The organism is Streptomyces sp. NPDC107498, assembly GCF_055582805.1.
The window spans coordinates 1-55,676 of the sequence record NZ_JBVJPE010000009.1; the positions used below are offsets into that span (position 1 = coordinate 1).

Sequence of the window (55,676 nt, forward strand, 5' to 3'; positions counted from 1 at the left end):
GCAGGGGGGACCCTGTGGGAGAGTAGGACACCGCCGAACAATTTTTAGCCTCAACCCCCGGACTCCGTCCGGGGGTTGAGGCATTTTTGCGTTCTGGGGCCGGAGGGGACCCTGTGCGTCCCCGTCCGGTGGCTGAGGGTAGGGTCGGGGGGCAATGTCGGCACCGTCCCAGCAGGAGGCCCCCGGGTGGAGGTCCAGGAGACTCGCGTTCAGACCGACCGGGTCCTCACCATCCCCAACATTCTCAGCATGGCGCGCCTCGTCGGCGTGCCGCTGTTTCTGTGGCTGATTCTCCGTCCGGAGTTCGGCGGGCCCAAGAGTGACGGGTGGGCGCTTCTCGTCCTGGCGCTCAGCGGCGTCAGTGACTATCTCGACGGCAAGCTCGCCCGGCGCTGGAACCAGATCAGCAGCCTCGGCCGGCTGCTCGATCCCGCCGCCGACCGTCTGTACATCCTGTCCACTCTCGTGGGGCTCACCTGGCGGGAGATCCTGCCGCTGTGGCTGACCGCCGCGCTCCTGGCCCGCGAGGCCATGCTGCTCGTGATGGTGGGAATCCTCCGTCGGCACGGCTACCCGCCGCCGCAGGTGAACTTCCTCGGGAAAGCTGCGACCTTCAACTTGATGTACGCCTTCCCCCTGCTGCTTCTCAGTGACGGAACGGGCTGGCTCTCGTCACTCGCTGAAGTTTTCGGGTGGGCTTTCGCAGGATGGGGTACAACTCTGTATTGGTGGGCAGGGATCCTCTACGTGGTCCAGGTCCGTCGACTCGTGAAGGCGGATACCGCGGCCGATTGAGCCCGTCTGTCCTGTGTCGAGCAGCGTCGCCGGCAACAACGAGGACGTCCGAGGGGCCCCTGAGCAGACAGGTGAAGTCGGCAGGACCGTCGTTTCTTCAAGGAGGACGCTTCCGACATGAAGGCCGTCGTGATGGCCGGTGGCGAAGGAACCCGCCTTCGCCCTATGACCTCGAGCATGCCCAAGCCTCTTCTGCCGGTGGTGAACCGGCCGATCATGGAGCACGTCCTACGACTGCTCAAGAGGCACGGTCTCAACGAGACCGTCGTCACCGTGCAGTTTCTTGCTTCACTCGTCAGGAACTACTTCGGCGACGGAGAAGAGCTCGGGATGGAGCTCACGTATGCCAACGAGGAAAAGCCACTCGGTACAGCGGGAAGTGTGAAGAACGCCGAGGAAGCGTTGAAGGACGACGCCTTCCTCGTCATCTCAGGTGACGCACTCACCGATTTCGATCTCACCGATCTCATCGCCTTCCACAAGGAGAAGGGCGCCCTCGTCACGGTCTGCCTGACGCGGGTGCCGAATCCGCTGGAATTCGGCATCACGATCGTCGACGAAGAGGGCAAGGTCGAGCGCTTCCTGGAGAAACCCACCTGGGGCCAGGTCTTCTCGGACACCGTGAACACGGGCATCTACGTGATGGAGCCCGAGGTCTTCGACTACGTCGAGGCGGACGTGCCGGTCGACTGGTCGGGCGACGTCTTCCCCCAGCTCATGAAGGAGGGCAAGCCGATCTACGGCTATGTCGCCGAGGGCTACTGGGAGGACGTCGGCACCCACGAAAGCTATGTGAAGGCCCAGGCGGACGTCCTCGAAGGCAAGGTCCAGGTCGACATCGACGGCTTCGAGATCTCGCCCGGGGTGTGGGTCGCGGAGGGCGCCGAGGTCCATCCCGACGCCGTGCTCCGCGGGCCGCTCTACATCGGTGACTACGCCAAGGTCGAGGCCGACGCCGAGGTCCGTGAGCACACCGTCATCGGCTCGAACGTGGTCGTGAAGAGCGGTGCGTTCCTGCACAAGGCGGTCGTCCACGACAACGTCTACATCGGGCAGCAGAGCAATCTGCGGGGCTGTGTGATCGGTAAGAACACCGACATCATGCGGGCCGCCCGGATCGAGGACGGGGCCGTCATCGGGGACGAGTGCCTCGTGGGCGAAGAATCGATCGTGCAGGGGAACGTACGCGTCTACCCCTTCAAGACGATCGAGGCCGGCGCCTTCGTCAACACCTCCGTCATCTGGGAGTCCCGGGGGCAGGCCCACCTCTTCGGGGCGCGCGGGGTCTCCGGCATCCTGAACGTCGAGATCACACCCGAGCTGGCCGTCCGGCTCGCGGGGGCGTACGCGACGACCCTCAAGAAGGGGTCGACCGTCACCACCGCGCGCGACCACTCCCGGGGCGCCCGGGCGCTGAAGCGGGCGGTGATCTCCGCGCTGCAGGCCAGCGCCATCGACGTACGGGACCTGGAGAACGTGCCGCTGCCGGTGGCGCGGCAGCAGACCGCGCGCGGCAGCGCCGGCGGGATCATGATCAGAACCTCGCCCGGGGTGCCGGATTCCGTGGACATCATGTTCTTCGACGAACGCGGGGCGGACCTCTCCCAGGCGCAGCAGCGGAAGCTCGACCGGGTGTTCGCGCGCCAGGAGTACCGGCGGGCCTTCCCCGGTGAGATCGGCGACCTCTCCTTCCCGGCGAGCGTCTTCGACTCGTACACCGGTTCGCTGCTGCGGAACGTCGACACCACCGGGATCGCGGAAGCCGGTCTGAAGGTCGTCGTGGACGCCTCCAACGGCAGCGCCGGGCTCGTACTGCCCAGTCTGCTCGGGCGGCTCCAGGTCGACTCGCTGACGATCAACCCCGGTCTCGACGAGGCCCGGCCCACCGAGTCGGCCGAGAGCCGGCGGGCCGGGCTCGTGCGGCTCGGGGAGATCGTGGCCTCGGCGCGCGCCGCGTTCGGGGTGCGGTTCGACCCCGTCGGCGAACGCCTCTCGCTGGTGGACGAGCGCGGGCGGATCATCGAGGACGACCGGGCGCTCCTGGTGCTGCTGGACCTGGTGGCGGCCGAGCGGAGATCCGGGCGGGTCGCGCTGCCGGTGACCACCACACGCATCGCCGAGCAGGTCGCCGCGTACCACGGCACCCAGGTCGAGTGGACGACCACCTCGCCCGACGACCTCACCCGGGTCGGACGCGAGGAGTCGACGATCTTCGGCGGAGACGGGCGCGGCGGGTTCATCGTGCCCGAGTTCAGCAGCGTCTTCGACGGGGCCGCCGCCTTCGTGCGGCTGCTCGGTCTCGTGGCGCGGACGCAGCTCACGCTGAGCCAGATCGACGCCCGGATTCCGCGGGCGCACGTCCTGAAAAGGGACATCGCGACCCCGTGGGCCGTGAAGGGACTGGTGATGCGCCGGGTGGTGGAGGCGGCGGGCAGCCGCTCCGTGGACACCACCGACGGAGTCCGGGTGGTCGAGGCCGACGGACGGTGGGTGATGGTGCTGCCCGACCCGGCCGAGGCCGTCACCCATCTGTGGGCGGAGGGGCCCGACGACGCCTCCGCGCAGGCGCTGCTCGACGAGTGGGCCGAGGTGGTCGACAGCGCAGGTCGCTGACGGTTCGGACGGTTGGGCCGGGAGGTGTCCGTGGGACGCCTCCCGGCCGCACGGAGGGGCCATTCGGCGGTAGGCCGTGCGACGTGCGACGATGTGCGGCATGTCGCAGCAGCCCCCCGTTCGGAGCACCGGATCGTCGCCGCCGCGTCCGGACGCGTCCATGTCGCTGCTGAACAACGTGATCGACCACGCGCTCGACGACGGTTACGCCGAGGCGACGGCCCGACGAGCGGCCGAGGGCGGTGGGCTGCCCCGTAGCCTGCGGGCCAAGCTGGGTGTCGCCGCGGGCCTCCTGCTCGCCGCCGTCGTGGTGACCGTGGGCGCGGCCGAGGCGCGGATCTCCGCGCCGGTCGTCGCCAAGGAGCGGCAGGACCTGATCGACCGGATCGAGAAGGAGACGTCGACCGCCGACCGGCTGGAGGAGGACGTCGAGCGGATCCGGACCGAGGTCGGTGAGCGCCAGCGGCAGGCCCTGCAGCAGCACGGCGGGGACCAGGCCGAGCTGGTGGCCCTGCTTTCGGGTGCGACGCCGGTGCACGGCCCCGGTGTGAAGCTCGTCGTCGACGACGCCAAGGGCACCGACGCCGGTGGCGGCGGTCCGCGGGAGAGCGCGGGCTTCTCCGACACGGGCCGGGTGCGCGACCGGGACATGCAGCGGGTGGTCAACGGGCTGTGGGAGTCGGGTGCCGAGGCGGTCGCGATCAACGGGCAGCGGCTGACATCGCTGTCCGCGATCCGGGCGGCCGGTGACGCCGTACTGGTCGACAACAAGCCGCTGGTGCCGCCGTACACCGTCCTCGCGGTCGGGGACGGACAGCGGCTGAGCACCGCGTTCCAGGACAGCGCCGACGGGCAGTACCTGCACGCGCTGGTGGAGAACTTCGGGATCAGGAACAGGATCTCGGTCGAGGGCGACGTGCGCCTGCCGGCCGCGCCGAGCCTGACCGTACGTACCGCAGAGCCGAGGGGGGCCGGGGTGGCGTCGCCCTCCGGTCGGGCCACGGCCGACACAGGGAAGGGCACATCGTGATCGCCGTACTGGGCCTGATCGTCGGAGTCGTGGTCGGACTGTTGGTCCGCCCCGAGGTTCCGGCGGTGGTCGAGCCCTATCTTCCGATCGCCGTGGTCGCCGCCCTCGACGCGGTCTTCGGCGGCCTGCGGGCCATGCTGGACGGGATCTTCGTCGACAAGGTCTTCGTGGTCTCGTTCCTCTCCAACGTGGTCGTGGCCGCGCTGATCGTCTTCCTCGGCGACAAGCTGGGCGTGGGCGCGCAGCTGTCGACCGGTGTGGTCGTCGTGCTGGGCATCCGCATCTTCTCCAACGCGGCCGCCATCCGGCGTCACGTCTTCCGGGCGTGAGGCCGATGAGCGAGAACCCCCAGAACTCCCAGGACCCCCAGAACTCCGCGGGCCCCCAGAACTCCGAGAACCCGGAGCTGCCCGAGGCCGGGAACGGGAAGCCCGAGGTCCCCGAGGCCGGGAAGCCCGAGCAGCGGGGCGAGGACGTCCGGGCGTCCGAAGCGCCCCGGGCGCCCGAGGCCGCGGTGGCGCCCGGCGTGTCCGCCGTGGCGGGGCCGCCGGCCGTGGCCGCACCGCCCGCCGCCGAGCCGAGCGGGCGGCGGAGGCTCGTCTCCGCCCTGTGGCCGCCGAGGGTGACCCGGGCCCAACTCGTCGTCGCCCTCCTGCTGTTCGTCCTCGGTCTGGGCCTGGCCATCCAGGTCTCCTCGACGAGCGAGAACAGCGCGCTCCGGGGGGCCCGTCAGGAGGACCTCGTACGGATCCTCGACGAGCTCGACGACCGCACGCAGCGCCTGGAGGACGAGAAGGCACGCCTGGAGAAGCAGCGCTCCGAGCTGGAGTCCAGCTCGGACCAGGCCGAGGAGGCGCGCAAGCAGACCCAGGAGAAGGAGCGCCAGCTCGGCATCCTGGCCGGCACCGTCGCCGCCGAGGGGCCGGGCATCACCCTCACCGTGGGGGACCCCACCGGGGCGGTCGAGTCGGACATGCTGCTCGACACCATCCAGGAGCTGCGCGCGGCGGGTGCCGAGGCGATCCAGGTGAACGGCGTCCGGGTCGTCGCGGACAGTTATTTCACCGGTAGCGGTGACGACATGCGGATCGATGGAACGAAGGTGGCCGCTCCGTACGTCTTCAAGGTCATCGGCAAGCCGGAGGATCTCGAGCCCGCGCTCAACATCCCCGGCGGTGTCGTGCAGACCCTGGAGAAGGAGCAGGCCACAGCCACGGTGGAGCGGTCGGCGAAGATCGTCGTCGACGCCTTGCGACCCGCGAAGCGGCCTGACTACGCTCAGTCGTCCTCCCGGTGAGCGGGGGACGAGGGGGTTCCCGCGACAAGCGCGAGACGTTGCGGGGGGTCGGCGCACCACAAGGGTGGTGCGTGGTGGAAACTGTCCGGAGGATACGGACGTTGTGAAGGTGTCCGGGTCGGCAGGTGTGAAGGATCTCGGTTCGTCCTGCCCCACGGGCGGGTCTGTTTCGGTCAAGGGGAATCGCCCGTGAAGTTGTTTGCGAAGTTGTTCGGCAAGAGCGCACGCGAGGACGGCGGCAACGCCAGGCACGCCGCGCCGCGCCACGCCCAGAGCGAGGAGCAGGGCGGCGAGCGCCCGCTCTTCCGGGATGAGGTCGACGGCCGGGGGGGTGACATTCCGGGCACACAGGGCGCGTCTTCTGTTGACCCCGCCGGGGCCGCCCGCATAGGTTTCGGAGAACCATCAACCTCAAGTACGGGTGGAGGGTTTACGCCCGACCCGTACGCGACACAGACCTCCGCGGGGCAGCCGCGGCAGGAGGATGCGTCCATGCCGGTGTGTACGAGGTGCGGTCACCGCAACGCGGCGGACAGCCGCTTCTGCTCCCACTGCGGTACGCCGCTGCGGGGCGGGGTCGCGGCCGAGCGCGCGTCGGAGACGACGTCGACGATCTCCATCTCGGGGATCGAGGCGTACGAGGCGGAGGTCACCGGTCAGACCGCTCTTCCGTCGCTGTCTCCCGAGGCGCTGGCGGCCGTGGAGGCGCTGCCTTCAGGTTCCGCGCTCCTCGTGGTGCGACGGGGGCCGAACTCGGGCAGTCGGTTCCTGCTCGACGGCGAGCTGACGACGGCCGGCCGTCACCCGCAGAGCGACATCTTCCTGGACGACTTCACCGTCTCCCGGCGGCATGTCGAGTTCCGGCGGGCGCAGGACGGCAGCTTCACCGTCGCCGACGTCGGCAGCCTCAACGGCACGTACGTCAACCGTGAGCCGATCGAATCCGTCGTGCTGTCCAACGGCGACGAGGTGCAGATCGGCAAGTACCGGCTGGTCTTCTACTCGAGCCAGCGAGGCGTGTGACGCCTCGGGGAATCCCTTCAGGGAAGGTCCATGCTGCGAACACCGACGGGCGGTGCCGGATCCGGCACCGCCACCGCGGGCGAACGGCTGGTCAGCATCGGCACGGTGCTGAACCAGCTGCGCGACGAATTTCCCGAAGTGACGATCTCCAAGATCCGGTTCCTGGAGGCCGAGGGGCTGGTCGAGCCCCGGCGGACGGCCTCCGGATACCGGAAGTTCAGCCCGGAGGACGTGGAGCGGCTCGCCCGCATCCTGCGGATGCAGCGGGACCACTACCTCCCGCTGAAGGTGATCCGTGAGCACCTCGACGCCCTCGCGCGGGGCGAGGAGATCAAGCTCCCGGCTCCCGGGCGCCGGCGGGACCTGCTGGAAGGGCCCTGGGAGCAGGACGAGGCGGAGGCGCCGGCCGTCGCGCGGCTCGGGCGGGCCGAGCTGATCGCCGCCGCCGAGGTGACCGAGGCCGAGCTCGCCGAGTGGGAGTCGTACGGCCTGATCGCCGAGACGGAGGGCGGCGGCTACGACGCCGACGCCGTCACCGTCGCCAGGCTCGTCGCGGATCTGGGGAGATTCGGTCTGGAACCCCGGCACCTGCGGGCGGTCAAGGCGGCCGCCGACCGGGAGGCGGGGCTGATCGAGCAGGTGGTCGCGCCGTTGCGCCGACACCGCAACCCGCAGACCAGGGCCCATGCGGAGGCCACCGCGAAGGAGCTCGCCGCGCAGTCGGTGCGGCTGCACGCCGCCCTCGTCCAGACAGCTCTGGGGATCCGGCTCCAGTGACCCGGTGAGGCGCCCGGAGGGGGGCCCGACTATCCAAACCGGTCGGGCACGTCCTAGGGTTGCTGTGTGAACGAGCTCGACGTTGTGGGTGTCCGGGTGGAAATGCCCTCCAACCAGCCGATCGTGCTCCTGCGTGAAGTGGGAGGCGATCGGTACCTCCCCATCTGGATCGGACCGGGGGAGGCGACCGCGATCGCCTTCGCCCAGCAGGGGATGGCTCCGCCGCGGCCGCTGACGCACGACCTGTTCAAGGACGTGCTGGAGGCCGTGGGACAGGAGCTCACCCAGGTCCGCATCACGGATCTGCGTGACGGTGTCTTCTACGCCGAGCTGGTCTTCGCCAGCGGCGTCGAGGTGAGCGCGCGGCCGTCGGACGCGATAGCGCTGGCCCTTCGGACCGGGACGCCGATCTTCGGCAGCGACGGTGTGCTGGACGACGCCGGTATCGCGATCCCGGACGAGCAGGAGGACGAGGTGGAGAAGTTCCGCGAGTTCCTCGACCAGATCTCGCCGGAGGATTTCGGGAGCAGCAGCCAGTGAGACGCGGCGGTGCGGCCGGAGGCCGTTCGCGGGGTGTCGTCAGCGCATTCGAGTAGCCTTTCCCGGGAGAGGGTCACGCGAAACCACTCTCAGGGTGATTATCACTCGGCGTGCCGAGTGTGGCGATCGTTGACGCACCCCGAGTGACTGCCTACCTTCGTGTGGGCAGGTCAAGGACGGAGGGTCGGCGTGATGAGCAGCGCGGACGGTACGGCAGGGAGCTCCCCCGGACGCGCGTCCGGGGAGACCGGTCCGTATCCGCTTCACGGCAATGTGGGCGACTTCGGGACGGACACCGGTGTCGGCATCGCCGACGCGGCGATCGGCTACCGGGGACCGACGGCCTGTGCGGCCGCCGGGATCACCTATCGCCAGCTGGACTACTGGGCGCGCACCGGGCTCGTGGAGCCGAGCGTGCGGCCCGCGTACGGGTCGGGGACGCAGCGGCTGTACAGCTTCCGCGACGTCGTCGTGCTGAAGATCGTCAAGCGCTTCCTCGACACCGGGGTGGCGCTCCAGAACATCAGGGCCGCGGTGCAGCACCTGCGGGCCCGGGGCTTCCGGGACCTGGAGCGGATGACCCTCATGAGCGACGGGGCCACGGTCTACGAGTGCTCCTCGCCCGACGAGGTCGTCGACCTCCTCCAGGGCGGGCAGGGCGTCTTCGGCATCGCCGTCGGGGTGGTCTGGCGCGACGTCGAGGCCGCGCTCTCGCAGCTCCACGGGGAGCGCGTCGACACCGGCGAGACGCTGGTCGGGCACAACCCCGGCGACGAGCTGGCGCGGCGGCGGCGCGACAGGGCGGTCTGAGGACGTAGCGCGGTCCGGACGGTCCCAGAGGTCCGTGGTTGTCCCAGGGGCGCCGGGTTCCTGGCGTTCCAGGGCTTGGGGCCGGTGTCCCCGTTCGTCGGGGTTCGGTCCGGGCTTCCGGGCGTCCCGTGGGGGCGTTGTCAGTGGCGTGAGGCAGCATCGGACGTGTGAGAGCCGCGCCCACGATCCTGCATCTCGACATGGATGCCTTCTTCGCCGCCGCCGAGCAGGCGTCGAAGCCCAGTCTGCGCGGAAAGCCCGTGATCGTCGGCGGCCTCGGGCCGCGGGGCGTGGTCGCCACCGCCTCCTACGAGGCGCGTCGCTTCGGGGTGCACTCGGCCATGCCGATGGGCCAGGCGCGCCGGCTCGCGCCGAACGCGGCCTATCTCGTGCCGCGCTTCGCCTTCTACCGCTCGATCAGCGAGCAGGTCATGGAGCTGCTCCGGCGGCTCTCCCCGCTCGTCGAGCCGCTCAGCCTCGACGAGGCCTTCGTCGATCTGGAGGCCGGTGGCGTCGCCGACGACGGCGCGAGCGCCCGGGCCGCGGGGGAGCGGCTGCGGGTGGACATCCTCGCGACGACGGGGCTCACCGGGTCGGTGGGGCTCGCCGGGTCCAAGATGATCGCGAAGATCGCCTCCGAGGAGGCCAAGCCGGACGGGCTCGTCCTCATCGAGCCCGGGACCGAGCGGGAGCTCCTCGGACCGCGGTCGGTGCGGATCCTGCCCGGGGTGGGGCCGGCCACCGGGGAGCATCTGCGGCGCGCCGGGATGACCAGCGTCTCCGATCTCGTGGAGGCGGGCGAGGACGAGCTCGTCCGGCTCCTGGGGCGGGCGCACGGGACCTCCCTGCACCGGATGGCCCGGGGGTACGACGACCGGCGCGTGGTGGCCGAGCGGGACGCCAAGTCGGTGTCGGTCGAGGACACCTTCGACGTGGACCTGCACGACCGGGTGCGGATCCGGACCGAGGTGGAACGGCTCGCCGAGCGGTGCGTGGGGCGGCTGCGGGCGTCGGGGCACTCGGGGCGGACCATCGTCCTGAAGGTGCGGCGGTACGACTTCTCGACGCTCACCCGGTCCGAGACGCTGCGGGGGCCCACGGACGACCCGGCCGTCGTGCGGGAGGCGGCCGGACGCCTCCTGGAGGCGGTGGACACGACGGGGGGCGTGCGACTGCTCGGGGTGGGGGTGAGCGGGCTCGCGGACTACACGCAGGAGGACCTGTTCGCCCAGGCGGTCGTCGGGGCGGGCGCGGGGCCGGAGCCGGAGGAGGGCGCCCCGGCCGAGGCGGAGGAGGTCGTCGAGGCGGAGAAGGACGGTCCCGTGGAGAGGCACTGGGCGCCCGGGCACGACGTGCGGCACGCGGTGCACGGGGCCGGATGGGTCCAGGGGAGCGGGGTCGGGCGCGTCACGGTGCGGTTCGAGGAGCCGTGGTCCGGGCCCGGTCGGGTGCGGACGTTCTCCGTGGACGACCCGGAACTGGCGCCGTCGGAGCCGTTGCCGCTGGTGCGGACGCGAGGGGCCACGGTGGCCTGACCCGCGCCGGGAGGGACGGTGCGGGGGCGCGGCGGTCCGACCCGCACCGGGGGACGGTGCGGGTCCTCTCCGGCGTCGGCCCGTGGGGCCGTCAGGCGCCGTCCTGCCCCGCCAGGCGGCCGAAGTCCTTGTCCGGGACGTCGGAGGGCGGGGGCGGCAGGGCGAGGCTGTAGTGGCGGTAGAGCTGGAGCTCCTGTTCGGGGGAGAGGTGGCGGCCCACGCCGAAGTCGGGGGCGTCCTTGATGAGCGCCCGCTCGTACGGGATGTGGAGGCCGTCGTCGAGCAGGGCGCTCGGCTCCAGGGGGACGAAGGCGTCCCGGCTGAACAGCCCCGTGCGGACCGCGGCCCATTCGGGGACGCCGGTCGCGTCGTCCAGGTACACCTCGTCCACGGTGCCGATCTTGTGCCCGTTACGGTCGAACGCCTTGCGGCCGATCAGGCTGCGCGGATCGATGTCGGTCTCCACGGTCCCTCCAACTGGTCGCAACTGCTCTGTACCCCTACGAAAGTGCACATCCGGGATGTCGGCCACTTGAGCGACGGGAGTCGCAACCTCGCTGGTAGGCTGGTTGTGGCTGTCGACCCCGTGCGGGAGAGTCCCCCGGAGAAACCTTCCGGTGGGCGCCGAAGGAGCAAATCCTCCCCGGAATCTCTCAGGCCCCTGTACCGCGCGGACGAGGTCACTCTGGAAAGCAGAGCGGATGTCCGACGGCATTCCGCTCTCACCGACGGTGAAAGCCGGCGTGCCGCGAGGCGTGCCGGTGAAACTCTCAGGTTGAGATGACAGAGGGGGAGGCCGTCCGGGCACCCGCGCCGTGGTGCCCCTCGCAGGTCGTGACGACCAGGAGGCCTCCGTACATGACCGCCAACCGCACTCCGCTCTCCGAGCTCGAACAGGGCATCCCGTTCGAGCAGCGGCACATCGGGCCCGACGCCGAGGCACGGGCCAAGATGCTCGCCCAGGTCGGTTACGGCTCGCTCGACGAGCTCACGGCCGCCGCGGTGCCGGACGTGATCAAGAACGCCGAGGCGCTGGGCCTGCCGGCCGCGCGCACCGAGGCCGAGGTCCTCGGCGAGCTGCGCACGCTCGCCGACCGCAACCAGGTTCTCGCCCCGATGATCGGCCTCGGCTACTACGGCACCTTCACCCCGCCGGTCGTCCTCCGGAACGTGATGGAGAACCCGGCCTGGTACACGGCCTACACGCCGTACCAGCCGGAGATCTCCCAGGGCCGCCTGGAGGCCCTGCTGAACTTCCAGACCATGGTCGCCGACCTGACCGGTCTGCCCACCTCCGGCGCCTCCCTCCTCGACGAGGGCACCGCCGCCGCCGAGGCCATGGCGCTGTCCCGCCGGGTCGGCAAGGTCAAGAACGGCGTCTTCCTCGTCGACGCCGACGCCCTGCCGCAGACCATCGCCGTCATCGAGACCCGCGCCGAGCCGACCGGTGTCGAGGTCGTCGTCGCCGACCTGAGCGAGGGCATCCCCGCCGAGGTCGCCGAGCGCGGCGTCTTCGGCGTGCTCGTCCAGTACCCCGGCGCCTCCGGCGCGGTCCGCGACATCAAGCCGCTGATCGACGCCGCGCACGAGCTCGGCGCGATCGTCACCGTCGCCGCCGACCTGCTCGCGCTCACCCTGCTCGCCTCGCCGGGCGAGCTGGGCGCCGACATCGCCGTCGGCACCACGCAGCGCTTCGGCGTCCCGATGGGCTTCGGCGGTCCGCACGCCGGTTACATGGCCGTCCAGGACAGGCACGCGCGCTCCCTCCCCGGCCGTCTCGTGGGCGTCTCGGTCGACGCCGACGGCAACCGCGCCTACCGCCTGGCCCTGCAGACCCGCGAGCAGCACATCCGCCGCGAGAAGGCCACCAGCAACATCTGTACGGCCCAGGTGCTGCTCGCCGTCATGGCCGGCATGTACGCCGTCTACCACGGTCCGGACGGTCTCAAGCAGATCGCCGAGCGCACCCACCGGTACGCCACCGTCCTCGCCGCGGGCCTCACCGCCGGCGGCGTCGAGGTCGTGCACGGCTCCTACTTCGACACCCTCGCCGTCCGGGTGCCCGGCAAGGCCGACGAGGTCGTCGCCGCCGCCCGCGAGGCCGGCGTGAACCTCTACCGCGCCGACGCCGACCTGGTGTACGTCTCCTGCGACGAGACCACCGGCCGCGAGCAGCTCGCCGCCGTCTGGGGCGCCTTCGGCGTCACCGGCGACGTGGAGGCCCTGGACGCCGCCACCGAGGACGCCCTCCCCGCCGGTCTGCTGCGCTCCGACGCGTACCTGACCCACCCGGTCTTCCACGCGCACCGCTCCGAGACCTCGATGCTGCGCTACCTGCGCAGGCTCGCGGACCGCGACTACGCGCTCGACCGCGGCATGATCCCGCTCGGCTCCTGCACCATGAAGCTGAACGCGACCACCGAGATGGAGTCGGTGACCTGGCCCGAGTTCGGCCAGATGCACCCCTTCGCCCCGATCGAGCAGGCGCAGGGCTACGTCACGCTCATCACCGAGCTGGAGGAGCGCCTCGCCGAGGTCACCGGCTACGACAAGGTGTCGATCCAGCCGAACGCCGGATCGCAGGGCGAGCTCGCCGGCCTCCTGGCCGTGCGCGCCTACCACCGCGCCAACGGGGACGAGCAGCGCACCGTGTGCCTCATCCCGTCCTCCGCGCACGGCACCAACGCCGCCTCCGCGGTGATGGCCGGCATGAAGGTCGTCGTCGTCAAGACCGCCGACGACGGGGAGATCGACGTCGAGGACCTGCGCGCCAAGATCGCCCAGTACCGCGACGAGCTGTCCGTGCTGATGATCACCTACCCGTCCACGCACGGCGTCTTCGAGGAGCACGTCGCCGACATCTGCGCCGAGGTCCACGAGGCCGGCGGTCAGGTGTACGTCGACGGCGCCAACCTCAACGCCCTGGTGGGTCTGGCCAAGCCGGGCCACTTCGGCGGCGACGTCTCGCACCTGAACCTGCACAAGACCTTCTGCATCCCGCACGGCGGCGGCGGCCCCGGCGTCGGCCCGGTCGGCGTCCGCGCCCACCTCGCCCCGTACCTGCCGAACCACCCGCTCCAGCCCACCGCGGGCCCGGAGACCGGCGTCGGCCCGATCTCGGCCGCCCCCTGGGGCTCCGCCGGCATCCTGCCGATCTCCTGGTCGTACGTGCGCCTCATGGGCGGCGAGGGCCTCAAGCGCGCCACCCAGGTCGCCGTGCTCGCGGCGAACTACATCGCCAAGCGCCTGGAGCCGCACTTCCCGGTGCTCTACACCGGCCCGAACGGCCTGGTCGCCCACGAGTGCATCGTGGACATCCGCCCGCTGGCCAAGGCGACCGGCGTCAGCGTCGACGACATCGCGAAGCGTCTGATCGACTACGGCTTCCACGCGCCGACGATGTCCTTCCCGGTGGCCGGCACGCTGATGATCGAGCCGACCGAGTCCGAGGACCTGACCGAGCTCGACCGCTTCTGCGACACGATGATCGCGATCCGGGGCGAGATCGAGAAGGTCGCCTCGGGCCAGTGGCCCGCCGACGACAACCCGCTGCACAACGCCCCGCACACCGCGGCCGCGCTGGGCGGCGAGTGGAACCACGCGTACACCCGCGACGAGGCGGTCTTCCCGGCCGGTGTCTCGGCCGCCGACAAGTACTGGCCGCCGGTGCGCCGCATCGACGGCGCCTTCGGCGACCGGAACCTGGTCTGCTCCTGCCCGCCGCTGGACGAGTACGACAACTGAGCGCGCGCCGAGGGCCGGTCCGGAGGATCTCCTCCGGACCGGCCCTCGGCGTTCTCCTTCTCGTGCGGTGTCCTCCCGCGCCCCGATCAGGCGGCGGTCGTCACCCGTCCCGCCGTCAGCGGCCGGTGCGGGGCGATGATCTGCCCGTCCGGCAGCAGTTCTCCGGTGTCCTCGAAGAGCAGGACGCCGTTGCACAGCAGGCTCCAGCCCTGCTCCGGGTGGTGTGCCATCAGTCGCGCCGCCTCCCGGTCGGCGGAGTCGGCGGTGGGACAGGCAGGCTGATGCTGGCACATGGGTGGGTTCTCTCGCTGCGTCGTGGTGGATGTCCTGCGGCTCTGCGCGCTCATGGCCGCCCCCGTCGGTCGGTTCGGTTCCGGTCCCAGTCTTGCCCCACGGACGGACTTCCGCAGGTATTTCGCGACAGCTCGTCCTCTCCTGGGAAGACGCATCACCCGCAGGGGCGGTTCAGGTCAACTGCACCGTCTCTTCGGGTGGTTCGGGGTGGTCCGAGCGGGCTAGTCCGTACGGGAGGGGCGTTCGGGCGGCGCGTTCGGGCGCACGGATCGGACAGAAGTGCGCCCCGTGACCCGGCCGGGTCACGGGGCGGGGGCGCGCGGGTGCCGGGTCAGGCGGGCGCCGGCGAGCCCAGGAGGGGCGGCGGCGCGAGACGTGTGCTGAGCACGGGCAGGAGATCGGCGACCTGGTACGGGCGGTGGGCCGCGATCCCCGGGGGTGCGGGGGCCAGGGGCACCATCAGGTCGTCGGCGGCGGGGGCGTCGGCGACCGGGTCCGTCTCGGGGCCGGAGCACAGCCAGAGGGTCAGCATGTAGAGCTCCGGTACGGAGAGCAGCCTCGGCCGGTACGTGACGGGCAGGGCCTCGGCCTGGAGCAGGGCCCGTTCCGTGGCGGAGACGTACGGACCTTCGAAGAAGTGGGAGAAGGCCCAGCCGTCGGGGGTGAGCATGGTGTCCGCGGCGGCGATCGCCCGGTCCCCGCTACGGATCAGGAAGCGCCAGCCGGCGAGCCGGGTGCGGGGGGCGAGCCCCGGTGCTCCGGCGACGTCGAGGACGTGCACGGGCAGGGCGGGTTCGGGGCTCAGCGGTCCCTGTGCGGCCCGCAGCGCGGGAGTTCGCGGCTCGCGGACGGCGGTCGGTGAGCCGAGGGCCGCGAGGACGCTGCGGAGGGCCGGCGCGGGGGCCGTGGAGGGTCGGAGCATGGTGGGTCGCCTCTCACTCAGGAGACACGGTGACGCGTGGGCAGGTACGACGGCGCTGTCGGCGGCGGGGCCAGAGGAGGGCCATGGGGCCATGGCCGGGCGCCAACACTCTGCCTCGTCCGCGGAGTTTATACGACACGTGTTCACACAGTGTTTCCGCTAGACCCCGTGGATATTCCTGACAAGGCGTCATCAGGCCGTAATGAGAGGGAGTTGAAGCGGAATCACGAGGACGATACCTCGCTCACCTGCGTATTCCTCGCGAAGGCGGACGGCTGAATTCCGACCCGGGGTCCACGGAAAATACGACATTGGTATATGTCGCGCGTTCCTTGCCTTCGGGATGTGCCGGTGGAGCTCTCCGTCCAGCCTATCCTTCGACAGGCCGGTTCCGCAGGCGTTGTGGATCAGCGGGGTGGGCATCATCGTCCGTGACGCGCGGCCGTCCTGGCGGCCGCCCACTCTGGGAGGGACGCTTCGATGGGGGAGAAGGTCGTGGCCGGCGGGTTCGGCCCGTCCGACCGGCAGCAGTACCGGAGAAAGCTCCAGCAGTGTCTCGCGGGGCTCGCGCGACTCCTCGCGGAGAAGAGGTTCGACCGGCCGCGCAATCTCATGGGCGTGGAGATCGAACTCAATCTCGCCGGCTCCGACGGGCTGCCCAGGATGCTCAACGGGCCGGTTCTCGAAAAGATCGCCAGCACCGATTTCCAGACCGAACTCGGAATGTTCAACCTCGAAGTGAACATCGCGCCCCACCAGCTCGACGGGCGTGTATTCGACCGGCTCGCGGAAGAGATCGGAACCGGTATCGGATATGCCGACCGCAAGGCGGCGGAGCTCGACGCGGGCGTCGTCATGATCGGCATACTGCCCACGCTCGCCCAGAAGGACCTGGTCCCGGAGAACCTCTCGGACAACGACCGTTACACCCTTCTCAACGACCAGATCCTCGCCGCCCGCGGCGAGGACTTCACCCTCGACATCCACGGCGTCGAACGACTGCTGTGCACCTCGGAGTCGATCGTGCCCGAGGCGGCCTGCACCTCGGTGCAGCTGCACCTCCAGGTGACGCCCGCCCGCTTCGCCTCCGTGTGGAACGCCGCGCAGGCCGTGTCCGGCGTCCAGATCGCCCTCGGGGCCAACGCGCCCTTCGTCTTCGGCCGCGAGCTGTGGCGCGAGTCCCGGCCGCCGCTCTTCACCCAGGCCACCGACACCCGGCCGCCCGAGCTGCAGTCCCAGGGAGTACGGCCCCGCACCTGGTTCGGGGAGCGGTGGGTGGACTCGGTGTACGACCTCTTCGAGGAGAACGTCCGCTACTTCCCCGCCCTGCTGCCGCTCTGCGACGAGGAGGACCCGCTGCTCGTCCTCGACCGGGGAGGGGTGCCGCGCCTCCAGGAACTGGTCCTGCACAACGGCACCGTCTACCGCTGGAACAGGCCCGTGTACGGCTGGGTCGACGGGGTCCCGCACCTGCGCGTCGAGAACCGGGTGCTGCCGGCGGGGCCGACCGTCACCGACGTGATCGCGAACGCGGCCTTCTACTACGGGCTCGTACGCTCGCTCGCCGACGATCCCCGGCCGGTGTGGAAGCGCATGGCCTTCCAGGACGCCGAGGCCAACTTCGACACCGCCTGCCGCCACGGCATCGAGGCGGAACTGCGCTGGCCCCGCTCGGGACGCGCCGGCGGCATCGCGACCCTCCCGGCCGTACGGCTCGTCCTCGACGAACTGCTGCCGCTCGCCGCGGCGGGGCTCGACGCCTGGCACATCGAGCCGGCGGACCGGGACTTCTACCTCGGGGTGATCGAGCAGCGCTGTCTGCGGCGGGTGAACGGCGCCTCCTGGCAGGCCGACACCTTCCACCGGGCCCTCGGGGCGGGCCTCGACAGGGAGGCCGCCCTCGCGGCGACCACCCGGCGGTACCGGACGCTCATGCTCACGGGCGAACCGGTGCACACCTGGCCGGTGGGGATCGACCGACCCCGGACCCGTCCGGAGCATGGGTGATCATGTCAAGGTGGTCCCGGCCGTCCGGGACCGCGGAACGGCGTGTGCCCCCGTGACGGGAAGTGGAGACAGGTGTGGTGTCGGAGCAACGACTGAGGGACGCGTCCCTGCCCCCCGACGGCCTGCCGCGCCGCGTGCTGCGCTCCGAGACGCTCATCGTCCTCGCGCTCTCGCTCGGGGCGAGCGGGGTGTCCGCGCTCATCAGCTTCATCGGCTCGCTGACCAGGCCGGGGGCGCTGAAGGACCAGGCGGCGAAGCTCAACGGCTCGTACGCCCCCGGGCGGCCCTGGCTCGACCTGTCCTGGCAGCTCTTCGACATCGCCACGGCACTCGTCCCGGTCGTGCTCGTCGCCCATCTGCTGATGCGGGAAGGACCGGGGACGCGGGGACTGCGGGCCATCGGCTTCGACCGGACCCGGCCGTGGTCCGACCTCGGGCGCGGGGCGCTGCTGGCGGCCGGGATCGGGAGCGCGGGCCTCGCCTTCTACCTGGCGGCGCGGTCGTCCGGGTTCAACCTGACGGTGGTGCCCGAGTCCCTGCCCGACGTGTGGTGGAAGTATCCCGTGCTCATCCTCTCGGCGGTGCAGAACTCCGTCCTGGAGGAGGTCGTCGTCGTCGGCTATCTGCTGCGCAGACTGGGCCAGTTGGGGTGGACGCCGCCGGCCGCGCTGCTGGCGAGCTCGGTGCTGCGCGGCTCGTACCACCTCTACCAGGGGGTCGGCGGCTTCATCGGCAACGTGGTGATGGGCGTGGTCTTCGTGCTGCTGTACCGCCGCTGGGGGCGGGTCGGGCCGCTGGTCGTGGCGCACGCGCTGCTCGACGTCGTGGCCTTCGTCGGGTACGGGCTGCTCGCCGGGAAGGTGGGCTGGCTGCCCACCGCGTGACCGGACGCGGAAGAGGGGGCGTCCGGCGACCGCCGCACGCCCCCTCTCGTACGTCAGACCCGCAGGTCGCCCTCGATGACCGTGACGGCGTGGCCGTTCAGGAGGGTGCGCTCGCCGTTCGTACGGGTGCGGACGAGGCCCGTGCGGGCGCCGCCCTGGAAGCCGGTGAGCTCCTCGCGGCCGAACCTGGCCGACCAGTACGGGGCGAGCGCGGTATGCGCGCTGCCCGTCACCGGGTCCTCGTCGATGCCGACGGCGGGGAAGAAGCCGCGCGAGACGAAGTCGTACCCGTCGTGCGGGCGTTCGGCGGCGGCGGTGACGATGACGCCGCGCGAGGACAGGTCCTTCAGGGCGGCGAAGTCCGGCGTGAGCGAGCGGACGGAGGCCTCGTCGCGCAGCTCGACGACGAGGTCGCCGATGTGGTCGGCCGTGTCGTGGACGGCGACGATCTCGGCACCGAGCGCCTTCTCCAGGCCCTCGGGAACGGGGAGCGGGGTGAGGGAGGAGGTCGGGAAGTCCATCGTGATCGTGCCGTCGGCCTCGGTCGTGGTGATCAGGACGCCGCAGCGGGCCGCGAAGCGGACGGTGCCGCTCGCGGTGCCGGTGGTGTGCAGGACGTGCGCCGTGGCCAGGGTGGCGTGCCCGCACATGTCGACCTCGGTGGTCGGGGTGAACCAGCGCAGGGCCCAGTCCGCCTCGCCGCCGGCGGGCAGCGGGTGGGCGAAGGCGGTCTCGGAGAGGTTGACCTCGGCGGCGACCTTCTGGAGCCAGGCGTCGTCGGGGAAGGAGTCGAGGAGCAGGACTCCGGCCGGGTTGCCGGAGAAGGGCCGGTCGGTGAAGGCGTCGACGATTCGGATGCGCATGCGACCGACCGTACCGGGGACGGAAAACCGCGGACCAAGGCCAATCGCGGAGAACTGGACCGGTCCGTCCTGCCCGGGCCGGTGCCGGTGCCGCCCCGGCCCCCCCGCGGGGTGCGGGGTCACAGGGGCGTCAGGACCATGAGGATCTCGTCGCGGTCGTCGTCGGGGGCCAGGCGCAGCGCTCCGGGCCAGCGGCCGATCTCCCGCCAGCCGAGCCTGCCGTAGAACTCCTCGAGCCCGACGCCGCCGCGTGCCGCGAGCCGCAGCTGCTCCAGACCCATCTCCTCCCGGGCGATCGCGCGGGCGCGTCGCACGAGACCCGCGCCGATGCCCCGCCCGCGCACCCCGAGACGGGTCTGGACGTGGTGCAGGGTGCCCCAGTGCGCGACCAGCGGGTGGGTGTCGCGACGGAGGCACAGCCAGCCCGCGAGGACGCCGTCGACCGTGGCGACGACGAGACGGCTGCTCGCCGGGTCGAGTCCCGCGACGATGCGGTCGACCGCGGCGGCGACCTCGGCCGGGTCGACCGGCGCGAAGGGGAACCCGGCCGCGCCGCCCGCGTCGCTCACCTCGGTCCAGCATGCGACGAGGGCCGCCACGAGCCCGGCGGGCAGCGATCCGGGGGCGGTGAACTGGGTGTGGAGCGGGGCGTCGTCCTCGTCGATCACGACAGGAGTGTCGCAAGCGGTCGCGGTGCCGGTCCGCCCGGGGCCGGTTCCAGGGAGAGCTGCGCGCCCAGTTCCTCGAAGCCCAGCGCGGCGGCGACCCGCCGGGAGGCCGGGGGACGCGCGCGCCACTGCGGAAGGAGACCGGCCGCGAGGGCCTCGGCGACCGCCGCCGAGGCCGTCGTCCGCGCCAGTCCACGGCCTCGCGCCCCGGGAGCCGTCAACACGCCGACGTGCGCGGTCCGTCGGGGCCAGGCCCGGTATCCGGCGGCGGCCACCACCCGGCCGTGCTCGCGCACCACGAACGCGCGCGAGGTGATCCCGTCCAGGGCGGCCTCCGCGGAATCCTCCTCGCCGGCGGCCTGCTCCAGGGCGCGCAGCGCCGGATGGCCGCCGGGCAGCCGCTCCACCGCCGACGGGCCGGCGGCCGGGCGGAACCCCGCCGGGGTCACGTACGCCAGGGTCGCGGGGCCGAGCACCCCGGCCACGGGCAGCACCTCGCGGACGGCGGCCGCGTCCACCAGGGCCTCCACCGGCAGGTCGGCCAGGGCGGTGCGCACGGTCGCGGCGGTGCTCCCGTCCGGCGCGGTCACGAGCGCCGACCCGCCGAGGGCGACCACACCGATCCAGCCGGGCGGGCACAGCCCGGATGCCGGTGACACGATCACGTTCCTGCCGCCCGTGGGCGGGAACGACCCCGGTTCCCCGGCCAGTCGCTCCCACAGGCCACGGGCTTCGAGCAGGAGCGAACGCGTCGGCACGGCGTCGATCCTGCCACTCCCCGCCGGCTCGGGGCGATCTCATTCCTGGGCGCGGAGATACGCCTCCAGTTCGGCGGCCCCGGTCAGCATCGCGCGCCCGCGGGCCGACAGGCGACGGTGCCAATCGTCGAGCGCCGCCTCCAGCGGCTCGACGCCCCCGGCCGCCCGCACCTGGTCGAGCAACGGCGCTATCTGCTCCAACAGGTAGCCGCCCCTCCTGAGTTGGTGGGCCAGCCGGGCGTCCCGCACGGCGGATCCTTCGTAGACGCGGTACCCGGTCCGGGGGTCGCGGCGCGGGCGCACGAGGCCGGCGTGCTCCCATGTGCGGAGCGTCGCGGGACGGATGCCGAGCTGCCGGGCCAGCGGTCCGATGAACGTGGCGCCGGGGCCGGGCGGCGCGACCGGCCCGGGTGTCGCGGCGGGGGCCGGGTCCGTCGTCGTGGCGGGGTCCAGGTCGCGGAGGGCGCTCTCCACGGCCCGGAGGGTTCGCCGGTCGTCGAGGAGCTGGGCGTGGCTCTCGTCGATCAGGCGGAACGCCTCGTCGACCGCGTCCCGGTTCACGGCCCGCATGATCGACGCCGCCGTCGGGTGTCCGTGGCCGGGCAGCAGGGCCAGGAAGGCGCGCAGGGCGCCGGCGTGCAGCGGGGTGTAGGCGCGGTGGCCGGCGGGGGTGCGATCGGCCGCGGGGAGGATGCCGGCCTCCTCGTAGTTCCTGACCGCCTGCGTGGACAGACCGTGCGCGCGGGCCAGATCGACCGGCCTCAGCCGACCCCCGCTTTGAAGGTTCTTCCCCATGAAGCCGACGATATCGCGGGTCTTCCGCGCACAAGTTTCCACCGGAACTTCAACGATAGCGTGGAAGGCATGGCGACTGACATCAAGGACACCGCCCGTGCCGTCGACGCTGCTGCCCTCATGGGGCCGCTCCGGGGCCGGCCCAGGCTGCTCGCCCTGGGCGAGCCCACCCACGGCGAGGAGGCTCTGCTCGACCTGCGCAACGAGCTCTTCCGGCAGCTCGTCGAGCAGGAGGGATACCGGACGATCGCGCTCGAGACCGACTGTCTGAACGGCCTGGTCGTGGACGACCACGTCACGTCGGGCACCGGCACCCTCGACGAGGCCGTGGAGCACGGCTTCAGCCACGACTGGGGTGCCTTCGCGGCCAACCGCGAACTCGTCCGCTGGATGCGCGCCCACAACGAGGGCCGACCCGCGTCCGAGCAGGTCCGCTTCGCCGGATTCGACGGTCCGCTGGAGATCACCGCCGCCGCGAGCCCCCGGCGGGCCCTCGTCGCACTCCACGGATACCTCTCGGCCCGGGTGGACGCGGACCTGCTCCCCTGTACCGCGGACGCGCTCGACGACCTGATCGGCGCCGACGACCGGTGGACCGACCCCGCCGCGATGTGGGAGCCGGACCGCTCCGTGGGGCGGTCGGCCGAGGCGGGCCGGCTGCGGCTGCTCGCCGACGAGCTGGTGGCGCTGCTCGACGAGCAGCGGCCGCACCTCGTCACGGTGAGTTCGGCGGACGAAGGGGACCGGGCGCGCCTGTACGGGCGCACGGCGCTCGGTCTGCTGCGCTACCACCACTGGATGGCCGACGCCTCGCCGACCCGCCTGGCCCGGCTGGCGGGCGTGCGGGACCGGATGATGTCCCGGAACCTCCTCGCGCTCGCCGACCGGGGCCCGGTCTTCGCCCACGCCCACAACTCCCACCTCCAGCGGGAGAAGAGCTCGATGCGGATGGGCGGGCAGCCGCTGGAGTGGTGGAGCGCGGGCGCGCTGGTCGGCGCCGAGCTCGGCGACGAGTACGCCTTCGTGGCCACGGCCCTCGGCACGATCCGGCACCGGGGCGTGGACGCGCCGCCGGCGGACACCCTGGAGGGGCTGCTGTACGGGCTTCCGGAGGACCGCTGTGTCGTGGACGCCCGGCGGCTGGCCGCCGTCCTCGGCGCCGAGCGGCCCGCGCCGCGCGTGTCCCCCTGGTTCGGCTACGCCCCGCTCGACCCGGCGCACCTGGCGGACTGCGACGGCCTGGTCTTCGTCAGGGACGTCCCGCGGCGTTAGCGCTTCCCTCTTCGCGACCGACCTGTCGGGTCTTGCTCGCCGAACAGTTCCGATATATCGTTGAGGCATCGCGACAGTTCGACGATGGAATCTCGACGGAAGGAGCGTTGCGATGCGTTCACACGGACACGAGTACGGAAACGGACACGGTCGTGGAGGCTGCGGCCCCGGGCCCCGGGGCGACTTCGAGGGGCGGCGCGCCGCGTTCGGGCCGTTCGGGCCCGGGTTCGGCGGGGGCCCCTTCGGTGGCGGTCCCTTCGGCGGGCGGGGGCGCGGGGGCGGCCCGGGACGGGCGCGGCGCGGTGACGTGCGCGCCTCGATCCTGGCGCTCCTGAAGGACCGTCCGATGCACGGCTACGAGATGATCCGGGAGATCGGCGAGCGCAGCGACGGGGCGTGGAAGCCCAGTCCGGGCTCGGTCTACCCGACCCTCCAGATGCTGGAGGACGAGGGGCTGATCACCAGTGCGACCGAGGGCGGCAAGAAGCTGTTCACGCTCACCGAGGCCGGGCGCGCCGAGGCCGAGGAAGGCCCCGAGGCGCCGTGGGAGGCGGCCGGGCGCGGGATCGACTGGGACGCCCTGAACGAGATCCGGCAGGCCGGCTCCGGCCTGATGGAGGCGTTCGGGCAGGTCTGGAAGACCGGCAGCGCCGAGCAGCGGCAGAAGGCGATCACCGTGATCAACGAGGCGCGCAAGAAGCTGTACCTGATCCTCGCCGACGAGCACTGAGTCGGCGCGCGCCACCGGAGGGGCCCCGCGACGACCGTCGCGGGGCCCCTCCGGCGTTCCCCGTGCGCACGGCTCAGGTCACCAGGCCCGAGAGCCTGCGCAGGGACTCGGTCAGCGCCGCCGTCGCCGAGTCCTTGAGCCTGCCCGCCATCAGGGAGACCGCCGCGCCGGTGAACTCTCCGTCGATCCGTACCGTCGTGGCGTCCCCCTCCGCCGCCAGTGAGTAACGGGTGGCGACGACGACCCCCATCGGGCCCTTGCCCCGGACGGCGAGCGCCCGCTCGGCCTCCAGTTCCTCGACCGTCCACAGGACCTCGGCGGGGAAGCCCATCAGCTTCATGTTCTCCGTGAAGGTCGCGCCCGTCTCCAGGGCGGTCGGCCCGCCGTTCGGGAAGCCGGTGTGGGTGGCGTTCCACTCGCCGTACGAGGAGAAGTCCGTGAGCCGCGCCCAGACCTTTCCGGCCGGCGCCTCGATCCGTGCCTCCGCGCTGACTTCGGCCATCAGACCACCCCTTCACGCGTGCCAACTGGGTTCCGGTGTCGCGGAACGTAGCGGGGCGGCCGTGAACATTCAATACTGATGAACCGTCAGTTCCGCGGTCGCCGGGCCCGTTCCGCCGCCGACCCACCGGATCTCCGCCGCGTCGAAGCTGTCGGAGGCCCGGGGTGCCCCGTCCTCCTCGTGGCAGTGGAAGGCCGCCCAGAACAGATCGGCCGGCAGCGACTCCCGGGGTGCGTACACCCGGTACACGTACTGCCGCCCGTCGCGTGCGAGCAGGCCCACCGTCCAGAACACGACCGGAGGACGCGCGGGAAGGGGGCCGTGGTTGCGAAGGGGGCGCGAAGCAAGGCGGCGCGCGCCTCTCGGGGGCGACGCGCGCGATCTCATCCGCAAGGAGGAGGAACCGTGCGCCCGTGCCCAACCCCGGTGGGATGCGGACATGCTTCTCCCCGGTGATGCTCCGGCCGTTCCGGCCTGATGAGGTGGGAGGGTGCACCATCCCGTCCCGCGCCCCCAGCCCCTCCCGCCGTCCGTCGCCCCGCGCGCGGAGCTCGTGTCCCTCCCGACACCCTCGCTCGCCGCGGTCGCGCCCTTCCTGACGCCCCCGCTCGCCGCGGTCGTGTCGGGCGCGCGGCGCAGGGCGCTCCGGGACGGCGACCGTCAGATCGACACCGCCCACCTCCTGCACTCGCTCGTCGAGTCCGACCCCGAGGTCGGCGCGGCCTTCGAGGGCGGCCATCGGCTCGCCCGCGTCCTCGGCTATCTCGCCCAGCGCTCCATCGGCTACGGCCTGCGCTGGCAGCGGACGGAGGAGGGATCGGCGGCCCGGCGCCTGCTGCCCGCCGCACGGGGGACGGAAGCCCCGGGCGCCCGCCCCTCCCCGTGGTCCCCGGCCGCGGCCGTCGCCCTGGAGGGCGCCTTCCTGCGGGCCGCCGGGCGCGGCGAGCAGCAGGCCCGCGGCGTCGACCTGCTCGTGACCGTCGCCGCCGATCCCGAGAGCCGCGCCGCGGAGGTGCTGCGCCGCGCGGGGATCGATCCGGCCGCGCTGACCGCCCGCGTCACCGGCCTCCCGGCCGCCCGCGACGAGGAGCCGTCTCAACAGGTGTAACGGGGGTTACGCCCCTGACGGCGTCCTGTCATGATGGCCCGATGCACGCGTCTCAGGGGAGAAGCGCCGGCCTGGGACTCGCCCTGGCCTCGGCCTTCGCATTCGGTGGTTCAGGAGTGGCGGCCAAGCCGCTCATCGAGGCGGGACTCGACCCGCTCCACGTCGTGTGGCTCCGGGTGGCCGGCGCCGCGCTCGTCATGCTGCCGGTGGCCTGGCGCCACCGGGACCTCCTGCGCCGCAAACCCGCCCTCCTCGTGGGCTTCGGCCTGCTCGCCGTCGCCGGGGTCCAGGCCTTCTACTTCGCCTCGATATCCCGCATCCCCGTCGGCGTCGCCCTGCTCGTCGAGTACCTCGCCCCCGCCCTCGTCCTCGGCTGGGTCCGCTTCGTCCAGCGCCGACCCGTCACCCGCGCCGCCGCCCTCGGCGTCGTCCTCGCCGCCGGCGGCCTCGCGTGCGTCGTGCAGGTCTGGTCCGGGCTGACCTTCGACCTCGTCGGACTGCTCCTGGCCCTCGCCGCCGCCTGCTGCCAGGTCGGGTACTTCGTCCTCTCCGACCAGGGCGCCGACGGGGCCGAGCAGGCCGAGCGGGCCGATCCGGTCGGTGTCATCGCGTACGGACTGCTCGTCGGCGCGCTCGTCCTCACGGCCGTGGCCCGGCCCTGGGGCATGGACTGGGGCGTCCTCGCCGGGCGCGCCGACATGGACGGGACGAGCGTGCCCGCGTGGCTGCTGCTCGGCTGGATCGTGCTGATCGCCACCGTCCTCGCGTACGTCACCGGCGTCATCTCGGTGCGCCGGCTCTCCCCGCAGGTGGCGGGCGTCGTGGCCTGCCTGGAGGCGGTCATCGCGACCGTCCTGGCCTGGATCCTGCTCGGCGAGCACCTGGGCGTGCCGCAGATCGTCGGCGGCGCGGTGGTCCTGGTCGGGGCCTTCATCGCCCAGTCCTCGACGCCGAAGGCACCGGCGCCGGGTCCGGTCACCGGATCCGTGGCCGATGCCGGGACGGGGGTCGCGTCCGGAGCCGGTTCCGGTTCCGGTTCCGACGCGGCGGAGGCCGGGCGGGACGCGCGGTTGTCGGCCGGGCGAACCGCCCCGTAGGGTGCGGACCATGCATTCGACCGTGCTTCCGCCTCCCGCCGCCTAGCGCGCGGGAGAGACCCTCCTCGACGAAGACCGGGCCCGGGCGGCGACCCCTCGCCGCCGGGCGGTTCGTCGCTGCCCGCGCGCGGAGTCCAGCGACCACCCTCCCCTCCCGTCTTCCCCGGAGAACCCACGTGTCGAACTCCTCGGGATCCGCCCTGTCCGTCGGGCGGAGCCTCCTCTGTCTTGTCGTCGCCGGAATCGCCTGGGGCACGGCCGGCGCCGCCGCCTCGCTGATCTTCCGCGTCAGCGACATGGGCCCGCTGGCCCTCTCCTTCTGGCGCTGCGCCGGCGGCCTCGCCCTGCTCCTGGGCGCGCTGGCGCTGCGGCCCCGGCGCCCCTCCGCCCGCACGGGCACCGCATCGCGCGGCCGCAGGACGGCCCGCGTCCTCGGCACGGGCATCGGCCTCGCCGTCTTCCAGAGCGCCTACTTCGCCGCCGTCGAGGCGACCGGCCTCGCGGTCGGCACCGTCGTCAGCCTGGGCGCGGGCCCCGTCCTCATCGCGATCGGCGCCCGGCTCACCATGGGGGAGCGCCTCGGTCGCGGCGGGGTCGCCGCCGTCGGCGGAGCGCTCGCCGGGCTCTTCGTCCTCGTCCTGGGCGGCGGGGCCGCGGAGGTGCGGCCGCTCGGCGTCCTCCTCGCGGTGGTCTCGGCGGCCGGATACGCGGCGACCACCCTGCTCACCCGGTGGCTCGGCCGTGACGGCGGGGGTGCGGACGCCCTGGCGACGACCACGTGGGCCTTCGCGATCGGGGCGGTCGGGCTGCTGCCCGCGGCGCTCGCGGAGGGGCTCGTCCCGCACACCGGCGCGCCGGTGAACGTGCTGCTGCTGCTCGTGTACGTGGCGGCGGTGCCGACCGCGCTCGCCTACGCGCTGTACTTCGCCGGGGCGGCCGTCGTCCGGGCCGCCACCGTCTCCGTGATCATGCTCCTGGAGCCGGTGAGCGCCGCCCTGATCGCGGTCTCGCTGCTCGGCGAGCGGCTCACCGCCGCGATCGTGCTCGGCACCCTGCTGCTGCTCGCCGCCGTGACGGGCCTCGCCCTCGCGGAGGCGAGGACGGCGGTGGAGGCGCGCAGGCGGGAGCCCTTGGCGGTGTAGGAGACCGCCACGGGGGCGGGGCGGGTACGGCCCCGCCCCCGCGCGGTGATCCGGGCCGGGGCCCGCCGGGCCCCGGCACCGGCACGGTCATCCGTTCGCGCGACGGCGCAACTGGTGGGCGCGGGCGTTCAGGTCGCCGGGGCCGGCCCGCTCGGCGAGCCGCTCCGAGACGCGCTCCTGGACCTCCCGCGGCTTGTTGCCCGCGTACTTGAACTTCGCCCGTACGTCGGTCACCTCCAGGCTCAGCACCCGGATCCCCGACAGCATGCGGCCGAAGGGGGCCTCGCCCGGCGCGACGGTCGCGGTGCCGCCCTCCGGCTGGAAGTGGGCGACCTGGCGGTTGAGGAGCGCCGCCTTCTCCTCCGGATCGTCGACCACGCGCGCGGTGCAGCGCAGTTGGACGGCCGCGTAGTACGAGGTCGGGGTGCCGTGTTCGGCCGGGGCGCCCTCGGGGGCCGTCCAGTGCCCCGGTACGTAGACGTGGTCGTCGACCACGCTCAGGAGCACCGTCGGGTTCGCCTCCAGGGCGCGCCAGAGGGGGTTGGGCCGGGCCAGGTGGGCCAGGGCCCGGCCGTACGGGCCGGGCTCGGCGTCGTACCGGAAGTGGGTGGGCTGCACCCACGGCGCTTCGCCGGGCAGGCCGTTGACGGCGAGCTGGCCGAAGTCGTGCCGGGAGAGCCAGTCGCGCCACTCGCCCTCGTCGTGGGCGGCGTCCCAGGGATGGATCAGCATCGCCGGTCCCTCCTCTCCGGGTCAGAGCGCGGCGAGGTAGCCGGGAAGGGCGACGGACGGGTCGAGGTCGTCGGCCGGGACGGGCGTGCCGTGACCGCCCCGTACGGGGACGACGCCGGACCAGTACGGGAGGCCGAGGTCCTCGGGGTCGTCGTTGGGGCCGCCGGTGCGGACCTTCGCCGAGACCTCGTCCAGGTCGAGCCGGATCACGGCGGTCGCGGCGAGCTCCTTGGCGTTCCCGGGGCGCGAGTCGGCGGAGCGACCGGGGACGACGTGGTCGACGAGGGCGTCCAGGGCCGTCCGCAGCTCCTCGGGGTCGGTCACCTGGTGGGCGGTTCCGTGGACGACGACCGAGCGGTAGTTGAGCGAGTGGTGGAACGCGGAGCGGGCGAGCACGAGGCCGTCGACGTGCGTCACGGTCAGGCAGACGGGCAGACCGGGGGCGGTCACGCCGTCGCCGGCCGCGCGCAGCGGCCGCGAGCCGGTGGAGCCGTGGACGTAGAGGCGCTCGCCGACCCGGCCGAAGAGCGTCGGGAGGACGACCGGCGCGCCGTCGCGGACGAAGCCGAGGTGGCAGACGTAGGCCTCGTCGAGTATCGAGTGGACGAGGTCCTTGTCGTACGAGGCACGGTCACGCGAGCGGGTGGGCACGGTCCGGTCGGTCGCCTCGTACGTCTCCGTGGTGGTGCTCATTGCCGTCTCCATTGCACTAGTGCATAATCATTTTTGTGCTAGGAGAGTATCGGATCGAAGGCCGCCGCGCATCGGACATCGCCGCCAGCGTCGAGCGGGGAGTGGGCACGGGTGCGCTTCAGCCCGGCCAACTGCTGCCGCCCATGCGGGAACTGGCGCTCACCCTCGGCGTGAACCCCAACACCGTCGCCGCCGCCTACCGCATCCTGCGCGAGCGCGGGGTCATCGAGACGGACGGCCGGCGCGGCAGCCGGGTGCGGCCGCGCCCCGCCACGACCGCGCGCGGCTCCCTCCGCGTGGACGCGCCCGCCGGGGTCCGGGACGTGAGCAACGGCAGCCCCGACCCCGCCCTGCTCCCGCCCCTCGGCGAGGCCTTCGCGGAGGTCGCCCGGCGGTACGCCGAGCGGCCCGGCGCGTACGGAGAGGACCCCGTCGACGAGGAGTTCGGTCGCCTCGCGCGCGCCGCCCTCGACGCGGACGGCGTGCCCGCCGGGCCCGTCGGCGTCGCCTCGGGTTCCCTCGACGCCATCGAGCGGGTGCTCGTCGCCCGCCTCAGGCCCGGTGACGCCGTCGCCGTCGAGGATCCGGGGTGGGGCAGCCTCCTCGACCTCGTGCCCGCGCTCGGACTGCGTCCGGTGCCGGTCGCCGTCGACGACGACGGCCCCCTCCCGGAGGCCGTCGCACGCGCGATCCGGCAGGACGAGGCACGGGCCGTGATCGTGACCGACCGCGCGCAGAACCCCACCGGGGCCTGCGTCACCGAGGAGCGCGCCCGGGAGTTGCGGCAGGTCCTCGGCGCGCACCCCGGCGTGCTCCTCGTCGAGGACGACCACGGGCACGGCATCGTCGCGCAGCCCCTCCACCCGCTGGCCGGCGTCACCGCGCACTGGGTGCTCGTGCGCTCGGTCGCCAAGGCGTACGGGCCCGACCTGCGGATCGCCGCCTTCACCGGCGACGCCGAGACCGTCGACCGGGTGCTCGGGCGCCAGCGCCTCGGTCCCGGCTGGGTCAGCAAGCTGCTCCAGCGGACCGTCGCGCATCTGTGGGCCGCGGAGGCGGTGGACCCCGACGTCGTCGCGCGCGCGTACGGGAAGCGGCGCGACGGGCTCGTGCGGGCCCTCGCGCGGCGCGGCGTCGAGGCGCACGGACGGAGCGGCATGAACGTCTGGGTGCCGGTCTCCGACGAGACCGGTGCGGTCGCCCGGCTCCTCGCCGCGGGGTGGGCCGTCGCGCCGGGCGCGCGCTTCCGGACGGACGCGGGGCCCGCCGTCCGGCTCACCGTCTCCGGGCTCGCGGTCGCGGAGGTCGAGGCGCTGGCGGACGCGGTGGCGGGAGCGGTGGGGCCGGCGCCGGCGCGGAGCTACGGATAGGGGCGGCGGTTCCGGGAACGGAGGGCCACCGGGCGGCGGCGAGGTCCGTGCGGGGCCCATCCGGCGTGCGGAGCAAGGCCGTTCCTCGTGAAAGTGACGTTTCTCCGGTGAATGCGCTACGCCTGGAGAGTGAGTAAAGGGCTCGTATGCGGAAGTTCCACTCTGTCTCAGGAAATCATCAGGTTTTGGTAAAGCTCCGCCGCGTCAAGGCGGTTCTGCACCTTTTCCGTGTTTCCCCGAGATGACCAGGAGTCAGACCTTGAGCTACGGAAACAAGTTGCGCGAGGCCGTCGCGGCGCCGGGAACGACCCCGCTGATCGGCGTGTACGACATGTACTCGGCCTCCGTCGCCGCCGACCACTACGACGGGATGTTCGTCTCCGGATTCGGCTTCGCCGCCTCGTACTACGGGCTGCCGGACATCGGCTTCATCGCCTGGCCGGACATGGTGGCGTTCGTGCAGCGGCTGCGCGGCGCGTTCCCCCGCCACCACCTGCTCGTGGACATCGACGACGGTTACGTCGACCCCGAGGTGGCCTGCCACGTGGTGGAGGGCCTGGAGCGCATCGGCGCCTCGGGCGTGATCCTGGAGGACCAGAAGCGCCCCCGCCGGTGCGGCCACGCGGACGGCAAGCAGGTGCTGCCGCTCGACGAGTACCTGGCCAAGCTGGAGATGGTCCTGGCCACCCGCAGGGACATGGTCGTGGTGGCCCGCACCGACGCCACCGACGAGGCGGACATCCTCCACCGGGCCAAGTGCCTGGCCGCCACCGACGCCGACGTGGTCCTCGTGGACGGCGTGCGGAGCGTCGAGTGGATCCACCGGATCCGCGAGGTGGTCGACGGCAAGCCGCTGCTCTTCAACCAGATCGCCGGGGGCAAGTCCCCGCGGCTCTCGCTCGGCGAACTCTCCGACCTCGGTGTGGACGTGGCGATCTACAGCACGCCCTGTCTCTTCGCGGCGCACGAGGCGATGGACTCGGCGCTCTCCGAGCTGAAGCGGGACGACGGCCGGCTGCCGTCCTTCGACCCCGAGTCCGGCGTCGGCGTCGCCGCCTCGACGCGCCTCCTGGAGCGCAACATCACCCGCCACCACGCGGTGCCCGAGCGGGTCGGCGCGTGAGCTCCGTGATCCCGGGGCAGCGGAGGGAGGGGAGGCCCGGGCCCTCGTCGAAGGCGGTGGTCGGCGGCCCGCTCAGGACCCCGCTGAAGGCGCTCGGTCTGGCCGCCGCCCTGCTGGCGGCCGGCGCCGCGCCGGCCGCGGCCGGCGGCAGCCTGGTCACCGTCATCGACAACTCCCACGCCGACTCCGTCGTGGAGGTCGACCGGGCGGCCAACGTCCAGTACGGCAGCGGCGGCACGGCGGGCAGCGATCACGACGGCAGTGCCGTCGAAGCCCTGGAGGTCCTGTTCGGCGGTGCGCGCCGGGACGCCGACTGACGTCCCGGGCGGAACGGAACGGCCGGACACCGCCCTCGTGGTGCCCGGCCGTTCCCGTGCCCCGCTGTCGCGGGCGGTCAGTCCTCCAGGAGGTCGGGGCGGCCCAGCTCGTCGAGCTCGATCGGCTCCGGCCCGTCCGTCGGGGCGACGGCGGAGACCGTGCCCGCGGTGGCGGACGCGGGGACGGCGCCCGAGGCGTGGGCCGTGGCGGCGGAGCCGAGGAGGGCGCCGGTCACGGCGAGGGCGGCGAACAGGGTTCGGGTGGTGGTGGGGTTCATGCCCGGTCGACGGTCCCGCGGGCCGGCCGGTGGCGGAGAGTGACGCGGGAGAGGGAGAGGCGCCCGGCCACCGCCCGCGCGCCCCGCCGCACGGGCGGGGCCTCAGGCGCGGCTCGCCGCTCCGGCGGGCGTCTCGACGGGTGCCTCGACGGGCGCGGGGACCGGCTGCGGGACCGTCGTCGGCGGCATCGCGCGACGGGAGGCGCGGGTCTGGGTGAGGGCCGCGCCGGCCAGGACCACCAGGGCGCCCACCGGGGTGTTCCAGGTGAGGTGCTCGTCCAGGAGGGCGACGCCCGCCGTCGTGGCGATCACCGGGATGAAGTACGTGACCATCGAGGCCGTCGTCGGGCCGACCTCCGCGACGACGCCGTACTGGAGCAGCATCGCGTACCCCGTCCCGAGCGCGCCGAGCGCGATCACGGAGAGGAGCGGCAGGAGTTCCACGGACTCCGGGACCGAGGTGAACAGGGGGGTGACCACCGCCAGTTGCAGCGTCGCCAGGCCCACCTGGGAGCCGGCCAGCGAGAGGTTCGAGGCGCCCGTGCCGCTCAGGGTCCTGCGGACGTAGATCCAGCCGACCGCGTAGCTGAAGGAGGCGAGCAGGGCCAGGGCCGTGCCGGTCACGTCGAGACCGGAGAAGCCCTGCCAGGCGCCGAGCACGGTGAGCACGCCGACGAAGCCGATGCCGAGGCCGGCCGCGCGGACCCGGGTCGGGCGGTCCTCGGAGAGCGCCACCAGCGAGAGCGCCATGCCCCAGAGCGGCGTCGTCGCGTTGCAGATGCCCGCCAGGGTCGAGGGGATCGTCAGCTCCGCGTACGCGAAGAGGGAGAACGGCAGCGCGTTGAGGAGGAGGGCCGCGACCGCCAGGTGGCCCCAGACGCGGGCGCCGCGCGGCAGCCGGTCGCGCTTGACGACGATCGCGACGGCGAGCACCGCCGTACCGAACAGGAGCCGTCCGAAGGTGACCTGGAAGGGCGCGAACCCCTCCGTGCCGACCTTGATGAAGACGAAGCTGAAGCCCCAGATGAGGGCCAGGGCGCCGAAACGGACGCGCCAGTCGAGCAGACGGGAGGCGGGGGCGGGCGCGGAGGCGGGGGCGGGCGCGGGGGACGGGGAGGGCGGGGCTGCGGGGCTCATGCGCTCAGGGTGACCGGAAGGACGTCTTAGGACAAGCGAGAATTCCTCGACCCCTCCCCTTAGTATCGCTTACATGTTGAATCTGGAGCGCCTCCGCACCCTCGACGCCGTCGCCCGGCACGGTTCGGTCAGCGGCGCGGCCGACGGCCTGCACGTCACCACCTCGGCCGTCTCCCAGCAGCTGTCCAAGCTGGAGCGCGAGGTCGGGCAGCAGCTGCTCGCCAAGAACGGCCGGGGCGTGCGGCTCACCGACGCCGGACTGCTGCTCGCCGAGCACGCCGCCCGGATCCTGTCCCAGGTCCAGAGGGCGCAGGTCGACATCGAGGCCCAGCGGGGGAGGGTGGTGGGCGAGGTGCGGCTCGCGGGCTTCCCGACGGCGGCGCGCGGTCTCTTCCCGGCCGCCCTCGCCGCCCTGCGTGCGGGCCACCCCGAGCTCCGCGTCCGTACGACGGAACTGGAGCCGGAGCCGGGGGTGCGGGCGGTCCTGCGCGGTGACGCGGACCTGGCGATCGTCCTGGACTGGAGCAACAAGAGGGCGCCCGTCCCCGGCGGTCTGGAGCGCGCCCACCTCCTCGACGACTCCGCCGACGTGGCCCTGCCCGCGGATCACCCGCTGGCCGGACGGGAGGCGGTGGACCTGGAGGACTTCGCCGACGAGGAGTGGGTGTCCTGGCCCGAGGGCGAGTTCTGCCACGACTGGCTGATGTTCACGCTGCGCTCGCAGGGCGTCGAGCCGCGGATCGGACACTTCGCGGGGGAGCACCACACCCAGCTGGCCCTGGTCGCGGCGGGCCTCGGCGTGTGCATCACCCCCCGGCTCGGACGTCCGGTCCCGGACGGGGTCGCCTTCGTCCCCGTACGGCAGAAGGTGCGCCGCCACATCTACGCCACCTGGCGCGCCGACGCCGGCCGCCGGCCCTCCGTGCGGGCGGTCGTCGCGGCGCTCCGGGAAGCGGCGGAGCCGCCGAACGGCTGATCGTCCGTCAGAGGGCGGCGATCTTGCGGAAGTCCCAGGAGGCGACGGCGTCCGGGGTCAGCCGGAGCCAGGCGTGCCGACCGTCGTGCGGCATGGAGTCCAGGCCGAAGTTCTTGGCGGCGAAGAGCTGCTCGGGCACGTCGAGTTCGGGGCAGGGCTCGCCGGTGCGCGGCGCCTCGCCGACGAAGACGGCGGTGCCGGACAGTTCGACGCCGCGCAGCTCTCCGTACTCCTCGCCGTCGTCCACCACGACCGCGATCCTCGGGTCGGCGCGCAGCTCCGCCCAGCGTCGGCTGCGGGTGATCGAGTACAGCCACAGCGAGGAGCCGTCCCAGACGAACCAGAGGGCGCTGACGTGCGGGCGGCCGTCGGCGGAGACCGTCGCGACCCGGCAGGTGCGCTGTTCGGCGAGGAAGGAGTCGAGCTCGGCCGGGGTCATCATGATCCGGCGTCCACGGCGCTGTGCGACGGTCATCGTCCGCACCCTTCTGGATTTCTGATGAGACGTCAGAAAGCATGGGGGGTCGGTCGCGCGCGTGCAAGGGGAGGTCGGGAGGGCCATGACACGGAATCCGGGAGAACGGCTCGGGGAGCGGATCCGTCCGGACGGCGGAACCGTCCTGCTCACCGTCGAGTGCCAGCGGGGCGTCGTCGGCCCCGACAGCGCCCTGCCCGAACTGGCCGCCGCCGCGCGTGCGTCGGGCGCCCTGCGGAACGTCGCCCGGCTCGTCGCCGCCGCGCACGCGGCGGACGTCCAGGTCGTCCACGCCGTCGCCGAGCGGCGCCCCGACGGACGGGGCGCCAACACCAACGCCCGGCTGTTCAGGGCCGCCGCCCGACTGCCCGTGCAGCAGCACAGCGGCAGCGGGGCCGTCCGGATCGCCGAACCGATCGAGGTCGCCGACGAGGACCTGGTGGTCCGGCGCCTGCACGGGCTCTCGCCGCTCGCCGGCACCGACGTCGACGCGCTGCTCCGCAACCTCGGCTGCCGGACGCTGATCGTCACCGGGGTCTCCGCCAACGTGGCCGTGCCCAACGCCGTCTTCGACGCCGTGAACCTCGGCTACACGGTCGTCGTGCCCGGGGACGCCGTCGCGGGGGTGCCGGCCGACTACACCCCCGCGATGATCCGTCACACCCTCGCCCTCGTCGCCACGATCACCACGACCGACGAGGTGCTGGAGTGCTGGAAGGCCCCCCGGGGCGACGGCGGTGCCGTCAGCCGGGGCTGATCTCCTCGCCCACCACCTGGATGGGCTCCGGCGGCAGCGGCGAGGGCGCCGGGCCGGACTTCACGCTGCCGTCGGAGATGTCGAAGCGGCTCCGGTGGCAGGGGCAGACGATGACGCCGTCCTCGACGCTGCTCACGGCGCAGCCCTGATGGGTGCACTTCGAGGAGAAGGCCTTGAACTCGCCCGCCTTCGGCTGGGTGATCACCAGGCCCTTGTCGGCGAGGATCTTTCCGCCGCCCACCGGGATGTCCCCGGTCCGCGCCAGCGCCGTGCCCTCCGGCGCCGCACCCTCCGGTGCCGTGCTCTTGTCGTCCGCGCCGTCCCCGCAGGCGGCGAGCGCCGCCGCCAGGCCCGCGCTGCCCGCCGCCGCGACCACCGTCCGACGTGCCACTCCGCTCATGTGCTGCCCCATTTCGCTCGCCGTGCTCGCCGTACTCGGTGCACTGGTGTGCCGGGGTCGACGGTACGGCTGTGAGCCGTGTCCCGTTCACGGGATCCGCACTTCGAGAGCCTCACGGTTCCGAGCGGAGCGTCGGAAACCGGACGTCCTTCGATGAAAGCGTCCGGCTCCGGTGAACCCGTCGGTCAGTGTTCGTCACGTACGGGCCGTGCCGCTCGGGGCCACTCCGTGCCCCCGCCGGACCGCCCTCCCCGGCCCCCTGCGCACGCAGTACGGCGCCGCTGTCGTCGACCCGCTCGACAGCCCGCAGCACCGCTTCGGCACCCAGGCGCGTCCTGACCGGGTCGTCCGGCCGCCCGGCCCCGGTGGTCACTCCGGATCGTTCCGGGCGTCCCTCCCGGCGGCGCCCGGCTCTTCCGGCGCGCCGGCCCGGGATTTCGTTCCGCTTTTCCGGTGTTTTCCTCTTCTTCGCCCCGCCGTGGTGGGGAGATTCCCCGCGTTCCGATCCGCCTCCTTCTGAATTTCGAACTCCACGGCGAAACCGGCGTCAATCATTCACCGCACGCCCATGGTCCTCCCCGCGCTTTTGGTCGGCTTCCTCCGGATTGAGGCTGCTTACGGCGAGGTCGAGGCGTATTCGGGTGCCGTCCGGGCCCCATGGCAAATCTTTACCGTTCCGCTCGACATATGCGTCGATTGTCTGGATTTAAGGATGATCTAATGATCATGTTCGACGGGGGGAGGGGCATTTCGACTACCCCTGCTTTCCGAAAAGAGCCTGTCAAAAGGCTTTAGCCGTACTGGTGGATCCAGTGCGGCCTGCGGAGTGCGCACTGTGCGCACCCCCTTCTTGGGGAGTTTTCTGTGTCGCGATATAGATGGCCCACGCTGGGCATACCAGGGACCCTGCTCCTGGCCATGTCCGTGCTGGCGGCTCCGCCGGCCCCCGCGTCCGCGGCCTCCGGTCCACCGGCCCACGCGTCCTCGGCGTCCGCTCCGGCGGCCGCGAAGACGCCCGCCGGACCCGCCGAATCGACGGGTCCGGCGGCAGACGTCCTCGTCAACGGGTGGGGCGACAACGCGGGTTACCACCTGGCGGTGGGCACCGGCGCCGGCGGCTACACCTGGCGTGAGCTGGCGGTCATGCGTCCGGGAGGCATCGACGACGCCTCCTGGACGGGCTACCAGTGCGTCTCGGGCGACGGGCGCTACGCGGCGGTGGCGATACTGCCGGCGTCCGCCGTCAACCGGGCGGAAGCCCGGGACCACGGCGCGTTCGCGTACTCGGTCGACCTGCGCAGCGGCGCCGTCAAGCCGGTGGCCGGCGGTGTGGCGATGAAGTACCACTCGCCGGGCTGCGGCCTCGCCGGAGAGGCGACGTTCGTCGTCAACCCCGGTGAGAACCAGCGCAGTACGCAGGTCCTCTCGGTGGACCTGCCCACGGGCAGGATCCGCAGCGCGGTCACCGTGCAGGGGCAGGTGACCTCCGTGGTCCCCACCTCCGAGGGCCCGGTCGGCGTGATGGGTGCCGCGCTCGTGCGGATCCCCTCGCCCGTGGCGGGCTCCGCAGCGCCGAAGGTGCTCGCGAAGGTCGACGGTGACGCGTACGACCTGCGCCCGACGGCGGAGGGAACGGTGGACTTCGCGGTCCAGCCCGAGCGCTCCGAACCGTCCCGGCTGATGCGGCTGCGCTCCGGAAAGCTCTCCACCCTGGGGCGGGGCCCCAAGGAGTCGCTGCGCCTGATGCAGGGCCGCTCCGGCCACGCCATCGCTGTGGGTGCCAGCGAGGTCGCCCCCGGCTCCGGGATCACCAGGGCACAGGCCAAGGGCCTCCCGAACGGCGTCACCGCCGTCTCCCTCGACGGCGGTGCCCTGATGGGCGACGGCGCCAGGACCACCTCGGCCGCGCCCCTGGTGCTGGCCACCAGGACCGGCGGGCTGTTGAACCGCCCGGCGGCGAAGTCGGCCAAGTCCGCGGTCACCACGCTGCCGACCCCCGTGGCGAAGCCCGTCGTCGCGCCCTCACCTGCCGGCAAGTCCCTGAACACCGCGCCGAGTTCCGTCTCCGGCAGCCGGTCGACGAAGTCGTCGCAGTCGGCCACCCCCCTGGCGGTGGCGGCGCAGACGACGCCCAAGTGCGCGGTGGACCGTCTGGCCGAGAACCGGCAGGTCCTGCAGCCCGGTACGGAGCAGGTCTCCTGGGCCATCCAGATGGCGGAGCAGGGCCTGCTGACGGGCTCGGCCTACACCCGCCCGGCCGGATACGCGAACCTGGGCCTGGCGGCGTACGCCCCCAACGGCGACTTCGGCCGCGTGGCGCTCAAGCACCCGGCGAACGACACCTTCGACTCGGTGCCCCGCTCCGTCTACCAGGCGATCGTCGCGCAGGAGAGCAACTTCAGCCAGGCTTCCTGGCACGCCCTGCCCGGCATCGCGGGCGGCGCACTGGTGGGCGACTACTACGGCGCCGGCGGTTCGATCAGCCACATGGACTACGCCAAGGGCGACTGCGGCTACGGCCTGGGCCAGGTCACCAGCGGCATGTCCAAGGGCGACACCACCTACTCGGTGAACGGCCAGACGAAGATCGCCGTCGACTACCAGGAGAACGTGTCCGCGGGCCTGCAGATCCTGGAGAAGACCTGGAACCAGCTCTACGACGCGGGCATCACCGTCAACGGCGGCAACCCGCGCTACCTGGAGAACTGGTACCTGGCCGCCTGGGCGTACAACTCCGGCGTCCAGCCCACCGCGGCCTTCGGCAACACCACCGGCTGCGTCCCGAGCCCCACCTGCGTCGGAGCGGACGGAACCTGGGGCCTGGGCTGGGCCAACAACCCGGCCAACCCCGACTACCCGCCGACCCGCGCCCCCTATCTGCGCTCCTCCTACGGTGACGCCTCGCACCCCGCGAGCTGGCCGTACCAGGAGCGCATCATGGGGTGGATGGGCCAGCCCATCCTGCGCTTCAACCAGCCGGCGTACGCCAAGCCCGACTACCACGGCGGCAAGACCTGGCTGCAGATCCCGCCGGTCGGCTCGTTCTGCACGGCCGACAACAAGTGCGACCCGACGGGCGCGCAGAACCCCAAGAACTGCACCCTGGCCAGCCTCCAGTGCTGGTGGCACTCGCCCGTGACGTTCATCCCGGACTGCGCCACCACGTGTGCGACCAGCGCGTACGGTGCGGCGGCCGGATCGACCGAACCGGCCATGGTCAAGCCCCACCCGCATCCGCCGACCTGCACCCTGGACACCTCCAAGGTCCCGAACGCCGGGTACGGGGCGCCGATCATCGTCGACGAGTCCCAGAGCCAGCCACCGCTGAACCGGGTGGGCTGCGGTTCGTCGAACTGGTCGCAGGGCGGCACCTTCACGTACTCCTACGGCAGCAACGCCGCCGGCGACCCGATCGGCGCCCTGGACACCCACCAACTGGGCGCGGGCTTCGGCGGACACGTGCTGTTCACGCACACCGAGGACGGCTCCAACCCGGACCTGATCAACACCGGTACGTGGACGCCCAACCTGCCCAAGCTGCAGTACTACAAGATCAAGCTGCACTTCCCGTCGACCGCGGCCTCGGCCACCAACGTGGTCTACGCGATCAACCCGGGCGGCGGCGTGAGCCCGTGGAAGATCCGGGTGAACCAGGACTGGGGATCCGAGGAATGGGTCACCATCGGCACCTTCGCCATGCAGAACGGCGGAAACGTCAAACTCACCAACCAGAGTGAGATCACCGGCTCCGGCAACATCAACTACGCGGACTACGACGTCGCCTACGACGCCGTGGCCTTCATCCCCATGGGAGGCACGCCGGGCCAGCCGATCGGCGGACCGCCCGGCATCAAGGACGCGCCCAAGGGCAGCAACCCGGCCTGGACCCAGTGCGGCTGCGTGCGACGCACCGCCGGTGACCCGGTGGACACCAGCACCGGATACTTCGGCGAGACCGTCACCGACCTGAGCACTCCCGGCCGCGGCGCGCCGCTGAACTTCTCGCGCACCTACGCCTCCGCCCTGTCCAGCCCGGCCGGCCCGAACGCGGCCCTGGCCGTCGACGGCGCCTTCGGCTGGGGCTGGACGTACTCCTACAACCTCTCCGCCACCACCGACGGCACCAGCGGCAACGTCACGGTGAGCCAGGAGGACGGCTCCCAGGTCACCTTCGTCGCCAACGCGGGCACCTACGCCCCGAGCGCGCCGCGCTACAACGCGTCCCTGACCAAGTCGGGCACGACGTACACCTTCACGCGGAAGTCGAAGGACGTCTTCACCTTCGACACCGCCACCGGGCACCTGCTCTCGGCGACCGACCTGGCGGGCAGCAAGGCCACCCCGCCGTACGCCACCACCATGGCGTACGACGGCTCCGGCCGGCTGAGCACCATCACGGACCCGGGCGGCCGCGTCTACACCCTGACCTGGACCGGCAGCCACGTCACGGGCCTGTCCGACTCGGCGGGCCGCAAGGTCACCTACGGCTACGACGGCGCCGGCAACCTCACCGACGTCTACGGTGCCGGGACCACCCGGACCCCGTCGCTCAAGGACGACGACCACGCCACGTTCGGCTACAACGCGGCGCACCTGATGACCTCGATGCGCTCCGCCGCGCAGTACGGCTCCACGGCGACCCCCGCCCCGGACACGACGAACGTGTACGACGCCTCCGAGCGGGTCACGAAGCAGACCGACCCGCTGGGCGCCGTCACCGTCTTCGAGTACGGTCCGGACGCCGCGGCGGGACTGACCGCCGGGCAGACCCGGGTCACCGACCCGGCGGGCCACAAGACGCTCTACACCTACCAGAGCGGGATGCTGACGTCCGAGACCCGAGGGGTCGGCACCGCCGACGCCGGGACGTGGACGTACACCTACGACCCGATCAGCATGGGCATGACGTCGGCGAGTGACCCCAAGGGGAACCTGCAGACCTTCGCCTACGACGACCACGGCAACCAGATCTCGGCGAGCGACGCCCGCGGCTTCACCACGAGCCAGGCGTACGACGCCACGGACCGTCTGATCACCAAGATCGACCCGACCGGTCTGCAGACCACCTACGCCTACGACGAAGCCGGGCACGTCACCGCTTCGGGCAGCGGCTTCGGACTGCTCACCAGCGTCACCCAGCAGCCGGTGAGCGGCACCGCCGCCGCCCGCCAGGTGAACATCTACTACGAGGACGCCGCGCACCCCGCGGACGCCACCCGTACGGTGAACGCGCGCGGCAACACCAGCACGAACACCTTCGACGCGGCCGGCAACATCACCGGCGCCACCGACGCCGAGGGCAACAAGACCCTCTACGGGTACGACGCCGCCCGGGGCCTGATGACCTCCACGGTCAGCCCGGCGGGCGTCGCGGCCGGCACCGCGACCGGCTGCACGCCGCCCGCCAAGGGCTGCACCAGGTTCAGCTACGACGCCCGGGGCCACCACATCAGGACGGTGGACCCGCTGGGCCGTGCGGTGTCGGCGACCTTCGACGCCAACGGCAACATGACCTCGTCCACCGACGCCAACAACCACAAGACCGTCAACGGGTTCGACGCCTTCGACCAGAAGACCGGCGTCACCCTCCCGGACAACAGCAAGCTCACCACCGTCTACAACGGCGACGGGACCGTGGCCAGGACCGTCGACGCGGCGGGCGCGCCCACCGTCTACGGCTACAACGCCCAGGGGCGGCAGACCACCAGGAAGGACCCGGACAACCGGGTCACGACGGTCGCCTACGACACCGCGGGCAACATGCTGACGTCCACCGACCCGCAGGGCCGCGTGACCACGTACACCTACGATCCGGCCGGCAAGCCGATCACGGTCACGTACTCCGACGGCACGACGCCGAACGTCACCATCGGCTACGACCCGGCGGGCCGCCAGACGGCGATGACCGACGGCACCGGCACCACCACCCGGTCCTACAACGCCTTCGGCCAGCTGGCCTCCCAGACCAACGGCGCGGGCGCGACCACCACGTTCGGCTACGACGCCGACGGCAACGAGACCTCCGTCGTCTACCCCGGCGGCACCGGCCGCACCGTGACCCGCACCTTCGACAAGGCCGACCGACTGACCGGGCTGCTGGACTGGAACGCCAGGTCCACCACCTTCGGCTACGACGCCGACAGCCACTGGAACTCCACCACCTACCCCAACGGCACCGTCTCCACCACCGGCTTCGACGACGCCGGCCAGCGGCTGACGGACACCCTCAAGAAGGGCACCACCACCCTCGCCTCCCTGACCTACACCCGTGACCCCGCGGGCCAGCTCACCGGCGAGACGCCCACGGGCCTGCCGGGCGGCGCCCAGACCTTCGGCTACACCCCGCGCGACCAGCTGCAGACCTCCACGGCCGGTGCCGTGACCACGAGCTTCGGCTACGACGCCGCGGGCAACCCGACCAAGGTCGGCACCGCCCACCAGGTCTTCGACGCGGCCGGCCAGCTGTGCTGGTCCACCACCGGCACCGCACCGGTCAACCCGGACTGCGGCACCCCCGCGGCCGGCGCCACCACGTACGCCTTCGACCCCCAGGGCAACCGGACCCGGGCCACCACGGGGTCCGGCGCGGTCAGTTCGTACACCTACGACCAGGCCGGGCACCTCACCAAGGCCGTCGTCGGCGGCACCACGTCGACCTACGCCTACGACGGCAACGGCCTGCGCGCCTCCAAGACGGTGGGGTCCACGACCACCGCCTTCTCCTGGGACGCGGACCAGGACGCGAACCTGCTGTACGACGGGACCACGAGCTACCTCTACGGCCCCGGCGGCACCCCGGTCGAGCAGATCGCGGCGGCCGGAAGCCAGTGGTACTTCCACGACCAGCTCGGCTCCACCCGCGCACTGACCGACGCCGCCGGCGCGGTCGCCGGTGCGTACGGCTACACGCCGTACGGCACGGTCGGCGCGCACACCGGAGCGTCGTCCCCGCTGCAGTACTCGGGCCAGTACGCGGACGCCGAAACGGGTCTGACCTACCTCCGTGCCAGGTACTACGACCCCGCGACCGCGCAGTTCCTCACCGTCGACCCCGAGGTGCGCAGCACGCTCAGCGCCTACGGGTACGTCGACGACAACCCGCTCAATCACGCCGACCCCAGCGGAAGGTTCTTCGGAGCGCTCCTGGGCGGCGTCGCGGCCGTGCTCGCGGCGCCCGAGGCACTGGTCGTCTTCGTGGTGGCCGTCGTCGTCGTGGTCGCGGTCATCGCGGTGGCCTATGCCATCAGCGAGGGCATCAACAGCTGGCGCGACTCGCAGAGTTACGGCACCACCTACGACTCGACCAGCGACGACAGCACCTCATGGGACACCAGTTCGGGCGTCGCCCAGTCGAAGGGCGGCAAGCAGTCCAGCGGCAAGACCTTGTCCGCCGCCGAACAGGAGGCGCTGGACAGGGCCGCCAAGGGCCTGCCCTGTCTCGACCCGAAGGTGCTGAAGTCGGCCAAGCAGAAGCAGAAGTTCAACGAGAAGCTCTCGGGCGACCGCAACGCGCAGAAGCGCCGCAGCAACTGACACCCGCCCCGCACCACCCCGTGCCCCCGTCCGGCGAACGCGCCGGACGGGGGCACGGGGCCTTCCGGCCCTCTCCTCAGACGTCTTCGGCGACCAGCGCCGCCGCCCGCCGCGGGTCCCCGTCGGCGCGGACGAGGAGGGCATCCGCGTCCCACGTCACCTCGCTCCGGCCGGCGGTGACGAGCAGCAGCGTCAGGTTCGCCTCGAAGCGCGAGGCGTAGAGGGCCGCGTCCACCGAGGGCAGCAGGGCGTAGACCGCGTCCAGCAGGGCGCACGCCGCGGCATCGCGGCGCTCCCGGGCGGCCGGGTCGCAGGCCCGGAGGGCCTCGCCGACCCCCGGATCCTCCGGGTCGTACTTCCGCAGCGCGGGCAGCAGCCCGGGATCGCCCAGCACCGCCGCCGCGGCGAACGTCTGCACGTACGCCGTCTCCTCCTCGAGCAGCGCCGCGAGCAGGGGGACGGCGCCCGGATCCCGGCGCACCGCCAGACCGCGCACGGCCTCCTCGTGCGTCTCCGCGTCCTCGTCGTCGACGCGCCGCCACAGGGCCGCCCTGACGTCCGGGCCGTCCACCTCGGCGAGCTGTCCCAGCGCGAAGACGGCCTGCTCGCGCACGCGCGCCTCGTCGTCGGAGGTCAGCCGGACCAGGGCCACCAGCACGGGATCGTCCGCCCGCCCGGACAGGGCGGCGGCCAGCTCGCTCGCCACCTCGGCACGCACGTGGGGGTCGTCGGCACCGGTTCGGGCGACGAGGGCAGCGATCTCTTCCGCGTTCATGGCCTCATGGTCCCGCAGCCCCGTCCGCCCCCGCGCATCGGGGCGGACCGGCGCGACGGCTCGGGCACCTCTCGTCACGATCACGCGCGGTTACGATGCACACTTCATGCCGGAGGCCGGCAGCGAGGGACGCGGCTCGTCGACCGGCGGCTCCGGTTCCCGCCCCCTGGAAGGCCTTCCGCGGACCGCACGGCTGAAGAGATGGGTGGCCTGGGAAAATGTTGGAAGAGGTCGTAGCGACCCGCTACGTCACGCCCTTGCGCGAGGGCGGCTCGCTCCCCGGGATCGTCGAGGCCGACGACCTCGGCACGTACGTCATGAAATTCACCGGCGCCGGCCAGGGGCGCAAGACCCTGGTCGCCGAGGTCGTCTGCGGGCAGCTGGCCCGCAGGCTCGGCCTGCGGGTGCCGGAGCTCGTCACCATCCAGCTCGACCCGGTCATCGGGCTCTCCGAACCCGACCAGGAGGTGCAGGAGCTGCTCAAGGCGAGCGGCGGCCTCAACCTGGGCATGGACTTCCTGCCGGGCTCGCTGGGCTTCGACCCGCTCGCGTACGAGGTCGACCCCCGGGAGGCCGGCCGGATCGTCTGGTTCGACGCGCTGATCAACAACGTCGACCGCTCCTGGCGCAACCCGAACATGCTCGTCTGGCACGGCGACCTCTGGCTCATCGACCACGGCGCCACCATGATCTGGCACCACAACTGGCCGGGCGCCCGGGCCTCCGCCGCGAAGCCGTACGACGCCTCCGACCACGCGCTCGCCCCCTTCGCCCCGGACGTCGCCGCCGCGGCCGCCGAGCTCGCGCCGCTCGTCACCCGCGAGCTCCTGGAGGAGGTCGCCGCCGACGTCCCCGACGAGTGGCTCGTCGACGAGCCCGGCTTCGACGGCACGGACGAGGTGCGCGCCGCGTACGTCTCGGCGCTGCTGCCGCGCGCCGCCGGCATCCACGAGCGGATCACGCTCGGGCCGCGCACCGAGAGCCGGCCGCAGCAGCCGCCCGGCTGGCTCGCCGAACGCCTCGCGCCCCGCAAGCACACCACCGAGAAGGACAGCACGACGTGACCGACCGCGATGTCTTCGAGTACGCCCTGCTGCGCGTGGTGCCCCGGGTGGAGCGGGGCGAGTGCTTCAACGCGGGAGTGGTCGTCTACTGCCGCGCCCGGTCCTTCGTGGCCGCCCGTACGCATCTCGACGAGGCCAAGCTGACGGTGCTCGACCCGGCGGCCGACGTGACCGGCGTCCGGGCCGCGCTGCGCGCCGTCGAGGGGGTCTGCCTGGGCGGCGACGCGGCGGGCCAGGCCGCGCGCGACGACGCGGGACGACGCTTCCGCTGGCTGATCGCGCCGCGCTCCACGGTCGTCCAGCCGGGCCCCGTCCACACGGGTCTGACCGCCGACCCCGAGGCCGAGGTGGAACGGTTGCTCGACCTCCTCGTCCGGTAGGGGCGGGGAGTGACCGGGTGCACCCGGTGGGCCGTTGACACCGGGTGCCAGGGCTTCTAGCGTCTCGTCCTGCGGACGATACTAAGCGGTCGCTCATGTGCGGGACGCAGGAGCGGACGGACGGTTCGGCCGCGACCAGGGACGATCCCAAGGGCGAGGAGAACCAAGCATGTCCACCACCGAGCAGCGCGTAGCCATTGTCACGGGTGCCGCACGGGGCATCGGCGCGGCCACCGCGCTCCGCCTGGCGGCCGAGGGCCGCGCCGTCGCCGTGCTCGACCTCGACGAGGCGGCCTGCAAGGACACCGTCGAGAAGATCACCGCCGCGGGCGGCACCGCCCTCGCGGTCGGCTGCGACGTCTCCGACGGCGCGCAGGTGGAGGCCGCCGTCGCGCGGGTCGCCGCCGAGCTCGGCGCGCCGACGATCCTCGTCAACAACGCGGGCGTGCTCCGCGACAACCTGCTCTTCAAGATGTCCGAGTCCGACTGGGACCTCGTCATGAACGTCCACCTCAAGGGCGCCTTCCTGATGGCGAAGGCCGTCCAGAAGCACATGGTGGACGCGGGCTTCGGCCGGATCGTCTCCCTCTCGTCCTCCTCGGCGCTCGGCAACCGCGGCCAGGCCAACTACTCGGCCGTCAAGGCGGGTCTGCAGGGCTTCACCAAGACCCTCGCCAAGGAGCTCGGCAAGTTCGGCGTCACCGCCAACGCGGTCGCCCCGGGCTTCATCGTCACCGAGATGACCGCGCAGACCGCCGAGCGCGTCGGCATGGGCTTCGAGGAGTTCCAGGCGGCCGCCGCCTCCATGATCCCGGTGCAGCGGGTCGGCCGTCCCGAGGACGTCGCCCACGCGATCGCGTTCTTCACCGGCGACGACGCCGGCTTCGTCTCCGGCCAGGTCATGTACGTGGCCGGCGGCCCGCTCAACTGACGACCGACAGCAAGAGGAGGAGGCACGCATGAGCGCACAGGAACGGCCGGAGCCCTCCGGCAAGGTCGCCCTCGTCACCGGCGCCAGCCGGGGCATCGGCTACGGCGTCGCCGAGGCCCTCGTGGCCCGCGGCGACCGGGTCGTCATCACCGGGCGCGGCGAGGAGGCCCTCAAGGAGGCCGTCGAGCGGCTCGGGGCCGACCGGGTCATCGGCGTCGCCGGCAAGGCGCACGACGAGGCCCACCAGGCCGTCGCCGTCGAGGCGGCCATGGACGGCTTCGGCCGTCTGGACTTCCTGGTCAACAACGCCGGCACGAACCCCGTCTTCGGGCCCATGGCCGACCTGGACCTCGGGGTGGCCCGCAAGGTGTTCGAGACGAACGTGATCTCCGCGCTCGGTTTCGCGCAGCGGAGCTGGCACGCCTGGCAGAAGGAGCACGGCGGGGCGATCGTGAACATCGCCTCGATCGCCGGCGTCTCCGCCTCGCCCTTCATCGGCGCGTACGGAATGAGCAAGGCCGCGATGGTCAATCTGACCCTTCAGCTGGCGCACGAATTCGCGCCGGTCGTGCGGGTCAACGCGATCGCTCCGGCCGTCGTGAAGACGAAATTCGCACAGGCGCTTTATGAGGGTCGCGAGGCGGAGGCGGCCGCCTCCTATCCGCTCGGCCGGCTCGGCGAGCCCGAGGACATCGGCGGCGCGGCGGCCTTCCTCACCTCGTCCCAGTCGGAGTGGATCACCGGCCAGACGCTGGTCGTCGACGGCGGCATTTTCCTGAACGCCGGAGTCGGGTGACCGATAACCGGACACTTTCCGGATTCCTCTGTCCGGATTGCGCCCGGTTGCGCGCTGAATGCCTCAAGTGCCCCGGCAGGCTCGAACATTGACCTGACGGGGTGCTGCGGTATCGTCGGCCGACCCATGGCTGAACGAGGAGCGTGCACGTGTTCAACCGGACCAGTCTGCAGGCCGCTGCAGCCCTTGTGTCCATATCCCTGGTAACCGGATGCGGTGTCTTCTCGGACAGCGAATCCGCCGGGGATCAGAGAATCGTCGTCGGCACGACGAGCTCTCCCACCACGCTTGATCCGGCCGCCGCCTGGGACAATTCCTGGGAGCTCTTCCGGAATGTCTTCCAGACCTTGGTGAGTTTCCCGACGGGCACCACCACCCCGCAGTCGGACGCCGCCGACTGCAAGTTCACGGACACCTCCAGTCGGGTCTTCGAGTGCAAGCTCGTGGAGGGCCTGACCTTCTCCAACGGGCACAAGCTGGACGCCAAGGCCGTCCAGTACTCGATCGAGCGCATCCGCACGATCAACCACAAGGGCGGCCCGAACGGCATGCTCGGCTCGCTCGACAAGATCGACACCGTCGGCGACCGCACCGTCGTCTTCCGGCTCAACAAGCCGGACGCCACCTTCCCGTTCGTCCTCGCCACCCCCGCGATGTCGCTGGTGGACCCCGCCGAGTACCCGGCCGACCAGCTCCGCAAGGACGGCAAGATCATGGGCTCCGGCCCGTACGTCCTCGACTCGTACACCGAGCGCGAGACGGCGGAGCTGACGAAGAACCCCACCTACAAGGGCTTCGCCGACCGCAAGAACGGCGGCGTCACGATCCGGTACTTCGACTCCTCCGACGCCATGGTCGCCGCCCTCCGGAAGAAGGAGATCGACGCCACCTACCGCGGCCTCACCGCCGAGGAGGTCGTCGCCCTCCAGGAGGACAAGCCGGAGAACAAGGGCCTCCAGCTCATCGAGTCGACCGGCGCCGACATCCGCTACCTGGTCTTCAACACCCAGGACGAGTCCGTCGCCAAGCTGCCCGTCCGCAAGGCCATCGCCCAGCTCGTCGACCGCGACGAACTGGTCAACAAGGTCTACCAGGGCACCGCCGAGCCCCTGTACTCGATGGTGCCCAAGGGCATCGCCGCCCACACCACCAAGTTCTTCGACCGCTTCGGCTCGCCCAGCGAGGAGAAGGCGAAGAGGATCCTCCGCAAGGCCGGCATCAACGACCCCGTCGAGCTGGACTTCTGGTACACCACCGACCGGTACGGCTCCTCGACGGCCGCCGAGTTCACCGAGCTCAAGCGGCAGCTGGAGGAGTCCGGCCTCTTCAAGGTCACCCTGCACGGCAAGCCCTGGAAGGAGTTCCAGGCGGGTTACCAGAAGGGCGAGTACCCGGTCTTCGGCCGCGGCTGGTTCCCCGACTTCCCGGACCCGGACAACTTCGTCGCCCCCTTCGTGGGCAAGGAGAACGTCCTCGGCACGCCCTACGAGAGCTCCCGGATCACCGGCGAACTGCTGCCGAAGTCCCGTCGCGAGAGCGACCGCGGGACCGTCACGGACGACTTCGTGGAGGCCCAGGAGATCATGGTCCAGGACGTCCGGCTGCTGCCCCTGTGGCAGGGCAAGCTGTACATCGCGGCCGGCGAGGACATCGGCGGCGGCGAGCGCGCCCTCGACCCGCAGACGGTCATGCAGATGTGGGAGCTGAGCCGACGCGCCAGTTGGTGACGGGCCTGCCGGGGGCCGCTGTCAGTGGCCCCCGGTAGGTTTTCGGACGGAGTAACAGGAACGTCCACCGGAGGTTGTTGACCGTGACCGACACCAGCATGCTGCCCGAGTCCTGGCGGGGTGTCCTCGGCGAGGAGCTGCAGAAGCCGTACTTCGCCCAGCTCACCCAGTTCGTCGAGGAGGAGCGCGCCAAGGGGCCGGTCTTCCCCCCGAAGGACGAGGTCTTCGCCGCCCTCGACGCCACCCCGTACGACGAGGTGAAGGTCCTGATCCTCGGCCAGGACCCCTACCACGGCGAGGGGCAGGGCCACGGCCTCTGCTTCTCCGTCCGCCCCGGCGTGAAGACCCCTCCCTCCCTGCGGAACATCTACAAGGAGATGCACGAGGAGCTCGGCCACCCGATCCCGGACAACGGCTATCTGATGCCGTGGGCCGAGCAGGGCGTCCTCCTGCTCAACGCCGTTCTGACGGTCCGGTCCGGCGAGGCGAACTCGCACAAGAACAAGGGCTGGGAGAAGTTCACGGACGCGGTGATCACCGCCGTGGCCTCCCGCCCCGACCCCGCCGTCTTCGTCCTGTGGGGCAACTACGCGCAGAAGAAGCTGCCGCTCATCGACGAGGAGCGGCACGTCGTGGTGAAGGGCGCGCACCCCTCGCCGCTGTCGGCGAAGAAGTTCTTCGGCTCGCGGCCCTTCACCCAAATCGACGCGGCCGTCGCGGCCCAGGGACACGAGCCGATCGACTGGCGCATCCCGGACCTCGGCTGAGCCTCGGCCCGATCCGGGCCGGGTGCGGCTAGCGTCGTCACTCCCAGTGGGTGAGCGGGTGGAGGTCGCGGTGACCGAGCAGCAGCAGGTGTCGGACGACGGGGTCATGACCAGGATCGGGCAGGCCATGATGCTGCTCCACGGCGGCGACCGCGAGGAGGCCCGCAACCGCTTCGGGCTGCTGTGGCAGCAGATCGGCCCGGACGGCGACCCCCTGCACCGCTGCACCCTCGCGCACTACATGGCGGACGCCCAGGACGACCCCGACACCGAGCTGGCCTGGGACCTGCGGGCGCTGAGCGCGGCCGAGGGGTTCGCCGAGGAGCGGCTCGCCGCGCACGACTCGACGGCCGCCCTCAGGGCGCTGTACCCCTCGCTCCATCTGAACCTGGCCGCCGACTACGCCAAGCTCCGGCGGCCCGACGCCGCGCGGGTCCACCTGGACCGGGCCCGCGCCGCTTCGGACCATCTCGACGACGACGGCTACGGGAACGGGGTGCGGGCCGCGATCGAGCGCCTGGAGCTGCGGCTCCGGGACGCGTGACCGGCCCCGGAGGGAGCCTCAGGGGCCGTACGCCCCGTGGCAGATCCTGGCCCGGGCGCTGTCGGGGTCCCAGCCGCCGTACCGCTCGCCCAGGGCGCAGACGTCCGCCCGGGAGACCGGTGGGTTCCTCGGCGGCTCCGTGGACTCCGGCAGCCCGAAGGGGCCGGGCCGGGCCGCCGGGCGCGGACGCTCGTGCTGCCGCGGTACGGGGGCGGGGTGCGGCCCCTCCGGGAGGGGAGGCGTCACCGCCCGCCGGTGCCGCCCCGCCGGAGGGGTCGCGCGGGGCGCGGCGGACGGCGGGGGAGCGGGGAGCGCCGCTTCGAGGGCCTCGCGGGCCGGGCCCTCGACGATCTGCGGTGCCACGTCCTGGGCGGTGCCTAAGGTGTCGGGCGCGGGGACGGGGGCGGGGGTGGGCGCCGTCGGCGGGGCGTCCACCGAGACGCAGCCGGCCAGGGCGGCGACCGCCGCCCCGACCAGGATCTTCGCTGTTGTTCGGGTTCCATGCACCCGCGCAACTCTGCTGCTCCGTGCGCGATCTTCGCGCCCCTACCGGTGGGGAATGCCCCGCACGGGTGAGCCGCGCCGGGCCCGGTCTTGACGAGTCCGGCCGTGCGGGGCCCGGCCGTGCGGGGCGGTGTCGCCCCGGGCGGGGTCAGTCGCCGGTGGCGCCGTCGATGCGCTCGCGGATGAGGTCGGCGTGGCCGTTGTGGCGGGCGTACTCCTCGATCATGTGGAGGTAGATCCACCGGAGGTTGAAGGTCTCGCCGGTGCGGTGCTCGCCCAGGCCCAGGTCGTCGAGGCCACGGCCGGCGGCCAGGGTGCGCGCGTGGGCGATCTCGGCCTGCCAGGTGGCGTGGGCCTCCTCGTAGGTGTCCTCGTCCGTGACGTGGATGTCCCGGTCGTGGTCCTCCTCCGTCGAGTAGATCCACTCCGCCTTCTCACCGGCCAGGACGCGGCGAAACCAGCCGCGCTCGACCTCGGCCATGTGCCGGACCAGACCCAGCAGGTTGAGGTCCGAGGGCGGGGCGGAGGGGGTGCGCAGCTGGGCGTCGTCGAGACCCTCGCACTTCATCGCGAGGGTCGCGCGGTGGAATTCGAGCCACTGTTCCAGGGCCTCGCGCTCGCCCGTGGTGGTGCCCGGATCGACGCGCGGGGTGGTGTCGGTGCGTTCGGTGGTCATGGGCGGCATCGTCTCCCATGATCGCGGGAGGCGCCAGCGGTTTCACGGCCCGTCGGAGCCTCCGTCGGCCACGGGCGTCAGGCCGTGCCTCCGAGGAAGCCGCGCAGCAACTCGTCCAGACCGGTGCGCAGTTCGGCGCGGCTCGGCACGGCCGCGTGGAAGGAGCCCACCGCGCAGGAGAACATCAGCCCTTCGCTCCAGGCGATCAGCGAGAGCGCGTGCCGTTCGGGCTCCGCGGAACCGGCCGCGGCCATCGTCGCGATCAGCGGGGTGTGGAACGTCGAGCCGGCCGAGTCGAAGAAGGTGCGCAGTTCGGGCCGGCGGGTGGCCTCCAGGGCCAGCTCGTAGCGGGAGACCAGCAGGGAGCGGTGGTCGGTGAGGTAGCGGTGCAGGGCGAGGGCGAGCGCGTCGACCAGCGCGTCGCCGTTCTCCGGGCCGGGCAGCGCGTGCGGGGTGAGGACCTCGGCCTCCCGCTGGACCTGGCGCCGCACGGCCGTTTCCAGGAGGGCCTGGCGGGTGCGGGCGTGGTTGGACGTCGAGCCCTGCGGCAGGCCGGCCCGCTCGTCCACGGCGCGGTGGGTCAGGCCCCGCATCCCGCGCTCCACGAGGAGGGCGAGCGCGGCGTCACCGATCCGTTCGGCGCGGGAGGCGGGGGGCTCCGGGGCGGGGGGCCCGGCGGTGGCTCGAGTCATGGGGACAACCTACTACCGGCCCGACTACACCTGTAGTACCGTCACGAGGGCAGGGGTTACTACAGGTGTAGTCCCCCGTGGTCGCCCGTAGTCCCCTGGTCCCGACCGCACGACGGGGCACCGCACCCGTGGTCCCCGGCGTTCCCGACCGCACCGACCGTCCCGAACCGAGGAGCAGCCATGGAACAGCAGCCCCGTGCCGTCGTCGTCGGAGCCGGCATCGGCGGGCTCACCGCCGCCGTCGCCCTGGACCGGCGCGGCTGGCGGGTCACCCTCCTCGAACGCGCCGCCGACCTCGCCCCCGTCGGCGCCGGCATCGCCCTCGCCCCCAACGCCCAGCGCGCCCTCGACGTCATCGGCCTCGGCCACCGCGTCCGCGAGCTCTCCGCCTGGCAGGGCGACGGCGGCCTGCGCACCCCCGGCGGCCGCTGGCTCTCCCGCACCGACGCCAAGGCCGCCGCCGCCCGCTTCGGCGGGCCCCTCGTCCTCCTCCACCGCGCCACCCTCGTCGACCTCCTCGGCGCCGCGCTCCCCGAGGGCGTCGTCCGCACCGGCGTGACCGCCGCCCTCGTCGACCCCGGTGACGACGGCCGCCCCGCCCGGCTCGCCGTCTCGGACACCGGGACCGCGGACCGCCGCGAGATCGAGGCCGAGCTCGTCGTCGCCGCCGACGGCATCCACTCGGCGACCCGCCGGACGCTCTTCCCCGACCACCCCGGCCCCCGCTACTCCGGCAGCACCAGCTGGCGCGTCGTCGTCCCCGCGCCCGCGCGGCCCTTCGCCCCGCACGAGACCTGGGGCGCCGGCCGGCTGTGGGGCAGCCAGCCCCTCAAGGACGGCCGGGTCTACGCGTACGCCATGGCCGTGGCCCCCGCCGGCGCCCACGCGCCCGACGACGAGAGGGCCGAACTGCTCCGGCTCTTCGGGAACTGGCACCATCCCGTCCCCGAGATCCTCGCCGGAGTCACCCCCGACCGGATCCTGCGGCACGACGTCCACCACCTGCCCGACCCGCTGCCCGCCTTCCACCGGGGCAGGGTCGCCCTCCTCGGCGACGCCGCGCACGCGATGATGCCGAGCCTCGGCCAGGGCGGGAACCAGGCCGTCGAGGACGCCGTCGTCCTCGCCCACCACGCCCGCACCGCCCCCGGCTTCGTCCCGGGCCGCGCGCTCGCCGCGTACACCGCCGACCGGCTGCCGCGCACCACCGCCCTCGTCCGCAAGGCCGCCCGCACCGGCGCGATCACCATGCTCTCCGCCCGCCCCGCCGTCGCCCTCCGGACCGCGGCCGTCGGCGCCGTCTCCCGCCTCGGCCCCGGCCTCGCCCTGCGCGGCTTCGACGGCGTCTGCGACTGGCACCCGCCCGTCGACGCCGTCCCTTCCGCCGAGGACGTGATCCGTCCCGCGTAAGCTGACCGGCGCGAACGGCCCGTACGGCCAGGGCCGGCGAACGACGACAAGGGAGACCCCGTGAAGGTTGGCTGCATCGGACTCGGCGACATCGCGCAGAAGGCCTACCTTCCCGTCCTCGGCACCCTTCCCGGGGTCGAACTCCACCTCCAGACCCGCACCCCGGCGACCTTGAAGCGGGTGGCCGACACCCTGCACCTGCCCGCCGACCGGCGCCACCGCGACCTCGACTCGCTGCTCTCCGCCGGGCTCGACGCGGCCTTCGTCCACGCCTCCACCGCCGCCCACGCCGAGATCGCCGCCCGGCTCCTCGAAGCCGGCGTCCCCACGTACGTCGACAAGCCCCTCGCGTACGAGTACGCCGACTCCGAGCGGATCGTGGAGCTCGCCGAGAAGCGCTCCGTCAGCCTCGCCGTCGGCTTCAACCGGCGCCTCGCCCCCGGCTACGCCCAGTGCCTCGACCACCCGCGCGAGCTGATCCTCCTCCAGAAGAACCGTGTCGGCCTGCCCGAGGACCCCCGCACCCTCGTCCTCGACGACTTCATCCACGTCGTCGACACCCTGCGCTTCCTGCTCCCCGGCGAGATCGAGCACGTCGACGTGCGCGCCCGGATCCGCGAGGGGCTCATGCACCACGTGGTGCTCCAGCTCTCCGGCGACGGGTTCACCGCCATCGGCATGATGAACCGGATGAACGGCTCCACCGAGGAGGTCCTGGAGGTCTCGGGGCAGGACACCAAGCGCCAGGTCCTCAACCTCGCCGAGGTCGTCGACCACAAGGGGCAGCCGACCGTGCGGCGCCGCGGCGACTGGGTGCCCGTGGCCCGGCAGCGCGGCATCGAGCAGGCGGTCCTCGCCTTCCTCGACTCGGTGCGCGCGGGCCGGGTGCTCAGCGCCCGGGACGCCCTGCTCACCCACGAGCTGTGCGAGCGCGTCGTCCGCGAGTCCCTGGCCCAGGCGTCCTGACCGTGCGTCAGGCGCGGCGCCAGCGCTCGTCGACGACGACCGAGACGAGCCGCCAGCCGTCGGCGGTGCGGCGCGCCGCGAAGGCGTAGCGCCCACCGCAGACGAATTCCTCGCCGGTGGCGAACCGCATCGGGTTGACGTAGTCGGCGCCGATGTCCGCCCGGTCCCCGGTCTCCGGGTACCCGCCCGGCTCCCGGAACCGCACCCGCCGGTTCACGATGAGGTGCTGGCGCACGGGAAAGAGGGGGAGCGTCGCGGCGAGCCAGTCCGCGACCTCCGCGGCCGGCCCCTCGATCCCGCCCGAGCCGCGGTAGTCGGCCCTGCCGTCCGGGGCGAACAGATCCCGGTAGGCGCTCCAGTCGCCCTCGTCCACGGCCGCCGCGTAGCCGGTCACCAGGTCGTCGAGGGCGAATCGGTCCATCACGGTCGCGAGGTCCACGCGCTGCGTCATCGGCTCAGTGTCGGGCAGCGGACGCCGGGGGCCAAGGGGTGTGCGGCGGTCGACGGGTCCGCCACGGCCGACGGCCACCCCGCGACGACCCCGGTGCGCCCGCCGGCCCGGGGCCGGGGGCTTCAGCCCGCGGACTCGCCGGCGTGCGGGCTCAGCACGCCGGCCGAGACCAGCACGATCAGCAGGATGCCGAGCAGGATCCGGTAGATCACGAAGGGCATGAAGCTCTTGGTGGTGATGAAGCGCATGAACCACGCGATCACCGCGTAGCCGACGGCGAAGGCGATGACCGTGGCGAAGATCGTCGGACCCCAGGAGACGTGACCGCTCTCGCCCGCGTCCTTGAGCTCGAACACACCGGAGGCCAGCACCGCCGGGATGGCGAGGAGGAAGGAGTAGCGGGCGGCGGACTCACGGGTGTAGCCCATGAGCAGACCGCCGGAGATCGTCGCGCCCGAGCGGGAGACGCCCGGGATCAGGGCCATCGCCTGGCAGAGGCCGTAGATCAGGCCGTCCTTCACGCCGAGGTCCTCGAGCGTCTTGCGCTCGCGCATCGCGCGGTGCCGGCCGCCGATCTCGTCCCGGGCGGCGAGCCGGTCGGCGACGCCGAGGACGACGCCCATCACGATGAGGGTGGCCGCCGTGATCCGCAGATCACGGAAGGGGCCCTCGATCTGGTCCTTGAGCGTGACGCCGAGGACACCGATCGGGATCGAGCCGACGATCACCAGCCAGCCCATCTGGGCGTCGTGGTCGGAACGCATCGCCTTGTTCGTGAGGGAGCGGAACCAGGCCGAGACGATCCGGGCGATGTCCTTGCGGAAGTAGATCAGGACCGCCGTCTCCGTGCCTATCTGGGTGATCGCGGTGAAGGCCGCCCCCGGGTCCTCCCAGCCGGCGAAGGCCGCCGTGAGGCGGAGGTGCGCACTGGACGAGACGGGAAGGAACTCCGTAAGCCCCTGGACGAGTCCGAGGATGAACGATTCGAACCAACTC

At 72.4% G+C, this 55,676-nt stretch carries 54 protein-coding genes and 1 riboswitch (1 of these 55 running past the window's edge); of the genes, 33 read left to right on the forward strand and 21 right to left on the reverse strand.

Annotated elements, in window-relative coordinates:
• Positions 1 to 186 precede the first annotated feature (186 nt).
• From ACZ66Z_RS17490 to ACZ66Z_RS17535, 10 genes are all read left to right on the forward strand, one after another.
• Positions 187 to 795 (forward strand): CDP-alcohol phosphatidyltransferase family protein, encoded by a 609-nt coding sequence (locus ACZ66Z_RS17490; protein ID WP_030686439.1) that lies wholly within the window; start codon positions 187 to 189, stop codon positions 793 to 795.
• Positions 796 to 912: 117 nt separating this feature from the next.
• A complete protein-coding gene (locus ACZ66Z_RS17495; RefSeq protein ID WP_469934854.1) occupies positions 913 to 3,408 on the forward strand; it encodes a sugar phosphate nucleotidyltransferase in 2,496 nt (831 codons plus the stop codon).
• A gap of 100 nt (positions 3,409 to 3,508) precedes the next feature.
• Positions 3,509 to 4,438: a DUF881 domain-containing protein gene (locus ACZ66Z_RS17500; RefSeq protein WP_469934855.1), complete on the forward strand. Its 930-nt coding sequence runs from the start codon at positions 3,509 to 3,511 to the stop codon at positions 4,436 to 4,438.
• A complete protein-coding gene (locus ACZ66Z_RS17505) occupies positions 4,435 to 4,767 on the forward strand; it encodes a small basic family protein (protein WP_015032176.1) in 333 nt (110 codons plus the stop codon). Before ACZ66Z_RS17500 ends, ACZ66Z_RS17505 begins: the two co-directional genes overlap by 4 nt.
• 5 nt (positions 4,768 to 4,772) lie before the next feature.
• The gene (locus ACZ66Z_RS17510) at positions 4,773 to 5,735 is read left to right on the forward strand and encodes a DUF881 domain-containing protein (RefSeq protein WP_469934856.1); all 963 of its coding nucleotides are present in this window, start codon (positions 4,773 to 4,775) and stop codon (positions 5,733 to 5,735) included.
• An 81-nt stretch (positions 5,736 to 5,816) separates the two neighbouring features.
• Positions 5,817 to 6,758 (forward strand): FHA domain-containing protein, encoded by a 942-nt coding sequence (locus ACZ66Z_RS17515; RefSeq protein WP_469935260.1) that lies wholly within the window; start codon positions 5,817 to 5,819, stop codon positions 6,756 to 6,758.
• 30 nt (positions 6,759 to 6,788) lie between these two features.
• Positions 6,789 to 7,535 (forward strand): transcriptional regulator FtsR, encoded by a 747-nt coding sequence (ftsR, locus tag ACZ66Z_RS17520; protein WP_469934857.1) that lies wholly within the window; start codon positions 6,789 to 6,791, stop codon positions 7,533 to 7,535.
• A gap of 66 nt (positions 7,536 to 7,601) precedes the next feature.
• Positions 7,602 to 8,075 carry a bifunctional nuclease family protein gene (locus tag ACZ66Z_RS17525; RefSeq protein WP_352023128.1) on the forward strand — a complete coding sequence of 158 codons (474 nt, stop codon included), beginning with the start codon at positions 7,602 to 7,604 and terminating at the stop codon, positions 8,073 to 8,075.
• A gap of 192 nt (positions 8,076 to 8,267) precedes the next feature.
• Entirely contained in the window at positions 8,268 to 8,885 is a 618-nt protein-coding gene (locus ACZ66Z_RS17530) for a MerR family transcriptional regulator (protein ID WP_469934858.1), read from the forward strand.
• Positions 8,886 to 9,052: 167 nt separating this feature from the next.
• Positions 9,053 to 10,420 carry a DNA polymerase IV gene (locus tag ACZ66Z_RS17535; RefSeq protein WP_469934859.1) on the forward strand — a complete coding sequence of 456 codons (1,368 nt, stop codon included), beginning with the start codon at positions 9,053 to 9,055 and terminating at the stop codon, positions 10,418 to 10,420.
• A 91-nt stretch (positions 10,421 to 10,511) separates the two neighbouring features.
• On the opposite strand, the gene ACZ66Z_RS17540 is transcribed toward ACZ66Z_RS17535, so the two are convergent.
• Positions 10,512 to 10,886: a PRC-barrel domain-containing protein gene (locus ACZ66Z_RS17540; protein WP_469934860.1), complete on the reverse strand. Its 375-nt coding sequence runs from the start codon at positions 10,884 to 10,886 to the stop codon at positions 10,512 to 10,514.
• Between the two features lie 113 nt (positions 10,887 to 10,999).
• Positions 11,000 to 11,099, forward strand: a riboswitch (glycine riboswitch).
• Positions 11,100 to 11,278: 179 nt separating this feature from the next.
• Here ACZ66Z_RS17540 and gcvP point away from each other — a divergent pair.
• Positions 11,279 to 14,164 (forward strand): aminomethyl-transferring glycine dehydrogenase, encoded by a 2,886-nt coding sequence (gene gcvP, locus ACZ66Z_RS17545; protein WP_469934861.1) that lies wholly within the window; start codon positions 11,279 to 11,281, stop codon positions 14,162 to 14,164.
• An 86-nt stretch (positions 14,165 to 14,250) separates the two neighbouring features.
• On the opposite strand, the gene ACZ66Z_RS17550 is transcribed toward gcvP, so the two are convergent.
• The gene (locus ACZ66Z_RS17550; RefSeq protein WP_137990635.1) at positions 14,251 to 14,457 is read right to left on the reverse strand and encodes a DUF5999 family protein; all 207 of its coding nucleotides are present in this window, start codon (positions 14,455 to 14,457) and stop codon (positions 14,251 to 14,253) included.
• 332 nt (positions 14,458 to 14,789) lie between these two features.
• Positions 14,790 to 15,380 (reverse strand): hypothetical protein, encoded by a 591-nt coding sequence (locus tag ACZ66Z_RS17555; protein WP_469934862.1) that lies wholly within the window; start codon positions 15,378 to 15,380, stop codon positions 14,790 to 14,792.
• A gap of 480 nt (positions 15,381 to 15,860) precedes the next feature.
• On the opposite strand from ACZ66Z_RS17555, the gene ACZ66Z_RS17560 reads away from it, so the two are divergent.
• Both ACZ66Z_RS17560 and ACZ66Z_RS17565 read left to right on the forward strand, forming a co-directional pair.
• Positions 15,861 to 17,387: a glutamate-cysteine ligase family protein gene (locus ACZ66Z_RS17560; RefSeq protein WP_469934863.1), complete on the forward strand. Its 1,527-nt coding sequence runs from the start codon at positions 15,861 to 15,863 to the stop codon at positions 17,385 to 17,387.
• 92 nt (positions 17,388 to 17,479) lie between these two features.
• Positions 17,480 to 18,271, forward strand: coding sequence for a CPBP family intramembrane glutamic endopeptidase (locus ACZ66Z_RS17565; protein WP_469935261.1), 792 nt, complete (start codon positions 17,480 to 17,482; stop codon positions 18,269 to 18,271).
• Between the two features lie 53 nt (positions 18,272 to 18,324).
• Here the strand turns inward: ACZ66Z_RS17565 and ACZ66Z_RS17570 are convergent, their stop codons facing one another.
• The 4 genes from ACZ66Z_RS17570 to ACZ66Z_RS17585 form a co-directional block, all read right to left on the reverse strand.
• Entirely contained in the window at positions 18,325 to 19,134 is an 810-nt protein-coding gene (locus ACZ66Z_RS17570; RefSeq protein WP_469934864.1) for a PhzF family phenazine biosynthesis protein, read from the reverse strand.
• 119 nt (positions 19,135 to 19,253) lie between these two features.
• Entirely contained in the window at positions 19,254 to 19,802 is a 549-nt protein-coding gene (locus ACZ66Z_RS17575) for a GNAT family N-acetyltransferase (protein ID WP_469934865.1), read from the reverse strand.
• On the reverse strand, positions 19,799 to 20,560 hold the full coding sequence (locus tag ACZ66Z_RS17580; RefSeq protein ID WP_469934866.1) for a GNAT family N-acetyltransferase: 762 nt from the start codon (positions 20,558 to 20,560) through the stop codon (positions 19,799 to 19,801). The genes ACZ66Z_RS17575 and ACZ66Z_RS17580 overlap by 4 nt, the downstream gene beginning before the upstream one ends.
• Before the next feature lie 39 nt (positions 20,561 to 20,599).
• Complete coding sequence (locus ACZ66Z_RS17585; RefSeq protein WP_469934867.1) at positions 20,600 to 21,355, reverse strand: TioE family transcriptional regulator; 756 nt, start codon at positions 21,353 to 21,355, stop codon at positions 20,600 to 20,602.
• Positions 21,356 to 21,424: 69 nt separating this feature from the next.
• Here ACZ66Z_RS17585 and ACZ66Z_RS17590 point away from each other — a divergent pair, with 69 nt between their 5' ends.
• Both ACZ66Z_RS17590 and ACZ66Z_RS17595 read left to right on the forward strand, forming a co-directional pair.
• Positions 21,425 to 22,627 carry an erythromycin esterase family protein gene (locus ACZ66Z_RS17590; protein WP_469934868.1) on the forward strand — a complete coding sequence of 401 codons (1,203 nt, stop codon included), beginning with the start codon at positions 21,425 to 21,427 and terminating at the stop codon, positions 22,625 to 22,627.
• A 112-nt stretch (positions 22,628 to 22,739) separates the two neighbouring features.
• Positions 22,740 to 23,357, forward strand: coding sequence for a PadR family transcriptional regulator (locus tag ACZ66Z_RS17595; protein WP_469934869.1), 618 nt, complete (start codon positions 22,740 to 22,742; stop codon positions 23,355 to 23,357).
• Between the two features lie 73 nt (positions 23,358 to 23,430).
• Here ACZ66Z_RS17595 and ACZ66Z_RS17600 read toward each other — a convergent pair whose 3' ends face one another.
• Together ACZ66Z_RS17600 and ACZ66Z_RS17605 are read right to left on the reverse strand one after the other, a co-directional pair.
• Positions 23,431 to 23,859 (reverse strand): type II toxin-antitoxin system Rv0910 family toxin, encoded by a 429-nt coding sequence (locus ACZ66Z_RS17600; protein ID WP_469934870.1) that lies wholly within the window; start codon positions 23,857 to 23,859, stop codon positions 23,431 to 23,433.
• Positions 23,860 to 23,928: 69 nt separating this feature from the next.
• Positions 23,929 to 24,153: a hypothetical protein gene (locus ACZ66Z_RS17605; protein ID WP_469934871.1), complete on the reverse strand. Its 225-nt coding sequence runs from the start codon at positions 24,151 to 24,153 to the stop codon at positions 23,929 to 23,931.
• Positions 24,154 to 24,349: 196 nt separating this feature from the next.
• Here ACZ66Z_RS17605 and ACZ66Z_RS17610 point away from each other — a divergent pair, with 196 nt between their 5' ends.
• The 3 genes from ACZ66Z_RS17610 (at position 24,350) to ACZ66Z_RS17620 (ending at position 27,206) form a co-directional block, all read left to right on the forward strand.
• Positions 24,350 to 24,967 carry a Clp protease N-terminal domain-containing protein gene (locus ACZ66Z_RS17610; protein ID WP_469934872.1) on the forward strand — a complete coding sequence of 206 codons (618 nt, stop codon included), beginning with the start codon at positions 24,350 to 24,352 and terminating at the stop codon, positions 24,965 to 24,967.
• A 41-nt stretch (positions 24,968 to 25,008) separates the two neighbouring features.
• Positions 25,009 to 26,064, forward strand: a complete 1,056-nt coding sequence (locus tag ACZ66Z_RS17615) for an EamA family transporter (RefSeq protein ID WP_469934873.1) — start codon at positions 25,009 to 25,011, stop codon at positions 26,062 to 26,064.
• Between the two features lie 176 nt (positions 26,065 to 26,240).
• A complete protein-coding gene (locus ACZ66Z_RS17620) occupies positions 26,241 to 27,206 on the forward strand; it encodes a DMT family transporter (RefSeq protein ID WP_469934874.1) in 966 nt (321 codons plus the stop codon).
• 87 nt (positions 27,207 to 27,293) lie between these two features.
• Here the strand turns inward: ACZ66Z_RS17620 and ACZ66Z_RS17625 are convergent, their stop codons facing one another.
• Positions 27,294 to 27,938: an FMN-binding negative transcriptional regulator gene (locus tag ACZ66Z_RS17625; RefSeq protein ID WP_469934875.1), complete on the reverse strand. Its 645-nt coding sequence runs from the start codon at positions 27,936 to 27,938 to the stop codon at positions 27,294 to 27,296.
• A 21-nt stretch (positions 27,939 to 27,959) separates the two neighbouring features.
• Positions 27,960 to 28,631 (reverse strand): pyridoxamine 5'-phosphate oxidase family protein, encoded by a 672-nt coding sequence (locus ACZ66Z_RS17630; RefSeq protein WP_469934876.1) that lies wholly within the window; start codon positions 28,629 to 28,631, stop codon positions 27,960 to 27,962.
• A gap of 35 nt (positions 28,632 to 28,666) precedes the next feature.
• Between ACZ66Z_RS17630 and ACZ66Z_RS17635 the strand changes: the two genes are divergently transcribed.
• The 3 genes from ACZ66Z_RS17635 (at position 28,667) to ACZ66Z_RS17645 (ending at position 31,441) form a co-directional block, all read left to right on the forward strand.
• Entirely contained in the window at positions 28,667 to 30,001 is a 1,335-nt protein-coding gene (locus ACZ66Z_RS17635) for an aminotransferase class I/II-fold pyridoxal phosphate-dependent enzyme (RefSeq protein ID WP_469934877.1), read from the forward strand.
• A gap of 259 nt (positions 30,002 to 30,260) precedes the next feature.
• On the forward strand, positions 30,261 to 31,124 hold the full coding sequence (locus tag ACZ66Z_RS17640) for an isocitrate lyase/PEP mutase family protein (protein ID WP_469934878.1): 864 nt from the start codon (positions 30,261 to 30,263) through the stop codon (positions 31,122 to 31,124).
• A complete protein-coding gene (locus tag ACZ66Z_RS17645; RefSeq protein ID WP_469934879.1) occupies positions 31,121 to 31,441 on the forward strand; it encodes a hypothetical protein in 321 nt (106 codons plus the stop codon). The genes ACZ66Z_RS17640 and ACZ66Z_RS17645 overlap by 4 nt, the downstream gene beginning before the upstream one ends.
• 77 nt (positions 31,442 to 31,518) lie before the next feature.
• Here ACZ66Z_RS17645 and ACZ66Z_RS17650 read toward each other — a convergent pair whose 3' ends face one another.
• Positions 31,519 to 31,719, reverse strand: coding sequence for a hypothetical protein (locus ACZ66Z_RS17650; protein WP_469934880.1), 201 nt, complete (start codon positions 31,717 to 31,719; stop codon positions 31,519 to 31,521).
• Between the two features lie 102 nt (positions 31,720 to 31,821).
• Entirely contained in the window at positions 31,822 to 32,856 is a 1,035-nt protein-coding gene (locus ACZ66Z_RS17655) for a DMT family transporter (RefSeq protein ID WP_469934881.1), read from the reverse strand.
• A gap of 73 nt (positions 32,857 to 32,929) precedes the next feature.
• Between ACZ66Z_RS17655 and ACZ66Z_RS17660 the strand changes: the two genes are divergently transcribed.
• Complete coding sequence (locus ACZ66Z_RS17660) at positions 32,930 to 33,832, forward strand: LysR family transcriptional regulator (RefSeq protein WP_469934882.1); 903 nt, start codon at positions 32,930 to 32,932, stop codon at positions 33,830 to 33,832.
• Positions 33,833 to 33,839: 7 nt separating this feature from the next.
• Here the strand turns inward: ACZ66Z_RS17660 and ACZ66Z_RS17665 are convergent, their stop codons facing one another.
• Positions 33,840 to 34,307 carry a pyridoxamine 5'-phosphate oxidase family protein gene (locus ACZ66Z_RS17665; protein WP_469934883.1) on the reverse strand — a complete coding sequence of 156 codons (468 nt, stop codon included), beginning with the start codon at positions 34,305 to 34,307 and terminating at the stop codon, positions 33,840 to 33,842.
• Positions 34,308 to 34,392: 85 nt separating this feature from the next.
• On the opposite strand from ACZ66Z_RS17665, the gene ACZ66Z_RS17670 reads away from it, so the two are divergent.
• A complete protein-coding gene (locus ACZ66Z_RS17670; protein ID WP_469934884.1) occupies positions 34,393 to 35,064 on the forward strand; it encodes an isochorismatase family protein in 672 nt (223 codons plus the stop codon).
• Here ACZ66Z_RS17670 and ACZ66Z_RS17675 read toward each other — a convergent pair.
• The gene (locus ACZ66Z_RS17675) at positions 35,051 to 35,464 is read right to left on the reverse strand and encodes a Rieske (2Fe-2S) protein (RefSeq protein WP_469934885.1); all 414 of its coding nucleotides are present in this window, start codon (positions 35,462 to 35,464) and stop codon (positions 35,051 to 35,053) included. The genes ACZ66Z_RS17670 and ACZ66Z_RS17675 overlap by 14 nt on opposite strands.
• Positions 35,465 to 36,382: 918 nt before the next feature.
• Between ACZ66Z_RS17675 and ACZ66Z_RS17680 the strand changes: the two genes are divergently transcribed.
• A complete protein-coding gene (locus ACZ66Z_RS17680) occupies positions 36,383 to 42,997 on the forward strand; it encodes an RHS repeat-associated core domain-containing protein (RefSeq protein ID WP_469934886.1) in 6,615 nt (2,204 codons plus the stop codon).
• 76 nt (positions 42,998 to 43,073) lie between these two features.
• Here ACZ66Z_RS17680 and ACZ66Z_RS17685 read toward each other — a convergent pair whose 3' ends face one another.
• Positions 43,074 to 43,772 carry a HEAT repeat domain-containing protein gene (locus ACZ66Z_RS17685; protein ID WP_469934887.1) on the reverse strand — a complete coding sequence of 233 codons (699 nt, stop codon included), beginning with the start codon at positions 43,770 to 43,772 and terminating at the stop codon, positions 43,074 to 43,076.
• Between the two features lie 218 nt (positions 43,773 to 43,990).
• Between ACZ66Z_RS17685 and ACZ66Z_RS17690 the strand changes: the two genes are divergently transcribed.
• From ACZ66Z_RS17690 to ACZ66Z_RS17720, 7 genes are all read left to right on the forward strand, one after another.
• A complete protein-coding gene (locus tag ACZ66Z_RS17690; RefSeq protein ID WP_469934888.1) occupies positions 43,991 to 44,836 on the forward strand; it encodes a HipA family kinase in 846 nt (281 codons plus the stop codon).
• Positions 44,833 to 45,216, forward strand: coding sequence for a DUF3037 domain-containing protein (locus tag ACZ66Z_RS17695; protein ID WP_030686313.1), 384 nt, complete (start codon positions 44,833 to 44,835; stop codon positions 45,214 to 45,216). Before ACZ66Z_RS17690 ends, ACZ66Z_RS17695 begins: the two co-directional genes overlap by 4 nt.
• A 169-nt stretch (positions 45,217 to 45,385) precedes the next feature.
• Entirely contained in the window at positions 45,386 to 46,147 is a 762-nt protein-coding gene (fabG, locus tag ACZ66Z_RS17700) for a 3-oxoacyl-ACP reductase FabG (RefSeq protein WP_469934889.1), read from the forward strand.
• Between the two features lie 28 nt (positions 46,148 to 46,175).
• Positions 46,176 to 46,943 (forward strand): SDR family oxidoreductase, encoded by a 768-nt coding sequence (locus ACZ66Z_RS17705; RefSeq protein ID WP_469934890.1) that lies wholly within the window; start codon positions 46,176 to 46,178, stop codon positions 46,941 to 46,943.
• A gap of 149 nt (positions 46,944 to 47,092) precedes the next feature.
• On the forward strand, positions 47,093 to 48,670 hold the full coding sequence (locus ACZ66Z_RS17710) for an ABC transporter substrate-binding protein (RefSeq protein ID WP_469934891.1): 1,578 nt from the start codon (positions 47,093 to 47,095) through the stop codon (positions 48,668 to 48,670).
• A gap of 83 nt (positions 48,671 to 48,753) precedes the next feature.
• The gene (gene ung / locus ACZ66Z_RS17715) at positions 48,754 to 49,437 is read left to right on the forward strand and encodes a uracil-DNA glycosylase (protein WP_469934892.1); all 684 of its coding nucleotides are present in this window, start codon (positions 48,754 to 48,756) and stop codon (positions 49,435 to 49,437) included.
• Positions 49,438 to 49,507: 70 nt separating this feature from the next.
• The gene (locus ACZ66Z_RS17720; RefSeq protein WP_469934893.1) at positions 49,508 to 49,981 is read left to right on the forward strand and encodes a hypothetical protein; all 474 of its coding nucleotides are present in this window, start codon (positions 49,508 to 49,510) and stop codon (positions 49,979 to 49,981) included.
• A gap of 18 nt (positions 49,982 to 49,999) precedes the next feature.
• Here ACZ66Z_RS17720 and ACZ66Z_RS17725 read toward each other — a convergent pair whose 3' ends face one another.
• The 3 genes from ACZ66Z_RS17725 to ACZ66Z_RS17735 all read right to left on the reverse strand — a co-directional run bounded on the left by ACZ66Z_RS17725 (position 50,000) and on the right by ACZ66Z_RS17735 (position 51,853).
• Complete coding sequence (locus ACZ66Z_RS17725) at positions 50,000 to 50,488, reverse strand: hypothetical protein (protein WP_469934894.1); 489 nt, start codon at positions 50,486 to 50,488, stop codon at positions 50,000 to 50,002.
• Between the two features lie 145 nt (positions 50,489 to 50,633).
• A complete protein-coding gene (locus tag ACZ66Z_RS17730) occupies positions 50,634 to 51,170 on the reverse strand; it encodes a DinB family protein (protein WP_469934895.1) in 537 nt (178 codons plus the stop codon).
• Positions 51,171 to 51,238: 68 nt separating this feature from the next.
• Positions 51,239 to 51,853 (reverse strand): TetR/AcrR family transcriptional regulator, encoded by a 615-nt coding sequence (locus ACZ66Z_RS17735; RefSeq protein ID WP_469934896.1) that lies wholly within the window; start codon positions 51,851 to 51,853, stop codon positions 51,239 to 51,241.
• Between the two features lie 180 nt (positions 51,854 to 52,033).
• Between ACZ66Z_RS17735 and ACZ66Z_RS17740 the strand changes: the two genes are divergently transcribed.
• Both ACZ66Z_RS17740 and ACZ66Z_RS17745 read left to right on the forward strand, forming a co-directional pair.
• The gene (locus ACZ66Z_RS17740) at positions 52,034 to 53,263 is read left to right on the forward strand and encodes an FAD-dependent monooxygenase (protein ID WP_469934897.1); all 1,230 of its coding nucleotides are present in this window, start codon (positions 52,034 to 52,036) and stop codon (positions 53,261 to 53,263) included.
• A 60-nt stretch (positions 53,264 to 53,323) separates the two neighbouring features.
• Positions 53,324 to 54,229 (forward strand): Gfo/Idh/MocA family protein, encoded by a 906-nt coding sequence (locus tag ACZ66Z_RS17745; RefSeq protein WP_469934898.1) that lies wholly within the window; start codon positions 53,324 to 53,326, stop codon positions 54,227 to 54,229.
• A 7-nt stretch (positions 54,230 to 54,236) separates the two neighbouring features.
• On the opposite strand, the gene ACZ66Z_RS17750 is transcribed toward ACZ66Z_RS17745, so the two are convergent.
• On the reverse strand, positions 54,237 to 54,680 hold the full coding sequence (locus ACZ66Z_RS17750) for a nuclear transport factor 2 family protein (RefSeq protein ID WP_469934899.1): 444 nt from the start codon (positions 54,678 to 54,680) through the stop codon (positions 54,237 to 54,239).
• 122 nt (positions 54,681 to 54,802) lie between these two features.
• Positions 54,803 to 55,676, reverse strand: partial view of an undecaprenyl-diphosphate phosphatase gene (locus ACZ66Z_RS17755; protein WP_469934900.1) — the 3' portion only. It continues 2 nt past the right edge of the window; 874 of the gene's 876 nt are visible here — the last part of the coding sequence; only part of the start codon is in view: it crosses the right edge, with 1 base visible at position 55,676; it ends in the stop codon at positions 54,803 to 54,805.

What these genes read in the sequence shown, in the direction of transcription:
- gcvP (WP_469934861.1), top strand. Translation starts at nt 11,279, where the DNA reads ATGACCGCCAACCGCACTCCGCTCTCCGAGCTCGAACAGGGCATCCCG.
- ACZ66Z_RS17650 (WP_469934880.1), bottom strand. Translation starts at nt 31,719, where the DNA reads ATGAACCCCACCACCACCCGAACCCTGTTCGCCGCCCTCGCCGTGACC.
- ACZ66Z_RS17570 (WP_469934864.1), bottom strand. Translation starts at nt 19,134, where the DNA reads ATGCGCATCCGAATCGTCGACGCCTTCACCGACCGGCCCTTCTCCGGC.
- ACZ66Z_RS17660 (WP_469934882.1), top strand. Translation starts at nt 32,930, where the DNA reads ATGTTGAATCTGGAGCGCCTCCGCACCCTCGACGCCGTCGCCCGGCAC.
- ACZ66Z_RS17555 (WP_469934862.1), bottom strand. Translation starts at nt 15,380, where the DNA reads ATGCTCCGACCCTCCACGGCCCCCGCGCCGGCCCTCCGCAGCGTCCTC.
- ACZ66Z_RS17500 (WP_469934855.1), top strand. Translation starts at nt 3,509, where the DNA reads ATGTCGCAGCAGCCCCCCGTTCGGAGCACCGGATCGTCGCCGCCGCGT.
- ACZ66Z_RS17685 (WP_469934887.1), bottom strand. Translation starts at nt 43,772, where the DNA reads ATGAACGCGGAAGAGATCGCTGCCCTCGTCGCCCGAACCGGTGCCGAC.
- ACZ66Z_RS17690 (WP_469934888.1), top strand. Translation starts at nt 43,991, where the DNA reads ATGTTGGAAGAGGTCGTAGCGACCCGCTACGTCACGCCCTTGCGCGAG.
- ACZ66Z_RS17705 (WP_469934890.1), top strand. Translation starts at nt 46,176, where the DNA reads ATGAGCGCACAGGAACGGCCGGAGCCCTCCGGCAAGGTCGCCCTCGTC.
- ACZ66Z_RS17670 (WP_469934884.1), top strand. Translation starts at nt 34,393, where the DNA reads ATGACACGGAATCCGGGAGAACGGCTCGGGGAGCGGATCCGTCCGGAC.
- ACZ66Z_RS17680 (WP_469934886.1), top strand. Translation starts at nt 36,383, where the DNA reads ATGTCCGTGCTGGCGGCTCCGCCGGCCCCCGCGTCCGCGGCCTCCGGT.
- ftsR (WP_469934857.1), top strand. Translation starts at nt 6,789, where the DNA reads ATGCTGCGAACACCGACGGGCGGTGCCGGATCCGGCACCGCCACCGCG.
- ACZ66Z_RS17615 (WP_469934873.1), top strand. Translation starts at nt 25,009, where the DNA reads ATGCACGCGTCTCAGGGGAGAAGCGCCGGCCTGGGACTCGCCCTGGCC.
- ACZ66Z_RS17590 (WP_469934868.1), top strand. Translation starts at nt 21,425, where the DNA reads ATGGCGACTGACATCAAGGACACCGCCCGTGCCGTCGACGCTGCTGCC.
- ACZ66Z_RS17550 (WP_137990635.1), bottom strand. Translation starts at nt 14,457, where the DNA reads ATGTGCCAGCATCAGCCTGCCTGTCCCACCGCCGACTCCGCCGACCGG.
- ACZ66Z_RS17510 (WP_469934856.1), top strand. Translation starts at nt 4,773, where the DNA reads ATGAGCGAGAACCCCCAGAACTCCCAGGACCCCCAGAACTCCGCGGGC.
- ACZ66Z_RS17530 (WP_469934858.1), top strand. Translation starts at nt 8,268, where the DNA reads ATGAGCAGCGCGGACGGTACGGCAGGGAGCTCCCCCGGACGCGCGTCC.
- ACZ66Z_RS17750 (WP_469934899.1), bottom strand. Translation starts at nt 54,680, where the DNA reads ATGACGCAGCGCGTGGACCTCGCGACCGTGATGGACCGATTCGCCCTC.
- fabG (WP_469934889.1), top strand. Translation starts at nt 45,386, where the DNA reads ATGTCCACCACCGAGCAGCGCGTAGCCATTGTCACGGGTGCCGCACGG.
- ACZ66Z_RS17735 (WP_469934896.1), bottom strand. Translation starts at nt 51,853, where the DNA reads ATGACTCGAGCCACCGCCGGGCCCCCCGCCCCGGAGCCCCCCGCCTCC.
- ACZ66Z_RS17730 (WP_469934895.1), bottom strand. Translation starts at nt 51,170, where the DNA reads ATGCCGCCCATGACCACCGAACGCACCGACACCACCCCGCGCGTCGAT.
- ACZ66Z_RS17560 (WP_469934863.1), top strand. Translation starts at nt 15,861, where the DNA reads ATGGGGGAGAAGGTCGTGGCCGGCGGGTTCGGCCCGTCCGACCGGCAG.
- ACZ66Z_RS17595 (WP_469934869.1), top strand. Translation starts at nt 22,740, where the DNA reads ATGCGTTCACACGGACACGAGTACGGAAACGGACACGGTCGTGGAGGC.
- ACZ66Z_RS17495 (WP_469934854.1), top strand. Translation starts at nt 913, where the DNA reads ATGAAGGCCGTCGTGATGGCCGGTGGCGAAGGAACCCGCCTTCGCCCT.
- ACZ66Z_RS17675 (WP_469934885.1), bottom strand. Translation starts at nt 35,464, where the DNA reads ATGAGCGGAGTGGCACGTCGGACGGTGGTCGCGGCGGCGGGCAGCGCG.
- ACZ66Z_RS17625 (WP_469934875.1), bottom strand. Translation starts at nt 27,938, where the DNA reads ATGCTGATCCATCCCTGGGACGCCGCCCACGACGAGGGCGAGTGGCGC.
- ACZ66Z_RS17655 (WP_469934881.1), bottom strand. Translation starts at nt 32,856, where the DNA reads ATGAGCCCCGCAGCCCCGCCCTCCCCGTCCCCCGCGCCCGCCCCCGCC.
- ACZ66Z_RS17600 (WP_469934870.1), bottom strand. Translation starts at nt 23,859, where the DNA reads ATGGCCGAAGTCAGCGCGGAGGCACGGATCGAGGCGCCGGCCGGAAAG.
- ACZ66Z_RS17740 (WP_469934897.1), top strand. Translation starts at nt 52,034, where the DNA reads ATGGAACAGCAGCCCCGTGCCGTCGTCGTCGGAGCCGGCATCGGCGGG.
- ACZ66Z_RS17665 (WP_469934883.1), bottom strand. Translation starts at nt 34,307, where the DNA reads ATGACCGTCGCACAGCGCCGTGGACGCCGGATCATGATGACCCCGGCC.
- ACZ66Z_RS17630 (WP_469934876.1), bottom strand. Translation starts at nt 28,631, where the DNA reads ATGAGCACCACCACGGAGACGTACGAGGCGACCGACCGGACCGTGCCC.
- ACZ66Z_RS17585 (WP_469934867.1), bottom strand. Translation starts at nt 21,355, where the DNA reads ATGGGGAAGAACCTTCAAAGCGGGGGTCGGCTGAGGCCGGTCGATCTG.